This is a genomic window from Enterobacter cloacae complex sp. GYL001, from assembly GCF_049237125.1.
Classification (GTDB): Bacteria; Pseudomonadota; Gammaproteobacteria; order Enterobacterales; family Enterobacteriaceae; genus Enterobacter; species Enterobacter hormaechei_C.
Genome location: NZ_JBMKGW010000017.1, coordinates 1 through 55829 on the forward strand (window position 1 = coordinate 1; position 55829 = coordinate 55829).

General features: G+C 53.0%; 65 protein-coding genes and 2 pseudogenes (1 of these 67 running past the window's edge). 37 read left to right on the top strand and 30 right to left on the bottom strand.

All coding sequences use genetic code 11. The annotated features are described in order from the left end of the window. Positions 1-71 precede the first annotated feature (71 nt). The 29 genes and pseudogenes from ACOTWU_RS21115 to ACOTWU_RS21255 all read left to right on the top strand — a co-directional run bounded on the left by ACOTWU_RS21115 (position 72) and on the right by ACOTWU_RS21255 (position 31091). Complete coding sequence (locus ACOTWU_RS21115) at positions 72-1235, top strand: site-specific integrase (RefSeq protein ID WP_301741653.1); 1164 nt, start codon at positions 72-74, stop codon at positions 1233-1235. A gap of 19 nt (positions 1236-1254) precedes the next feature. Continuing rightward, complete coding sequence (locus ACOTWU_RS21120; protein WP_022649982.1) at positions 1255-1731, top strand: hypothetical protein; 477 nt, start codon at positions 1255-1257, stop codon at positions 1729-1731. Positions 1732-1877: 146 nt separating this feature from the next. Beyond that, positions 1878-2714: a hypothetical protein gene (locus ACOTWU_RS21125; RefSeq protein ID WP_022649983.1), complete on the top strand. Its 837-nt coding sequence runs from the start codon at positions 1878-1880 to the stop codon at positions 2712-2714. Between the two features lie 105 nt (positions 2715-2819). Next, positions 2820-4025 (top strand): conjugal transfer protein TraF, encoded by a 1206-nt coding sequence (locus ACOTWU_RS21130; RefSeq protein ID WP_022649984.1) that lies wholly within the window; start codon positions 2820-2822, stop codon positions 4023-4025. Positions 4026-4133: 108 nt separating this feature from the next. Continuing rightward, positions 4134-4550: a hypothetical protein gene (locus ACOTWU_RS21135; RefSeq protein ID WP_123839394.1), complete on the top strand. Its 417-nt coding sequence runs from the start codon at positions 4134-4136 to the stop codon at positions 4548-4550. A gap of 70 nt (positions 4551-4620) precedes the next feature. Beyond that, positions 4621-5094 carry a DotD/TraH family lipoprotein gene (locus tag ACOTWU_RS21140; protein ID WP_022649985.1) on the top strand — a complete coding sequence of 158 codons (474 nt, stop codon included), beginning with the start codon at positions 4621-4623 and terminating at the stop codon, positions 5092-5094. Beyond that, positions 5091-5897, top strand: coding sequence for a type IV secretory system conjugative DNA transfer family protein (locus ACOTWU_RS21145; RefSeq protein WP_022649986.1), 807 nt, complete (start codon positions 5091-5093; stop codon positions 5895-5897). Before ACOTWU_RS21140 ends, ACOTWU_RS21145 begins: the two co-directional genes overlap by 4 nt. Positions 5898-5909: 12 nt before the next feature. After that, on the top strand, positions 5910-7070 hold the full coding sequence (traJ, locus tag ACOTWU_RS21150) for a plasmid transfer ATPase TraJ (RefSeq protein ID WP_022649987.1): 1161 nt from the start codon (positions 5910-5912) through the stop codon (positions 7068-7070). Further along, positions 7067-7354, top strand: coding sequence for a hypothetical protein (locus ACOTWU_RS21155; protein ID WP_022649988.1), 288 nt, complete (start codon positions 7067-7069; stop codon positions 7352-7354). The genes traJ and ACOTWU_RS21155 overlap by 4 nt, the downstream gene beginning before the upstream one ends. A gap of 71 nt (positions 7355-7425) precedes the next feature. Further along, a pseudogene (locus ACOTWU_RS21160) lies at positions 7426-9696 on the top strand (LPD7 domain-containing protein); the annotation flags it as partial. Between the two features lie 1289 nt (positions 9697-10985). Next, on the top strand, positions 10986-11336 hold the full coding sequence (locus ACOTWU_RS21165) for a hypothetical protein (RefSeq protein ID WP_022649990.1): 351 nt from the start codon (positions 10986-10988) through the stop codon (positions 11334-11336). 89 nt (positions 11337-11425) lie between these two features. Beyond that, the gene (locus tag ACOTWU_RS21170; RefSeq protein WP_179297403.1) at positions 11426-12043 is read left to right on the top strand and encodes a DotI/IcmL family type IV secretion protein; all 618 of its coding nucleotides are present in this window, start codon (positions 11426-11428) and stop codon (positions 12041-12043) included. A 10-nt stretch (positions 12044-12053) separates the two neighbouring features. Further along, positions 12054-13034 carry a DotH/IcmK family type IV secretion protein gene (locus ACOTWU_RS21175; RefSeq protein WP_022649992.1) on the top strand — a complete coding sequence of 327 codons (981 nt, stop codon included), beginning with the start codon at positions 12054-12056 and terminating at the stop codon, positions 13032-13034. Beyond that, the gene (gene traO, locus ACOTWU_RS21180) at positions 13034-14341 is read left to right on the top strand and encodes a conjugal transfer protein TraO (RefSeq protein WP_022649993.1); all 1308 of its coding nucleotides are present in this window, start codon (positions 13034-13036) and stop codon (positions 14339-14341) included. Before ACOTWU_RS21175 ends, traO begins: the two co-directional genes overlap by 1 nt. Beyond that, positions 14322-15095 carry a conjugal transfer protein TraP gene (traP, locus tag ACOTWU_RS21185; protein ID WP_123839398.1) on the top strand — a complete coding sequence of 258 codons (774 nt, stop codon included), beginning with the start codon at positions 14322-14324 and terminating at the stop codon, positions 15093-15095. The genes traO and traP overlap by 20 nt, the downstream gene beginning before the upstream one ends. Beyond that, the gene (traQ, locus tag ACOTWU_RS21190; protein ID WP_022649995.1) at positions 15095-15619 is read left to right on the top strand and encodes a conjugal transfer protein TraQ; all 525 of its coding nucleotides are present in this window, start codon (positions 15095-15097) and stop codon (positions 15617-15619) included. The genes traP and traQ overlap by 1 nt, the downstream gene beginning before the upstream one ends. A gap of 34 nt (positions 15620-15653) precedes the next feature. Continuing rightward, positions 15654-16058 carry a DUF6750 family protein gene (locus ACOTWU_RS21195; protein ID WP_022649996.1) on the top strand — a complete coding sequence of 135 codons (405 nt, stop codon included), beginning with the start codon at positions 15654-15656 and terminating at the stop codon, positions 16056-16058. A 198-nt stretch (positions 16059-16256) separates the two neighbouring features. Next, a complete protein-coding gene (locus ACOTWU_RS21200; protein WP_234103969.1) occupies positions 16257-16967 on the top strand; it encodes a conjugal transfer protein TraT in 711 nt (236 codons plus the stop codon). Between the two features lie 86 nt (positions 16968-17053). Further along, complete coding sequence (locus ACOTWU_RS21205) at positions 17054-20107, top strand: hypothetical protein (RefSeq protein ID WP_022649998.1); 3054 nt, start codon at positions 17054-17056, stop codon at positions 20105-20107. Beyond that, positions 20107-20676, top strand: a complete 570-nt coding sequence (locus tag ACOTWU_RS21210) for a hypothetical protein (protein ID WP_022649999.1) — start codon at positions 20107-20109, stop codon at positions 20674-20676. The genes ACOTWU_RS21205 and ACOTWU_RS21210 overlap by 1 nt, the downstream gene beginning before the upstream one ends. A 12-nt stretch (positions 20677-20688) precedes the next feature. Further along, positions 20689-21891 carry a conjugal transfer protein TraW gene (traW, locus tag ACOTWU_RS21215; RefSeq protein ID WP_022650000.1) on the top strand — a complete coding sequence of 401 codons (1203 nt, stop codon included), beginning with the start codon at positions 20689-20691 and terminating at the stop codon, positions 21889-21891. Beyond that, entirely contained in the window at positions 21888-22430 is a 543-nt protein-coding gene (gene traX, locus ACOTWU_RS21220; RefSeq protein WP_022650001.1) for a conjugal transfer protein TraX, read from the top strand. The genes traW and traX overlap by 4 nt, the downstream gene beginning before the upstream one ends. Positions 22431-22487: 57 nt before the next feature. Beyond that, positions 22488-24647: a DotA/TraY family protein gene (locus ACOTWU_RS21225; protein WP_022650002.1), complete on the top strand. Its 2160-nt coding sequence runs from the start codon at positions 22488-22490 to the stop codon at positions 24645-24647. 61 nt (positions 24648-24708) lie between these two features. After that, a complete protein-coding gene (excA, locus tag ACOTWU_RS21230; protein WP_022650003.1) occupies positions 24709-25341 on the top strand; it encodes a plasmid IncI1-type surface exclusion protein ExcA in 633 nt (210 codons plus the stop codon). A 320-nt stretch (positions 25342-25661) separates the two neighbouring features. Continuing rightward, positions 25662-26870, top strand: coding sequence for a hypothetical protein (locus ACOTWU_RS21235; RefSeq protein WP_022650004.1), 1209 nt, complete (start codon positions 25662-25664; stop codon positions 26868-26870). After that, positions 26851-28107, top strand: a complete 1257-nt coding sequence (locus ACOTWU_RS21240; protein WP_126530067.1) for a hypothetical protein — start codon at positions 26851-26853, stop codon at positions 28105-28107. The genes ACOTWU_RS21235 and ACOTWU_RS21240 overlap by 20 nt, the downstream gene beginning before the upstream one ends. A 3-nt stretch (positions 28108-28110) precedes the next feature. After that, the gene (trbC, locus tag ACOTWU_RS21245) at positions 28111-30411 is read left to right on the top strand and encodes an F-type conjugative transfer protein TrbC (RefSeq protein WP_022650006.1); all 2301 of its coding nucleotides are present in this window, start codon (positions 28111-28113) and stop codon (positions 30409-30411) included. Positions 30412-30484: 73 nt separating this feature from the next. After that, the gene (locus tag ACOTWU_RS21250; RefSeq protein ID WP_022650007.1) at positions 30485-30754 is read left to right on the top strand and encodes a hypothetical protein; all 270 of its coding nucleotides are present in this window, start codon (positions 30485-30487) and stop codon (positions 30752-30754) included. 133 nt (positions 30755-30887) lie between these two features. Next, on the top strand, positions 30888-31091 hold the full coding sequence (locus ACOTWU_RS21255) for a hypothetical protein (protein ID WP_123839396.1): 204 nt from the start codon (positions 30888-30890) through the stop codon (positions 31089-31091). A 66-nt stretch (positions 31092-31157) separates the two neighbouring features. On the opposite strand, the gene ACOTWU_RS21260 is transcribed toward ACOTWU_RS21255, so the two are convergent. Beyond that, on the bottom strand, positions 31158-33857 hold the full coding sequence (locus ACOTWU_RS21260) for a relaxase/mobilization nuclease domain-containing protein (protein ID WP_022650008.1): 2700 nt from the start codon (positions 33855-33857) through the stop codon (positions 31158-31160). Between the two features lie 21 nt (positions 33858-33878). Further along, positions 33879-34214, bottom strand: a complete 336-nt coding sequence (gene mobA, locus ACOTWU_RS21265; protein WP_022650009.1) for a plasmid mobilization protein MobA — start codon at positions 34212-34214, stop codon at positions 33879-33881. 230 nt (positions 34215-34444) lie between these two features. On the opposite strand from mobA, the gene ACOTWU_RS21270 reads away from it, so the two are divergent. After that, complete coding sequence (locus ACOTWU_RS21270) at positions 34445-34753, top strand: hypothetical protein (RefSeq protein ID WP_022650010.1); 309 nt, start codon at positions 34445-34447, stop codon at positions 34751-34753. Positions 34754-34844: 91 nt separating this feature from the next. Here ACOTWU_RS21270 and ACOTWU_RS21275 read toward each other — a convergent pair whose 3' ends face one another. After that, positions 34845-35411, bottom strand: a complete 567-nt coding sequence (locus ACOTWU_RS21275) for a DUF5983 family protein (RefSeq protein WP_022650011.1) — start codon at positions 35409-35411, stop codon at positions 34845-34847. Between the two features lie 82 nt (positions 35412-35493). Further along, the gene (locus tag ACOTWU_RS21280; protein ID WP_022650012.1) at positions 35494-35736 is read right to left on the bottom strand and encodes a hypothetical protein; all 243 of its coding nucleotides are present in this window, start codon (positions 35734-35736) and stop codon (positions 35494-35496) included. Between the two features lie 784 nt (positions 35737-36520). Here ACOTWU_RS21280 and ACOTWU_RS21285 point away from each other — a divergent pair. Continuing rightward, the gene (locus ACOTWU_RS21285; RefSeq protein ID WP_369798832.1) at positions 36521-36748 is read left to right on the top strand and encodes an XRE family transcriptional regulator; all 228 of its coding nucleotides are present in this window, start codon (positions 36521-36523) and stop codon (positions 36746-36748) included. 18 nt (positions 36749-36766) lie between these two features. Here ACOTWU_RS21285 and ACOTWU_RS21290 read toward each other — a convergent pair whose 3' ends face one another. The 15 genes and pseudogenes from ACOTWU_RS21290 to ACOTWU_RS21360 all read right to left on the bottom strand — a co-directional run bounded on the left by ACOTWU_RS21290 (position 36767) and on the right by ACOTWU_RS21360 (position 45521). Continuing rightward, positions 36767-37597 carry an N-6 DNA methylase gene (locus ACOTWU_RS21290; RefSeq protein ID WP_022650014.1) on the bottom strand — a complete coding sequence of 277 codons (831 nt, stop codon included), beginning with the start codon at positions 37595-37597 and terminating at the stop codon, positions 36767-36769. A gap of 40 nt (positions 37598-37637) precedes the next feature. Continuing rightward, the gene (locus ACOTWU_RS21295; RefSeq protein ID WP_022650015.1) at positions 37638-37901 is read right to left on the bottom strand and encodes a hypothetical protein; all 264 of its coding nucleotides are present in this window, start codon (positions 37899-37901) and stop codon (positions 37638-37640) included. 87 nt (positions 37902-37988) lie between these two features. Beyond that, complete coding sequence (locus ACOTWU_RS21300; protein ID WP_022650016.1) at positions 37989-38348, bottom strand: hypothetical protein; 360 nt, start codon at positions 38346-38348, stop codon at positions 37989-37991. Between the two features lie 45 nt (positions 38349-38393). Then, entirely contained in the window at positions 38394-38666 is a 273-nt protein-coding gene (locus tag ACOTWU_RS21305) for a hypothetical protein (protein WP_022650017.1), read from the bottom strand. 879 nt (positions 38667-39545) lie between these two features. Then, positions 39546-39668, bottom strand: coding sequence for a type I toxin-antitoxin system Hok family toxin (locus tag ACOTWU_RS21310; RefSeq protein ID WP_176483648.1), 123 nt, complete (start codon positions 39666-39668; stop codon positions 39546-39548). Then, positions 39616-39765: pseudogene (locus tag ACOTWU_RS21315) on the bottom strand (DUF5431 family protein); the annotation flags it as partial. The pseudogene ACOTWU_RS21315 and the gene ACOTWU_RS21310, both read right to left, overlap by 53 nt. Before the next feature lie 190 nt (positions 39766-39955). After that, the gene (locus ACOTWU_RS21320; RefSeq protein WP_022650019.1) at positions 39956-40186 is read right to left on the bottom strand and encodes a hypothetical protein; all 231 of its coding nucleotides are present in this window, start codon (positions 40184-40186) and stop codon (positions 39956-39958) included. Beyond that, entirely contained in the window at positions 40177-40908 is a 732-nt protein-coding gene (locus ACOTWU_RS21325) for a plasmid SOS inhibition protein A (protein ID WP_022650020.1), read from the bottom strand. Before ACOTWU_RS21325 ends, ACOTWU_RS21320 begins: the two co-directional genes overlap by 10 nt. Then, positions 40908-41330, bottom strand: coding sequence for a conjugation system SOS inhibitor PsiB (gene psiB / locus ACOTWU_RS21330; protein ID WP_096149266.1), 423 nt, complete (start codon positions 41328-41330; stop codon positions 40908-40910). The genes ACOTWU_RS21325 and psiB overlap by 1 nt, the downstream gene beginning before the upstream one ends. A 42-nt stretch (positions 41331-41372) precedes the next feature. Further along, complete coding sequence (locus ACOTWU_RS21335; RefSeq protein ID WP_022650022.1) at positions 41373-43358, bottom strand: ParB/RepB/Spo0J family partition protein; 1986 nt, start codon at positions 43356-43358, stop codon at positions 41373-41375. Between the two features lie 68 nt (positions 43359-43426). Beyond that, complete coding sequence (locus ACOTWU_RS21340) at positions 43427-43672, bottom strand: DUF905 family protein (RefSeq protein ID WP_032623592.1); 246 nt, start codon at positions 43670-43672, stop codon at positions 43427-43429. Positions 43673-44369: 697 nt separating this feature from the next. Then, positions 44370-44624 (bottom strand): DNA polymerase III subunit theta, encoded by a 255-nt coding sequence (locus tag ACOTWU_RS21345; RefSeq protein WP_022650024.1) that lies wholly within the window; start codon positions 44622-44624, stop codon positions 44370-44372. A 14-nt stretch (positions 44625-44638) separates the two neighbouring features. Beyond that, on the bottom strand, positions 44639-44803 hold the full coding sequence (locus tag ACOTWU_RS21350) for a hypothetical protein (RefSeq protein ID WP_154590114.1): 165 nt from the start codon (positions 44801-44803) through the stop codon (positions 44639-44641). Then, positions 44787-44978: a hypothetical protein gene (locus ACOTWU_RS21355; RefSeq protein ID WP_022650025.1), complete on the bottom strand. Its 192-nt coding sequence runs from the start codon at positions 44976-44978 to the stop codon at positions 44787-44789. Before ACOTWU_RS21355 ends, ACOTWU_RS21350 begins: the two co-directional genes overlap by 17 nt. A 42-nt stretch (positions 44979-45020) precedes the next feature. Further along, the gene (locus tag ACOTWU_RS21360; protein WP_022650026.1) at positions 45021-45521 is read right to left on the bottom strand and encodes an antirestriction protein ArdA; all 501 of its coding nucleotides are present in this window, start codon (positions 45519-45521) and stop codon (positions 45021-45023) included. Here ACOTWU_RS21360 and ACOTWU_RS21365 point away from each other — a divergent pair. After that, positions 45514-45759, top strand: coding sequence for a hypothetical protein (locus ACOTWU_RS21365; protein WP_032623563.1), 246 nt, complete (start codon positions 45514-45516; stop codon positions 45757-45759). The genes ACOTWU_RS21360 and ACOTWU_RS21365 overlap by 8 nt on opposite strands. A 152-nt stretch (positions 45760-45911) precedes the next feature. On the opposite strand, the gene ACOTWU_RS21370 is transcribed toward ACOTWU_RS21365, so the two are convergent. Beyond that, positions 45912-46691 (bottom strand): hypothetical protein, encoded by a 780-nt coding sequence (locus ACOTWU_RS21370; RefSeq protein ID WP_022650027.1) that lies wholly within the window; start codon positions 46689-46691, stop codon positions 45912-45914. An 18-nt stretch (positions 46692-46709) separates the two neighbouring features. Between ACOTWU_RS21370 and ACOTWU_RS21375 the strand changes: the two genes are divergently transcribed. Next, a complete protein-coding gene (locus ACOTWU_RS21375) occupies positions 46710-46874 on the top strand; it encodes a hypothetical protein (RefSeq protein WP_162183710.1) in 165 nt (54 codons plus the stop codon). 179 nt (positions 46875-47053) lie between these two features. Here ACOTWU_RS21375 and ACOTWU_RS21380 read toward each other — a convergent pair whose 3' ends face one another. The 4 genes from ACOTWU_RS21380 to ACOTWU_RS21395 all read right to left on the bottom strand — a co-directional run bounded on the left by ACOTWU_RS21380 (position 47054) and on the right by ACOTWU_RS21395 (position 49306). Further along, positions 47054-47476, bottom strand: a complete 423-nt coding sequence (locus ACOTWU_RS21380) for a DUF1380 family protein (RefSeq protein WP_022650028.1) — start codon at positions 47474-47476, stop codon at positions 47054-47056. A 55-nt stretch (positions 47477-47531) separates the two neighbouring features. Further along, positions 47532-47753 carry a hypothetical protein gene (locus ACOTWU_RS21385; protein ID WP_022650029.1) on the bottom strand — a complete coding sequence of 74 codons (222 nt, stop codon included), beginning with the start codon at positions 47751-47753 and terminating at the stop codon, positions 47532-47534. Continuing rightward, entirely contained in the window at positions 47750-48442 is a 693-nt protein-coding gene (locus ACOTWU_RS21390) for a DNA methylase (protein WP_022650030.1), read from the bottom strand. Before ACOTWU_RS21390 ends, ACOTWU_RS21385 begins: the two co-directional genes overlap by 4 nt. A gap of 396 nt (positions 48443-48838) precedes the next feature. Next, positions 48839-49306 (bottom strand): hypothetical protein, encoded by a 468-nt coding sequence (locus ACOTWU_RS21395; RefSeq protein WP_022650031.1) that lies wholly within the window; start codon positions 49304-49306, stop codon positions 48839-48841. Between the two features lie 365 nt (positions 49307-49671). Here ACOTWU_RS21395 and umuD point away from each other — a divergent pair, with 365 nt between their 5' ends. Then, the gene (gene umuD / locus ACOTWU_RS21400; protein WP_022650032.1) at positions 49672-50100 is read left to right on the top strand and encodes a translesion error-prone DNA polymerase V autoproteolytic subunit; all 429 of its coding nucleotides are present in this window, start codon (positions 49672-49674) and stop codon (positions 50098-50100) included. Further along, positions 50100-51371, top strand: a complete 1272-nt coding sequence (locus ACOTWU_RS21405; protein WP_022650033.1) for a Y-family DNA polymerase — start codon at positions 50100-50102, stop codon at positions 51369-51371. Before umuD ends, ACOTWU_RS21405 begins: the two co-directional genes overlap by 1 nt. A 3-nt stretch (positions 51372-51374) precedes the next feature. Here the strand turns inward: ACOTWU_RS21405 and ACOTWU_RS21410 are convergent, their stop codons facing one another. Together ACOTWU_RS21410 and parM are read right to left on the bottom strand one after the other, a co-directional pair. Further along, on the bottom strand, positions 51375-51764 hold the full coding sequence (locus ACOTWU_RS21410; RefSeq protein ID WP_022650034.1) for a plasmid partitioning/stability family protein: 390 nt from the start codon (positions 51762-51764) through the stop codon (positions 51375-51377). Between the two features lie 4 nt (positions 51765-51768). Then, a complete protein-coding gene (parM, locus tag ACOTWU_RS21415) occupies positions 51769-52740 on the bottom strand; it encodes a plasmid segregation protein ParM domain-containing protein (protein WP_022650035.1) in 972 nt (323 codons plus the stop codon). Between the two features lie 236 nt (positions 52741-52976). On the opposite strand from parM, the gene ACOTWU_RS21420 reads away from it, so the two are divergent. Continuing rightward, positions 52977-53615: an AAA family ATPase gene (locus tag ACOTWU_RS21420; protein ID WP_022650036.1), complete on the top strand. Its 639-nt coding sequence runs from the start codon at positions 52977-52979 to the stop codon at positions 53613-53615. Then, the gene (locus ACOTWU_RS21425; protein WP_022650037.1) at positions 53615-53893 is read left to right on the top strand and encodes a hypothetical protein; all 279 of its coding nucleotides are present in this window, start codon (positions 53615-53617) and stop codon (positions 53891-53893) included. The genes ACOTWU_RS21420 and ACOTWU_RS21425 overlap by 1 nt, the downstream gene beginning before the upstream one ends. Positions 53894-53991: 98 nt before the next feature. Here the strand turns inward: ACOTWU_RS21425 and ACOTWU_RS21430 are convergent, their stop codons facing one another. The 4 genes in view from ACOTWU_RS21430 to ACOTWU_RS21445 are tightly spaced (at most 30 nt apart) and all read right to left on the bottom strand, a layout consistent with a single transcriptional unit that may run on beyond the window. Further along, entirely contained in the window at positions 53992-54771 is a 780-nt protein-coding gene (locus ACOTWU_RS21430; protein WP_022650038.1) for a site-specific integrase, read from the bottom strand. Then, the gene (locus ACOTWU_RS21435; RefSeq protein WP_032623564.1) at positions 54768-55100 is read right to left on the bottom strand and encodes a hypothetical protein; all 333 of its coding nucleotides are present in this window, start codon (positions 55098-55100) and stop codon (positions 54768-54770) included. The genes ACOTWU_RS21430 and ACOTWU_RS21435 overlap by 4 nt, the downstream gene beginning before the upstream one ends. 25 nt (positions 55101-55125) lie before the next feature. Then, positions 55126-55791 carry a hypothetical protein gene (locus ACOTWU_RS21440; protein WP_022650040.1) on the bottom strand — a complete coding sequence of 222 codons (666 nt, stop codon included), beginning with the start codon at positions 55789-55791 and terminating at the stop codon, positions 55126-55128. Between the two features lie 30 nt (positions 55792-55821). After that, positions 55822-55829, bottom strand: the final stretch of a protein-coding gene (locus ACOTWU_RS21445) for a hypothetical protein (protein ID WP_022650041.1). Its footprint extends 322 nt past the window's final position; 8 of the gene's 330 nt are visible here — the last part of the coding sequence; its start codon lies beyond the right edge, outside the window; the stop codon is at positions 55822-55824.

The following is a 55829-nucleotide window of genomic DNA, read 5'->3' on the forward strand; positions in this document are numbered from 1 at the left end:
TCCACACACCGGATTGACAGTGTTATTGCATTTTTCGCACAAGGCTTTATTTTCTTCGCCTTTTGGGAGTAATGATGTCTTCTGTTGCGCGTATTAGAAAAATGTCTCTCAGTCGGGGCCTCGATAAGTATTACGAGTCGGTATCAGTTCACAAAAAGGGACATCTTCAGGAATTTTACCGGGTCAACGTCATTAAGCGTCACCCACTGGCTAACCGGAACATGGATGAGATCACCACAGTTGATATTGCAGCCTACCGTGATGAAAGGCTGATGCAGTTCAACCCAAGGACTGGGAACCCTATCACTGGCAATACAGTAAGGCTTGAACTGGCGCTTTTATCATCTCTATTCGGGATCGCTCGCGTGGAATGGGGAACCTGTCGAAGCAACCCAGTCGAACTGGTACGTAAACCTAAAGTATCCAAAGGTCGTGATCGCCGCCTGACATCCAGTGAAGAGCGCAGACTGTCCCGTTATTTCCGGGAACGAAACTTAATGCTGTATATAATTTTTCATCTCGCGCTTGAGACAGCCATGCGGCAGGGTGAAATCCTTAACCTGCAATGGGAATACATCGACCTGCAGCACGGCGTAGCACATCTGCCCGATACCAAGAATGGCTCATCACGAGATGTTCCTCTCTCACGTAAGGCTCGTAACCTGCTTCAGATGATGCCGGCCCAGCTAAAAGGTAAGTTGTTTTCCTATACGTCATCCGGTTTCAAAAGCGCCTGGCGGAATGCCCTCAAGGAACTCTCTATCGAGAATCTGCATTTTCATGATCTACGGCACGAGGCCATCAGCCGTTTCTTCGAACTCGGTACGCTGAACGTTATGGAGGTCGCAGCTATATCAGGCCATCGCTCGATGAATATGCTAAAACGCTACACCCATCTGAGAGCTTACCAGCTGGTCAGCAAGCTGGACGCGCGACGGCGCCAGACTCAAAAGATCGCCCCCTACTTCGTGCCCTATCCTGCCCAGGTCGAGCAGGACAGCGAAGAATCAGGTGACATCAAGGTAATGCTATGCGATTTCGAAAATCTGACAGTATCAGCGCCGACTCGCGAACTTGCTTTGGCCCGCGCCAGCGAACTGCTACTGCGGACACTGGCTCTTGCAGCCCAGCGCGGCGAACGAGTCCCCGCGCCGGGAGAGCTTCCTGTCAGGACAAACAATCACATCATGATATGTCCGCTTAACCCCGACCTGGCACTGTCGGCCCAGGTATAACTTTTCTTCTGGAGGGGCTGTGTTTCTGATTTTCCTTTCAGCAGTACCACTAACGCTACTGCTGTATTGCCCGATAATGACAATCGTCAGTGCCGTGACGCCCTGGAAAGGGTTCCGAACGGCCTTGGTTCGACATCGTAAGAAGCATTACACAACCCTGCATCTGTCGACATTTGACCGGGTTGGCCATCTTAATCTCCGGCGTGCGGCACGCTTTCACCGGAGCTTTCTGGTCACGTTGCAGCTGGCGCTACAAAGAGACAGCTCGCCGGTGTACTTCACATCCCATCTGATGCGACCGGCACACCTGAAAAGCATGACTATCCTGATGTCAAAAATGGGGGAAACGCACCGCTGGCGCTGCACCACAGTCACGATACCTCCAGCCATCAGAAACGGGATACGGCTGCAAACATTTTTACAGGAATGGCGCTGGATAACCGTACCTGAAACCGGCGTGCTTGTACTCATTCGGCCGCGCCGGAAAGCTCGCTAAAAAAGCAAATACACAAACGTAATTAAAACGAACACGCAAACGCAGTCGATCTACACGATCGAATTAACTCGTTATACATACGCGTCACGATTAATTATTCTTTAACCCACTGAGTAACAAAGTTTAATTTCACTTAAGGGGGCCATGTGGCAAACAGTCTCACAGCAATTTTCACCTCGCTTCTGGCGCTCCCCGACCTTGATCGGAACAGGATTGCAGAACTGCTTCAGCGCAATGATAAGAAGCCCATGCAGACCACATCACTTCGGTTGCGACCTGGTACCCGTCAACTGATTGATGAGCTGTCAGGCAAAATTGGAATTTCTCAGTCAGAGTTGCTGAGTATGGTAATTGAAGGCTCTTTTCGCGATATCTTCCTGCCATTCAGTAATACTGCAATCAGCGTTATAGACCGCTTTGAGCTACTGATGCAGTCACACGAGCTTAGCCCGACAGACATCGCAGAACTGCTGTCGTCATGGAATGTTCGGGTTAGTGTGCTACAGGACAGGGAACGTACAATGGACTATCTGTCCACCCCGCTTCTCCAGGCGCTCGCTGACTGGTTTTTCGTTTCTCCTGGCTGGTTGCTTGGAAGCAACGTTCCCCCTGTCGACACAGGCAGCGCGAGTCATCAATGGCCACAAACGGAAGAAAATTTCCGGGAGGTAATTATTCCTTCAGCCGAAAATAATAATGACAGCATTATTTTCTGGAAGACTGAAAATACAACTGAGGATAAAGATCAGGAACGAAACGGCATATTAATTAAGAAGAAAATATCTTCATCTCAGCTGACATATTTTCCGGTGCTATCCATTATTACGCGCACCCTGAATACAGAGCAGGAATGCTGGAAAGAGCGACTCCTCAGGGAACACGCAGCAACAGGTACTATCCGCCTCGTCACCTTAGGTGCAGGGCTGGCAACAGCACTTGAACACGGAACAACGTTACCCGTACTTATATTCAGACAGCTTTAAACCACGCTGAAAATCTGAATTAAAAAAGAAAAAGGAAATTTTGATGCTGCCGCATCAGGACCTACTTTTGCCCTAAATCCAGACAGGACTACAGGAAATTTACTTATGAAAAAGACTCACATTGCAAAAACACTGATATCTTTCGCCGTCATGATGGCATTTCATGCGGGAGCTGCAACCTCTTATATGGAAGCCCGCAGCGATGCGATGGGCGGGACTGGCGTAGCTTCCGCACATTACGGTACAGCTGCCTTATCCAACCCGGCACTCCTGACGAAATTTGGCGCGAACGATGACTTCAGCCTGGTGCTGCCGTCCGTAGGTGTCCAGGTAGCAGACCCAGATAATGCCATCGATAATACCGATGACGTAAAGGATCTGTGGAACAATTTTGACAATGCAGTTGACCGCCAGAGCGGTGTCAGCGAAAGTGCAGCCGCATTACGCAACAAGTTGGAAGACCTGAAGGACGTAAAAGCAAACGGACAGGTCGGGGCATCTGTCATTGCTACCACTCCTAATAAAGTGCTTCCATTTGCGGTTGTCGTGAAGTCCTGGGGCACCGTTTCCGTAAACGGCAAGGTCAGTGATCACGATCTACAGTATCTCGATAATATCGCCAGCGGCGCCATCCCGTCAGATACGGTAGACAAGGATGCACTAACGTCCCGCGCTTATGGTCGGGCTGCCGTTATCACCGATGTCGGTGTGGCTATGGCGCACGAATTTGAAACAGCGGGACATAGCTGGTCACTGGGGATCACGCCCAAGTATCAACGCATCGATCTTTTCAACTACAGCGCAAAGGTAAACGACTTCGACAAAAATGACCTGAATTCGGATGACTACCGCAATACTAAAACCGGATTTAACGCCGACATCGGTCTGGCAACAAACCTCGGCGACAACTGGATGCTGGGTCTCGCGGTACAGAACATCATCGCCCGCACCGTTGACACTAAAGCAGTGAATGGTGAGAAAGAAACATTCAAAGTAAAACCACAGGCCACTGCAGGCGTGGCATGGAGTAACAGTATCCTGACCACCGCTCTCGATGTGGATCTGACCGAAGCAAGCCGCTTTGAGCGGGATGACAAACGCCAGTTCGCCAGTGTGGGTGCCGAACTGAATGCCTGGAACTGGATGCAGGTACGCGCGGGTTATCGTCAGAACATGGTCTCCAGCGAGGGCAACGCTTTCACTGCGGGTCTGGGCTTCTCTCCTTTCGACGTAGTACATCTGGACCTGACCGGTATTGCAGGAACCGATCGTACCTACGGTGCGGTCGCACAGTTGCAGTTCACGTTCTGATAGTTTAGGGGAAGCCCGCAATGGGCTTCCTCTGCCGTTTCTTTGTGTGTTATCCCCTGTGCACTGGCTGTAATCCCCCCGAACTTTCTCCCGCTGAGACCGTTGAAGATGAAATCTTTCCGATATGTACATGTATTGCATCAGATCAGCAGTGTTGCTTTCAGCAGCCTGATAACTGCGCCAGCCACCGGTTTTTTTATTCTGTTCATGTTATTTGGATTCAACCACTCGCTCGCCGACACCTTCCTTGAACAGGCCCGATCACTTACCGGTGATGCACCACCAGGCATGGTAAGAGAATGTAAACAATCAAACGATAGCGGCCCGCCATCTCCTCTTGTAATGCCTCAGGTATGCAAAACGGTATTAATTGATGAGGATGACTGGAAAGAGCGTGTTGACGATACCATCAGGCAGTTTTATCTCACTTTCTCTGTATTCGGACTTTTATTCTGGATGACCGCAAATAATCAACCATCTGAATTAATTAGCTGGATACGCAGGAAAAGTAAACATCAAAATTAACGGCATCATAAGCCTCGCCCACTGAATCTTCTGGCTTTAATCTCCGTCGCCCCCCGGCAAGGTAACTACCATGAATTGTTTAATGCTTCCCGGCGTGTTGGCCATCTCCCTGCTCGCCGGCTGCCAGTCCTGGACTACGCCATCAACGTCTCCAGTTTCTCCTTCCCCCGACCGTTACGGCGCGGCCTCATCCGTTTCCGTTACCCGTCACACACAGTATCAGATGTGGAATAACGGTGTCTGGTCCGGTTCGAAAACCGCGCCATCATCCATGGAGATCGTTCGCTCCAACAGCGCTGACGTCTCTTTCGACTGGGAAGGTGATGCTGTGGAGCTACTGGATGAACTGGCGCGGGCACGTGGCCTGCAGTTCAACTACAGCGGCGTTCGCCTGCCCTTGCCCGTAACATTGCACGTTCGTGGCATGACGTTCAGCAATGTGTTGCGCGTTATCGAAGCGCAGACCGCATGGCGCGCAACCCTGAATCAGTACCCTGGGCTGCTCCAGCTCAACTTCATGCAACCGGAGACCAGAAAGAAATGAAATGCTTTCTCTTGTTACTATTCCCTGCTCTGCTCCTGACTGGGTGTGCAGGAGAGCGGCCGGCTTCACCGACAGATACAGGGGCACCACCTCCGGATATGCAGGCCTGGCTCAACCCGGAGCGACAAAGACCAGAAGGTCTGTCCGAAACGCGCTGGCAAATGCTTACTGATGCTGGCAGAACACTGGGATTCCGGGGAGGAAAATCCCAGCGGGCATGGGAGTTAACCCAGGCACTCAACGCCCGCGAATCCACCCTCAATGCCCTTTACGATTTCCGTCCACTTATCAGCCCTGAAGGCTGGCTTCCTCCGGTTATTGATGAAGCGCAGGACGTAGCACACATCACTCCTGATCAAATTCGCACAGCCTCAAAAGTCTGGACCATCATCCGACCGGAGCGATTCGTCAGTAACCCGCCCAGCTGGCGCAGCTGGTTACTACGCGGTCTGGCCACCACGGCAACCCCTGGCACAGAAGGTCTGGTTGTGCCGGAAGACAGCGCCCAGAGAAAGGTCTGGGAAGACGCACTGAAAAAAGGCTGGCAGGAAGGTCGCGAAAATGCCGATCTGACCTTTGAGGCCAGCATGAATCAACTCACCCGGGACTATCGCGGCATGATGCTTTATTCCCTGCTCTGGCGACGGGGCATGATTTCCCGGCCGGAAGTCACCGAGCAGCAGCAGACTGTTACTGGCAGTGGTCAGAAGCTCGTTACCGGCGATCGTGTTCGCCGACTCAAATCACATGCATCGTTTGAGCTACAGAAATCACGCTGGCGCCCGTCCGTTACCATCCAGTAAGGAGTTTTCCTCGTGAACATATCAGCTATCCCTGACTCGTTCGGGCTTTTCCCGTTCAGCGGTGCCTATACCGCCGACGAGTTCAGGACATTTTTTGCCTGGTGTTCGGCACATGGAGTCAGTGATGTGGATCTGGTTGGCGGCTCACCAGTTTCAGTGAGTCGTTATGGCCGACGTGAGAGAGTCTCAGACACCATACTGCCGAATATCATGCTGGGAAATATGCTTGACGACCTGCTGGGGCCAGAAGTGCGCCCCCGAGTGCAGGGTGGAAGACCGCTGGACAGAGCCATTCAAATCGACGGCGACATGCATGGGCGATATGGCCTGGAAAGGGGGGAACGCGTGCGGCTACGCGCGCACATCATCCAGGGGACATCTGCCCGGGAAGAAAAGGCTCTCTCCGTCACTCTGCGTGTGATCCCCCACATCATTCCCGATTTTCTGAAGCTGGGTATCGAGCCCGATCTGGCGGCGGCAATGCTGCCAAAAACCGGGCTGGGTCTTATTTGCGGTGAAACGGGTTCGGGTAAATCAACGTTGCAGGCGTCGTTGTATCGCCACTGCCAGGACACACAGCCCGATCGCAAAATTGTGACCTACGAAGATCCAGTAGAGTACATTCTCGGCCGCCCCGACGACCTTCTGCCGCCGCATCAGGCTCAGGTAAGACGTGACGTCGCAAGTTTTGCAGATGGGCTTCGCTCCGCAATGCGCCGAAACCCGGAGGTCATCGGTATCGGGGAAATTCGTGACACGGAAACAGCAGAGGCTTCTGTCCAGGCTGGTGAAAGCGGACATTTAACCATCGGTACACTGCACTCTAAATCACCAGGTGAAACCCTGAACCGACTGCTTGGTCTGTTTCCGCCTCAGATTCGTGATGCACGCGCCTGGGAGATGCTTGGGATGTTACGGTTTATCGTAGTCCAGGTACTTGTCAGAACGACAGACGGCAAACGCCGGGCTCTCCGGGAATACATCGTCTTCGACGATGAGCTACGCGATGCACTACAGAATCTCCCGTCAGAGAAGTGGCCGGCCCACATCGATAACATCCTGAGACTGGAGAAAAGGCGCATTATCGATCAAGTGCGTGAAGGTTACGTAACGGGTGATATAGACAGACACGAAGCGGCACTCTACCTACCGACACAGGAGCTTAGACATTGAAACGAGAAGGATTCTGGCGCTATGCCACACCGCCTGTCACCTTTTTTGGTATCCCGCTGCCGTTCCTTTTGCTGTATCTGGTCTGGTTTCGCTGGCCGTCCATGAAGACGCTGTATATCTGTTCCGCCATTCTGGGATTCTTTGTTGCCCTGAATTTCTTTGGCTGGAGTGTACGGGCTATCTGCCTGCGCGTAATAAGTACCTTCAGGGGAAAGATTGCCTCCGGTCGCCCCTGGTGGTACCGGCATTTTGTTGAAAAACCACGAGACTGGACTGGTCTCTGAACCCGATGTAACCCGTTCGTTCCCCATAGCGCTCCCGCGCTACTCCCTCAATATCTTCCAGGAATGTGACCATGCAAAAAAGTCACCGCGTATGGCTTGCCGTACCTCACGAAGAGAAGGACGACGCCATCAACGCCCACCCGCGTCTCAGCGATGGGCAGAAAGCCCTTAAATGGGACGATGAGCACCGCCTCTGGTATGCCCGACCAGGAGCCGACCTGACCAGGTTCGAGCGATGGATGCCCCGCCCCCATGAACTGTCGATGAATGCGGACGATCCGGTAACAGAGTTTGCTCAAAAACTTGAAGAAGCAGGGCTGCTAGTTAAGGGGCTCCCCGTGATGGATGGAAGCCTTCAGCGCGTACCGACGAAACAGGACAAGAAAGGTTCGAAAAGCGGAGCTTACAAGGCTTACCTGGACGGGCGCCCTGCCGGATGGTACCGCGATTATCGCAGCGCCGACGCTAAACCGACGCAGTGGGTGTTTTCAGGTGGTGGCGAGATGGATCCGCTTGCGCGTCTTCATCTCCGTGCACACGCCCAGCAAACGCGTGAAGACAATGCCCGTGCTCTGGAGCAACAGTACAACCGGCAGGCGGAGTACGCCGCCCGATATGTTGACCGCTACCCGCAGGCTACAACGAACGCCTATCTGACCCGTAAGGGTGTGGAGGCTGCGCCGGGTATAAGAATCAACGATAAGCAAGAACTTGTGATCCCCTTCAGCAATGCGCATGGCGACATACGCTCTTACCAGCGTATTCCGCTCACCGGCGGAAAAGACGCCCGCATCCTTAAAGACAGTGAAAAAACAGGTAACTGGTTTGCACTGGGGACGCCACAGAATGGCCTGCCTTTGCTGTTTGCTGAAGGATATGCCACAGCAGCCTCTCTGCATGAGGCATCAGGTCTGCCGGTACTGATGACGGTTGATGCGGGAAACATGATTGCCGTTGGCCAGAATGCTCGTGCCGTTTGGCCTGACAGTCCTTTTATTTTCTGTGCAGACAATGATCATCAGCTGAAGAATGCGCAGACAGGACAACCTGAAAATAAGGGCATCCTGAGCGCTGAGAAAGCGGCAGAACTCACGGGCGGCAGAGTCATCGCCCCTGATTTCACCGAAGAAGAAAAAGCACGCTTGCTGACGGACTTCAACGATCTCGATATCAGCAGGGGCAGAGAAGCCTTCCGTGAGCACATCAGCGACCGCCTCAGGTCTGCCGGCATCGATATCCGGACAGACTACGCACCCAACGATGCACAATTTCTCTCACAACAGGACCCAAAAATGGAAAATCTGGAAAGTCAGGAATCCGGCCAGTCTTCGATTGCCCCGGATGAACCTGTCGTTATTCCGTCTGAAAGCCACAGGCAGGATGAGTCAGTAAACCCAGCGCCTCCCGCCCCGCCTGAACCTGAAATAATCTCTCCGGCAGCGGTGATGCCGCCCGATGAAGCCAGTATCAGTGCGGCACCGGTTGAGAATAAGGCTGAACACGATGAACCCGCCCCCACGTCCCTGCGAGACGCTGATGTTTTAATTCCTGATACGCAGAGCACCACGGACGTGACGATCGCGACATCTTCTGCGGATGCCGGTCAGCGTAGTCATAGTGCCATCGAATCAGGATCGAATATACCGGTCCCTGGCCTCGATGATTATGCAGACATACGCGCGCAGATGGACGACCCACAATTTGCTGAATGGGTGAACAGTCAGTCTGATGACATTCCCCATATGCCTGCTCAGGAACGACAGACAGACCATGAACTGTCAGAAACGGGCAAACAAACCCTGAAGCCTGAGGCTGCGTCACATGAAACAGACGCTGAGTCTCCGGAGCCGATCGTTCCTGAATTACCAATCCCTCCACAGTCCCCCGGAGCAACATCAACCGGGCAAAAACAGGAGCAGACGCAAACTGCCGATGTGGATCCAAACACGTCAGAGCCCTCCCCGGGCAGGAAGGAAACGGCAGAGAGTGAGATGCATGAAGCGGATGGGCTTGTCTACGGACCGCGAAGGCCGGAACCGCTTCAGCGAGAAGATCTCGATGAAATCATTAAAGCCCTGTCAACGGAAGAACAGCGTGACAATAAGGTGCTTTACCGTCTCGACGGGGAAGATGCGTTTCACGATCTCGGCAACCGTCTCGAAATGTGTAACGGTGCGAGTGAGGACAAGCGCAAGGTGCTCGCCGCGCTGGCCGTGGCATCACGCTATTACGGCGGTGTGGTGGAGCTCACCGGCAGTACGCAGTTTAAAGAGCAGGCCATGCGGCTCATTATTGAATATGACCTCGATATCCGAATGAAGCTGCCTGCGCAGCGCGCGCAGCTTGAGACTATGCGGCAACAGTTTGGGGCAACCAGGGATTCAGTCACAACACATATTCCTACGCCGGATCTGAACCGACAGACTCCATCACCTGATGCCGCATCGCCAGTGTCACCGGCAACAGCCGCCCCCGAAGCTGTTACCCCTGACGCTCCGGGCATACCCGTGCCCCCCGTATCACCCACGCCGTCAGCACAGGCAACTGCCGCAAAGCAGCCTGCCGTTTCACCCTCAACAGAGCCTGTAGCGCCTAAGCAGGCCGACAGCATCCGGGTCCCTGATATGCCCGCTGAGCCCGCCCCCTCTGCACTGAAACCAGGCCAGAGCGTCACGGCGGTCCTCAAGAACTTTGGTGAAGCGATGTACGAAAATAAAGAGCAAAAGGGCAAGAGCTTCTTTATCGAGCTACAGAACCGCGGTGGAAGTCATACCTACTGGGGGCAGGATTTACGGGAGTTGATCGCGCACCACAAAACCGGCGATGTGGTCACGCTGACGCTCAATTCCCGTGACAGCTGGCAGGTACCTGGTGAGGAAAAAGAGCGCGTAAAAAATAACTGGTCATTGACGTCCGCCTCAACAGGTCTTGCCGTGGCACATGATCGACCGGAGCAGGGACAGCCTCTTCAGGCTTTCCCGGTCGATACGTTTGGCCGCCTCACACAGCAAATCCGACAGGCTTGGCCTGAGTACACCACAGACCTGAAGCTGCCACCTCGCCTGGAAGAGCGTCAGTTTTATCTGGGCGAAGACAGGCATCCTGTAAAGTCACCGGTAGCCGCGGCCAGCATTTCGCCACCGTCCACGGAAGCACCAGACAGGCTGGTACCCGTCATGGCCTCTATGGACACACAGTCAAACCAGTTAGATCTGCTGCTTGTCCAGTCTGCGGGGGAACACCTGCAGGGGATGGTTCGTCTGGATGGCACGCTGTATCCGGCACTGGCCACGCCAACCACAGACAACAGTCAGCTGGTTATTAATGCCATCACCGATGACGGTCCCCGCTTTGTAGGCTACGGACAGGCGGTGAATTTCGAACCCGACGGCACCACCCGTGCCGCACCTCAGCTGATGACGTTCCACCTGAAAGGTCGGGAAGAGGATACACCGCTTCCCGCCCGGCTCTACACACCGGAAAAACAGGCAGATACCTTGTTCCAGCGCCTCGGTTTTGAACAGACCTGGAAACAATGGGATGACGCCCGAAAGCCGGAGGGCAGACAGGAAAAAGCGCTTCATCAGGAACACTCCCACAGCCCCGGCCGCTAAGCCGATAAGGAGAGAGAATGCGATATCACATGCTTAAAGCCGGACTTTTGTCCGGCTTCATGCTTTTTTCTGCCGCCGCTGCGGCGGCAACCTGCCGAGCAGGAAGTGCTGCTGAAGCGGGTAGCCAGGCTGGTTATGAGCGAGCCAGGGCGGCCGCAACAGCCTGGGAACAGCGCGAAAGCAATGTCTCATCCTCCCTGCAGTCCTGTCTGTCCCGTATCAAGAACGTCAAGGTGACCCTGCCGCAATTCCCCGGGCTCGATGAAATCATTTCGCAACTGGAAAATAAGGTCTGCGAAGCGGCCCTGGATAAAGTCAACGAACAGATCCCAGACAACATCGATCCCTGGAAAAACTTCAACTCCTGAAACCTATGACAAAACAGACACAATCAGCCCCCCCTGCAAAGGGGCGGGCCCCCTCCCCTGCGGAGGATCCGCTGAAAAACGCCGTGAACATGATGAAAACGGCAGAAAAACGCCAGAAAATGGCACCAGAGCTGATGAAGAGTAACCTCCTGCTGGGGAGTGGCCTGCTTATCAGCATCATCCTCAATGCTGGCCTGACCTGGGCTCTGATACAACAGCCACGGGATTACTTTGCCACCGACAGTGGGCGCCTGGTTCGCCTGGCTCCCACTTCCGAACCAGCATGGAGCCAGGACGATGCCATCGCCTTTGGCAGCAAGGCTCTGATGCGGGCCTTTAACCTGGACTTCGTTCATTATCGTGAACAGGTATCCTCTACAGCATCGCTGTTCTCTGAAGCAGGACACGCCAGTTACATCCAGGCGCTAACCAACTCCAATATCTACGATGCCCTGAAACGCGAGCGTATGAATCTTACCGGTTCCGTAGGGGCTGGTGTCGTCATCCGGCGTGGGCGTCTGTCTGACGGAACCTGGTTCTGGACAATGCAGTATCCGGTACGTTTGCGCCTGGTTGGGCAGACGACCAGCAAGCCTGAACAACCGTTTGTTTTCGAAATTACCATCCAGCGCGTAGATCCACGACAGAAACCCGTCGGGATGGAAATCCGCCAGATGATCTCACGCAACGCTCCCCGCAATCTCTGAGGCTCCCGCCATGAAACTTCGTTATCTCATGACCACACTACTGCTGTGTGGTCCGGCCCTCGTAGCCGCCGCTGACAATACTGGCTGGCAGGATGCCAGGACGCCTGGTGCAACAACTGCCGCCGCTCCTCAGGGGGCAGAAGCGCAAACAACAGGTGTACCGGCAACCCGGATTAGTGGAGAGCTCCCGCCCCCGGAACAAAGCTCGCCGCTGGTAGATGAGGCAGCAGGTTTAGACTCGCCTCTGTCAGCGGATGAGATACGCGAATTGAGGCTTCGACTGACCGACAACGAGCGTTCTGTAAATGCCCCAATGATAAGCGTGGTTCCGCGTATCAGTTCATTAACCCTCAATCTTTCTCCAGGCGCCAGTATCCCGCTGGTACGCACGGCCATGAATAACCAGAGCGTCGTCACCCTGACGGACATCAATGGCGCACCGTGGCCACAGTCAGATCCGCCAATTAATGCCAGCCCGAAGAGTTTTGATGTGAAGTTCAATGCTGGAACCAACATGCTGGCCATAACACCACTGCGCCCGTGGGCTGCGGGGAATATTTCCGTATATCTGAAAGGGCTTGATGTTCCAATCATGATCAATGTGACAAGTGGTGAGACAGACACCCGTACTGCCAGTCAGGAGATCGACAGTCGGCTGGATTTACGCGTCCCGCGTCTGGGTCCTGGCTCAGCAGCCCCGGGCGTACCCGTCGATAAAATCGCACTCCACAGCGCCACGTTGCAGGCTTTTCTGGATGGCACACCACCAGAAGATGCCCGTCGCCTTAAATTCCAGGGCAACGTCCCTGACACTGCGATCTGGCAAAGCGGTGATGATCTGATGGTCCGTTCCCGCGCAATGCTGCGCGACGAGTTTGAACAGACACTCTCTTCAGCGGATGGTACGCATCTCTGGAAACTCCCCGTCACCCCGTTACTGACCTTCTCAGTAAACGGGAAATCCGTTCACGTCACGCCGGAGCTTCAGTAATGAGCGCAGAACAGGATGCCGGTAAGAACGGCAAAAAACTTTTTTCAATAATTGGATTTAGTGCCCTGGTTTTAGTGACCGCGGGTTATCTGGCCATGTCGTGGCTGACACATGACCCTTCAGGAACAGATTCTGCCGTCAACCTTAACGGTACGGCCTCAAGTGCCGTAACCACCACGACGGAGAGCCCGCGTTACCGTGAACTGCTTAAAGCCTCAAACGATTTAGGCGCGCAGGAAGCCGCACGGACCGATTCATCCTTCATCGCCAGTCTCCCGGTCGGCCTTGAAGTCACGGAACCCCCTCCGGATAAGGTGCCAGAAACAAAACCGGTGGACCTGCCACCTCCGCCGCCAGCAGCATCACGCCATGCGGAAAACCCGGCCGGAGAAGAGCAGGCAAACGAAAAGCGCCAGGCTCAACTGCAAAAACTGCTTAAGCGGATCAGTGACGCACAGACTGGCGGCGATGCACCGGTGCTGGCAACTGCCCTGGCAAGTGTTACGCAGACATCGCCAGCGACTGGCACAAGAAACCTGGCAGAGACAAAAACTGAAACAGAGAGTGCACAGGTCTTCATCCACGCACTTACGCGTGCGGCCGGTTATATGGAGACTGCCGTGGATTCAGATAACCCCAACTCAGAGGTTGTTGCGGTTATTCCTGCCGGGCCGCTGGCTGGCGCAAGACTTCACAGTTCGTCAGCAAAACTTGCCGGCAATGGACTGGATATCAGATTTACCAGTATGAGTTGGAACGGCATGGAGCTGAACGTCAATGCAAGCGCACAGAGTGAGAAAAACCTGATGTCTTCTGTGGCCTCCGATGTTAACCATCGATGGGGAACACACATCGTTCTGCCCGCTGTACTGGGAGGTCTTGGTGATCTTGGCGGTCTGTACAAGGATGCTAACACTCAGGTTATGCAGTCCAGTGTCGGTACCGTCACCGGACGAGTGGGTAAACCTGATGGCAGCACAGTGGCTGGTGTAATGGTTGGCGGCACAGCCCAGACCGGGGCGGAAGTCATCAAACAGGAGATGGCCCGTGAGCCGTTCCGCCAGGTCACCGTGAAGCAGAAAGAAGTTATCTCCATTCTCTTCGTTGACTCGGTTACTTCTGACGACATTGTCAGCAGTAATAAAGCGGCTCGTCCCGCAATCAATAGCACCTTATCAGCACCCGCTGCCGCAGAGCAGCAAACCGAAACCCGCCTGCAGGAAGCCATCGCGCGCCGCCAGGCTGAAATCCGTCGTCAGTATGGCGATACCGTACCCGTGAGGAACAATGATGAACCAGAAAATTGATATGCCTGAAGAAGAAACACTGGAAAGCGAGGATGATTTTGGCGCGCCAGATCCTCGCGAGAAACCGCCCTTCTGGAAGCGAGACCTGCTGTTTGGCTATTCTCTGCCGTGGCTTCTCGGGATAACGCTTCTGGCAGTGGCCAGCCTCTGGTACCTGTTCGGTCCATCACTGTCATTGACGAATAATACGCCGTCTGAAACCAGCTTCAGTGAAGTTGAAAATACACTCGACGGTGCACAGCATAGTACGGTTGAGTCTGTTCCGCAGCAGGCTGTCTCGCCAGCCGCGGCGCAACCGGCGGCACATACGTCCCTGCCAATGGCTCAGGACGACAGGGCGAGCATGATGACGGATATCCGTGACGAGCTGAACGATCGTGACCGCAAGATAAATGACTCTCTGACGTCGCTTAAAGACAGCGTTACGCGCCTGTCTGATGCTATCAAAAGGGATGAGGCTTACGCAGTAGAAACGCGTGCACAGCTTAATGAGCTGACACAGAAGCTGGCTGTTCTGGAAACCCGCGTAAGCACCTCTGATGCCTCAAAAACAGCTTCCCGGCCCCAAAAACGGCAGACAACCAGTGCTGTTGCAGGCATGAAAATCATGTCGCTGGAAGCAGGAATGGCGTGGATCAAATGGCAGGGCAGTACCTGGTCAGTCCGGGAGGGGGATACGCTGGGTAAAGTCACTATTCGTCAGATTGATCCTGCCACGCGCTCTGTGGTGACAACCGGAGGAACCCTGCGCTAATGGCACTGGATGCCGTCACGCTAATAGAGAATCTTGCTTCGGGCATCTTCACCGCTGGGCTGGATTTATTATTCAGCTGGTCCGAGATGATTGGTTTTTTTGGCCTCATCGCACTTCTGACCCGGCAACGTTCCAGTCGAAGTCCATTGTCCCCGGGCAAGTTTGCTATTGGCCTTTTTTCCTGCGCCGCGCTGGTATCTCTCCCCTCCATCATTAATGCCAGTGGTGCGCAGCTTGGCTTTGGCGCCACATCTTTTGATGCAATCGCGTATGTGCAACCCGCCACCTACGGCGTTGCTGCCGGGGCTGCTAACGCCGTACTTTCTCTGGTCCGGCTAGCAGGAGTGGGGTTTGTCTATGCGGCACTCGATATGTTTCGACGATCAGAGCTTGAGGGGCACACCGCACTCAGTTCAAGTGAAAGCATTCGCGCTGCGACAGTAAAACTGTTTGCAGGGACCGGTATGGTCTTTTCACCTCAGCTCATCGATGCCGCACTTGCCACTCTCGGCCTCTCTTTTTAACACACTTCGTTTTTTTATAACCCAAGGAGACACTATGTCACTTTTCCGTGCTATTTCCGCGCGTCTTTATGCCGTCGTTATTTTCTGCCAGCTGACCATGATGCAGTGCCGCGAGCGCATGATTCAGGGGCTGTGTGCTCTGGTCACGTTCCTGTTACCCGGCATGGCCTTCGCTGATGGCGATCTCGCCGATATGTTTGGTAGCGCCGCCTCTGGTGCCAAAAGCGGTAAAACTTCCGGCCTGGAAATTGCCCAGGCGATCGGTGTGTTCATCTTCATCGGTTCCCTGCTGTCCTTCAAAAAAGTGGGCACCAATCCGCAGATCACTGTGGGCCGCTGCTGTGCAGGTCTGGCCATCGGCGCACTACTGGCCGTAGTCCCTGAAATTATGGGACGAACCCAGAAACAGCTCGGTACCAGCTCTGTCAATATCAGCTAACCACAGGAAAGGGTCGGTGTTTACCGACCCTTTCAGGAGAAAACGATGAGCAAAAAGAAAAAGACACCTGACTGTCCATGGCTACATCCGCTTCCGGTTCCTGATGTTGTCCATTCCACAGCCCCTTTACTTCCTCCCCCCGAGAGCGTTTCTGGAGGGCGGTGTTATTGCTGTAGTGCTGACATGAAACATCTGTTTGTGTTACCGGAATCCCTGCCATTATCCCGACTTGCGGAAGACGCGCAGGATGCCAGGACCCGACTTGTCAGAGCGAAAGACACGCTGGCTCAGCTGGAGTCACGTCCCACCCCGCAGGTACCGGTTGAATATGAGAAACACGCCCGGGCTCTGAAAGCTGCCCGGACCGGGATGCAGCACGCATCACTTGCCGCCCGCCGGATTGCTTTGCGACACATCCCCAAAACACTGCTGACCGACACCAGTCTGCTGTCTGACATCGAACATGCTGAATTAGAACGGCTCACGACACCGTTTCACCTCTGTTACCTCTGCCATGCCTGGCATGCCCTCAACGGATTTGCTGCTGCTCAGGGGGTCATGGTCTGGCTACCGGACCTGCACCCACGTAATGTTGTTGCCCTGAACCGAAAAGCCCTGCAGGCCGTCTTCAGCACCAGACCAGGCGAGGTTCGGGAAGGCCGTCGGGTACTGTCGGAACTGACCCGCCATCGTCTTCCTCTGGAAGAACGTTTCGGGGGATGGCGACCAGCTGACTATGCAGATGCGCTTAAACGTTTCCCGCCAGTCATGCGCGATGAAATGCGACAAAAAATGAACGGAGTGGCGTTGATCCTGACACCTGATTCAGTGACGGACAGTGACGTTCTGTCAGGAGCCTCGCAGACAACAATATTATCCTCACAGTCATCTGGTACCACTGTCACGTAAACCTAACGCAAGCCTTATCCCGCAGATGCGCCCACAGAAGCGCCTCGCCCATCAATACACGCCATTCCGGTGGAGTCTTCGCAGCTATGAATATCAACCGCCTTGTCTTCACTATTGAAGACGTTATGAATACCTGTTCCCGTTTCGCCGTCTCTGCTGACTTTGTCGACTACTGCGACATTCGTACGGTGATCGGACTGGACAAACAAGATCTGGAGCTCAGACCCTGGCTGGAAGCCCCTTATATAGGTGTCACCCATCATGGCTATTTCCTTTCTGTATTCGAAATATCCGGGGCATTGCGTGAAATGTCGGAAACAGCCTCAGACGATCATCCGGATGCGTTTGAAGGAATGATCGCGCACCTCGCGTCCACGCTCAGCACCACCTGGAAAAATATCGGCCATAAACTGGCCTTCATTTTCGAACGTGACCCGGAAAAAGGGCGTGACGAAGTCAGCGCCATGATCGCCCCGCAAATGCGTTCAATTCAGCACATCGGCGTCCAGCTGGATGACCTGCTTAATGAGAAGATCAATGTCATTTCTCCGTGGCTTGTTCGTGAGCGCTGCTGGCTTGCCGTCTGGAGCTCTCCGACACTGGTGAGTCATCAGGAACGAACCGATTTTAACGCCACCGTTCGGGCCATTCAGGATAAAGCACCTGTCGCGCGCTTTGGTCAGGAGCCCTGGCGCTGGCAAATGTCTGGTCTGAAGATCCGGCACGACAGCTTTATCACCACTCTTGAAAAAGCACTCGTACGCGGTGGAGACGGCTTGCTTGTCCGCCTGCTTGATGTGCCTGAGTTCTGTAATGAAATCAGACGTGAAACAGCACGCAACAGCACATCGGCCGCATGGCGCCCGGCATTACCGGGGAAGGCTGCGCCAGCGGGTGCGCTTCAGGAGGGCGACGCTACAGCACTGCTAGCTCCCTTCCTGAATCTTCAGGTATTTGGTTGTACGCCAGAAACAGAAGGTAATCTGGTGCATGCAGGGGGGCTGTGGCACGGCATGGTGGCCATAACACTTCCGCCTCAGCATCCCCGCCCCTTCAATGAGCTTGTGAAATTGGTTCCACGTTCCGTTCCCTGGCGCATACGAATCGACATCATGCCTGGCGGGATGAAAGCGCTGGGCTGGAAAAAGACTATTTCATCATTTGGACAATTTATTCCCTCTATTCGCCCACTTTACGACGCTTTCACACAGCTGGCTGCAACGGATGAACGCGATCCGGTCTGCGTGATGACCATTGTGGCGTCCACCTGGGGGCATACCCGGGAAATATGCTCCCGTAATCAGATGCTGCTTGAATCAGCGTTGCAGGGTTGGGGAGTCTGTAACACGACCACCACATTCGGTGATCCTCGCAGGGGATGGGTCAACAGTATGCTGGCCGCGTCAGCGGGCTCCGGCCCTGTTCCGCTTTACCCGCCACTCTCCCATGCGCTATCGATGTTGCCCTTCAACCGACCAGGTACCGTCTGGCGAGGGGAAGGCAACCTGATGCTGCACACGGAAGACGGATGCGCCTGGGAAGTCGGGCTGGGGTCTTCTCGACAGAACAAGCATACCGAACTTGCCCCTGGCGATTCGGGTCTGGGTAAATCGGTACTGATTAATACCCTGACGGAAATACAGGTATCTTCCGCCCAGGTTTCGCTTCCTTATGTGGCTCACATTGATAAAGGATTCAGCGCGATGGGGTTAATCCAGCTGATACGTGACAGTCTGCCAGAAGAGAGAAAGGACGAAGCAGTCGGCATCATACTCAGCAACGACCCGTCTAAGTCACGCAATGTCTTCGACATCCTGTACGGCGCTCGTAAGCCAGTGACACCAGAGAAGCAATTTATCGCGTCCATGTTGACGGCCTTCTGTATCGAACCGGATAAAGGGACCCCGCCTAACCCTACAGATACCCGGCAAATAGTGAATCGCCTGATTGATCTGGCGTATGACATGCGTAGTGGTATTGAGCCAAACATGTTCCGTTCAAACGTAGAGCCAGAAGTGGATGCGGCACTGGAGTCATCCGGTTTGTGGGGTGAGCACGATCCGGAGTGGTGGACCGCGACACCATGGTACGAAGTACGTGACCTCCTGCATGAACGTGGACAGTTATCTGCAGCTCAGCGGGCACACTACCAGGCGGTACCAGAACTTGCTGATATGCCCGCGCTACTACGCAGTGAGGTTATTCAGGAGACTTTTGGCCGAATACAGCGTAACGGCTCACAGGAGCCCCTGGTGGAGTACATTGAGCGCTGCATGATTCAGGCCCGACAGGACTACCCGATGATGGCCAGTCGGACTCGTTTTGCGCTGAACCCGAACACACGCATTATTGCCGTAGACTTAAACAACGTAGCCGGCGATAAGACCCCGGCAGGCAGACTGAAAACCGGCATCATGTTCCTCTTTGCTGGCCACATCACTGCGGGTGATTTTTTGCTGCCGCAGTATCAGGATGAGGTAATGCAAATACTGCCGGAAGCCTACCTCCCGGGCATTATGCGACGCATCAACCAGCTCGATAGTGAAATGAAAACCAAAATCTATGACGAACTGCACAACGTCAAAGGCATTGATTTCATCTTCGAAGCACTGGATACGCAGGATCGTGAACAACGTAAGTTTGGTATCCGCACGGTGCTGAGTACCCAGTTCCTTACCGACTATCCGAAAAGCCTGCTCGACTCTGCCAACACCCTCTGGCTGCTGCGCTTCCGCCAGGAAGATATTCCACTTTTACGGGACAGTTTTAAGATCCCCGAACACAATCTTCATGCATTCCTGCGTATGCCAGCTGGTCCGGCTGCAGACGGTAGTGGCGTACCGATGCTATGTATGATGCGCACAACCCAGGGGACGCTGGCACGGATTGTCCGGTTTACGCTCGGACCGCTGGAGCTGTGGTCGCTTAACTCAGACAAAAAAGACGGCGCGCTACGCAGAAATCTCTCGGATACGATCGGTACTGCCCGTGCCCGTCAGTTACTGGCGGAGAAGTTCCCTCGCGGATCCGCAAAAAAACTCATTGAGTACAGGGAGCGTAACAGTGGCGCCCGTGGTGATAAGGGCGTCATCGAATTGATGGCAGACGAAATGATAAATGAGCTGGGGTATGACCTTTGATGTGTTCCATCCACCTGACGCCACGCTGTCGCCGCCCGGTAAAGGGCCAGGTCAGTCTTTCCCGCCTGGTGATCGATGCCGACGGCGTGGAGTTCGTCCTGCCGTCCCGGCACTTCCGTACAGACAGTGCAGTGAACTCCCGGGCGGTATACGCGACCGATCGCCGGGCAACGCAAGAGGCCTGTGGCGTGCTTCTTTCACTCAAAGCGCGACCACGCCAGCTGGTCACAACAGCCATCTGGCAGGTCAATGAGCCAGGCGAACCGGTGCGGGAATCGCGTCATGTGGTCCAGTGGTTGCTACCTGAAAATACAGGGGCGGTGTTAACTGATGATACCTGGTTATGGCCGGAGGGGGCAGATACCCCACAACTCAGCTCGGGAGACTGGCCGGTACTGGATATCACCCCTCCAGCTCATGCAAGAATCACGCGTCGTGGGCTGACAATCATAGACACCCGCAGCCGGGAAGGACGTATCAGCAGACGCTTTCAGACCTTCCCTCTGGTCGCCCTCGCCCCCGGCACACAGTCAACCCGCCTTCCCGGCGTGTTTACCCCGCTCAAATAAACGGAGAATCTCATGCTACAACGTCATCTCCCCGCGCTGGCGCTGGCCATCGCGTCCAGCCTTCCCACTGTTGCCAGTGCTTTAACGGTCAACGTGAACTCCAGCGTTCCGATCACGACTCAGGTTCTGCCTGAGATGGCCACCATCCAGGCAACTCTGGTCGAAATACTACAGATGCAACAGGCAACCGGCACAGCCATCACACAGAACGCCGACAAGCTCGGCGCCCTGATTAATCAGGATGGGCAGGCTACTCGTCAGCAAATGATTTTCAATAATGAAACCCAACGTCTGGAGGAGGCACGGCAGAGTTTTTCGGTACCGGATTCGATCTGTAGTGATTCCGCATCCGGTGTGGCAGCACAAAGTAAAAGTGCATCAGGCAGCGCCGCGTCAAAACTCTCATCAGGCAAAGGTGTTTCCAGTTCAGCGGTGCGGAAGAGGATTTCTACAGCATCGGAAGAACAGGCCCGCGACGCTTATGACGGTGCGAACGTACATGCCGCGTACTGTACGGCAGCAGAATATGAACGCTTTGGCGGAACCGGTATCTGCCCTGCCGTCAGTAATTTGCCCGGAGGTGACAGTCAGGTACGCTCCATCTATGGCGGCGCGGGACCTGAAGGGCAGGCACCGGCACTTTCCTGGTCACAGGAACAGATTGATGCCGCTATGGCCTACATGAAAAACACGGCTCGACCTTCAGCAGGCCGCACGCCAGGCAAAGGTGAAGTCAACACTGTTACCGGTCGTACGTATGTAGGGTTGCTCAACGAGTACAACGGTATCATCGATGCCGCGTCTGAACCTCAGCTCTCGCTGATTGCCGACAGTAAGACCAGTGAAACCACCCGTGATGCCCTGAAAGAAGCACTGCAGTCACCTTCCGCAGCGCAGTATTTTGACAATGTGGCTTCGCCGGAGGCGAAGGCGAAGGGCTACATGAGCCAGCGAGAATTTGAATCGTTTGAGGCCGGACGTCGATATGCCAACACAGCCTATCTCTCCGACCTGCAGCAAATGGACGGAGATAACCTTATGCGCGAACTCATCCGAACTACGGCACAGATGAACTGGCAACTTAACGACATTAAAGAGTTGCTGCGCAAAGGGAACGTGATCGACGGCCAGCTACTCGCCGCCTTTGCCCGCCAGTCCTACGCCCCACGTCTGAAACAACTCGAATCAGCCATGAACCAGGGAGCTGCCAAATGACACTGGAAAAAACAGTCGCACGGAAAAAAGGACTACCTGGACGTATTACCCGGGGACTGCTGAGCATATTTCTGCCATTGCAGGAAACGAAGTGGTATTTGCGGGCTGCCCGGCACATGACATCACGAAATATTGAGCGAATGCGTGATGCTTTTCCGGAGCTCATTACTGACGACAAACCGCCGGCTTCTCCTGACTGGGAAAAAGCCGTTGCGGAATCAGGTTGTACCCCCGCACAGTTGGATGAGGGGTATGTGAGCCAGCGCAGGCGCTGGCGAGTGCTGTTCTGGCTTATGGCCATACCGGTTCCGCTTGCAGCACTGACACCATTCATTATTGGTGGGAGTATCTCCGCGCACCAGATCAGCACCTGTGTGGTGCTGTTTTCCGGTGCTGGCGTGGCATGGTCAAAAGCGCTAATCGTAACCTACCGACTGTGGCAGTTACGCAACCGTCGCGTAAGTCTTGCTGAAAGAGGCACCTTTCAGCATTTCATGGCGGAAACCCATGCCGTACGAGATGCCATTCTCGGGAAATAGCTGCCCTTCTCTGCCTCCTGCCGACATCCCGGCATTCATGCATTATCCGGAGTTACCGTGAAAAATCTCATTCGTGCGCTTTGTGCAGGGCTGCTTATCTCTGTTACCCCGGCACGCGCAGGTGTCACTTACGATGACATAGTCTCTGCTGCAACCAATGCACAGGACCTCTCCCGACAGGCACTGGTCACTATCTTCGGCGATGTGGTGCTGGACCCTCTCGCCGCCGGCAATACCACGATGATCGGGAATCTGTTTGCTCTGTTTAACGGAATTATCGCCGTCCTTGCCGTCGTCTGGTTTGTATTTATTGGTCTGAAGCACATTAATAAAACGGGGCATCAGGGCAAGGTATTCAGCGGGGATCGCGATATCACCAGCACACTGAGCACAGTGTCAGGATTTTTGATGATTATCCCGACCGCCAATGGCTGGAGCATGTCCCAGCTCATAATTCTCTGGGGCGCGTCGATTATGGGCGTAGGTTCTGCCAACCTGATGGTGTCCAAAGCAGCCAGTGATATTGCCAGCGGCTACTCCCTGACTGTCCAGCCCACACAGGCTTCGACCCGAACTTCTGCACGCGGTATTTTTGAGATGCAGCTTTGTAAATATGCCATCAATACTGCGCTGGACGATTACAACAGCACGGCAAATTCGACCACAGCCAGAATGGCAGGGGTATCCGGTTCTTCTGGAGGGAATTATACCTACCGGGTCACCAACGGCAGCGGTGTGTGCGGCACGGCGACGATACCGGAACAACAGAAATCGGACTCCTCGTCTGGTTCCGGAAGCTTCTTTAACCCCTTCAGTAACCGCGATACAAGTGAAGTGGTGGATGCGCAAAACAAAGCTATGGAAGCAATGATCCAGGATATGGACAGCGCGGCCAGCGAGTTTATGGCAGGGTTTATGAATAAACGAACAACCGGCAACGGCACACTCCCGGATATTGAAACCCGCATTCAGAGAGCAGCCAGTACGTACGAACAAACTGTTCAGCACGCACTACCGGCGCAGAGTGAACAAAATGGCATACAGGATGCTGTCAGGAATTACCTCGACACTTATGGTTGGGCGGCTCTCGGTGCCTGGTACCAGACTTTTGCAACGGCCAATCAACGCCTGACAGAAGTTGCCAGTCGCGCGCCGGCAACCAGTGGGATGTCATCCCTTGGGGAAATTGGCAGCGGAGACCTGTTCAGTGCGGTAATGAGCGCCTACCGTACCCAGTTACAAAACTCTAATTATGCACCTCCAGCAGGTACAGCAACATCACAAAACGAGTTAAGTGCTTCTGAAGGTAATGACCCAAATAGCATATTAATGAACTCGTTCGCTCCATTTTTCGTCAGTTTAACCAGCAACATCGCAACAAATTATAGTGGGACAGGAACCTCAACAGGGCAGGTAAACCCATTAGTTAAAATGAAAAATGTTGGAGATTACACGCTGGTTGCAGCGGAGGGAACTTTAACAGCATACACGGTCATACGGGCTGCTGTTGCGGGTGGAGAGTCATCCCTTCTCGGGAAGGTTGTCAATATGACAGGAGCAATTAGCGCTGTAGATAAAGGGCTTGATGCCATTTCGCCAGCAGTATATTTCTTGTTACTACTTATGTTTAGCGCTGGATTTACACTTTCAATCTATTTGCCATTTATTCCGTTTATCTTCTGGATGACTGGTATTGGTAACTGGATTGTCAGTGTTCTAGTAGGTTGCGCTGCGGGACCTCTATGGGGGGCAACTCACCTAGGTACGTCTCAGGATCGAGGCAGTCGTGCGGCTTATGGTTACATTTACTTTATAGATACCATGATTCGTCCCGCACTTATGGTTTTTGGATTTTTCTTTGCATCTGTTGCGATTGTTGCTACTGGCACTATCCTTCATGCACTTTTTGGTGTCGCACTGGTCAATGTTCAAGCCAACTCGTTAACAGGTTTATTCAGCATGGCTGGTTTTTTAATGATCTATGCTCGAATTTGCACGACACTGGTATCTAGCATATTTGCCTTACAGGCATATTTACCTGACTACGTCATTTCGTTCCTTGGCGGTAGAGATGCAGCAAATACTCTTGGAAGCATGGCTGGTTCTGTCAAAGATATGTTCGTAGCCGGTGGGAGGAATATACGGCATACCCCTGGCGTTAATACGAAGGGTATGAATGGTCCAGGGGAAACAAATAATGATGGAATAAAAAGTTGAGATGTGGACATCTATCCAGTAGTGCTATAACATTGAGTGAAATACCTAAGGAGGGTTTACTGTGAAAGATAGATTCCCTAAGTGGTGGGTTTTATACTCTGTTGCAAAGTCTTTATTTTTAAAGTTCGGTATAATCTCTTTCTTGCTGATTTTTTTTCTATGCTCCATTTCAATCATCATGGATGAGTACGTACGCCCGGAGGCATATCTATACGCCATAACAAGTTGCTTACTGTTATTCGGTCCATTTGCCATCAATTATGTTATAGCCAAGAAACGCAAAAAAAAGATCCTTGCTGTTGTTGAGAAAATCAAGGAGACGGGTCATTTCAAACCGGAAAGCGGTTCTGAGGGCTGGCTCTTCTGGAAAAGTACCTACCTGGGTTTCGACTTTCAGCAAGGAACCTTTTTGTACGTCCGAATCTACCCGGGCAATGTCATGGATGTCATTGGCTTCGATGCTTACAGCCTGACACGTACAGAGGTTGAAGATTCAAAGTTGCGTCTCTTCACAAGGTTCACATCATTGCCGATGATTCCTATCGATACCGGTGCTGCATCCAGTATTGCTAACCATCTGCATGCAATGAACAACAAAGGATACACCTATAACTTCAACTTTAACGATGTCGTGAATAAAAAACGTGCCGAGATCGAATCTCTGACAGGGCTACCTGTTCCCGTTCTTGCCTGAAACACATCCAATACCCTCCAATAAATAGCCGGTTTAATTGCCGGCTATTTTCATTGATTTCATTAACGCAGATCATCGCTCTGAAAATTCACTTTAAAACAGATGATGATAATAAAAACCACAACCCATCTTATTAATGACCCTCACTAAAACAAAGGAGATCCGTATCAGATCCTCAACAATCTAATATTTGACCAATCAATATAATTTCACCTGCCGTTATCACCAGTAAATACGCTTGCTAACTTTTCGTAAGCTCGGGCTCTGCTGCCCTCTTTTATTCAGTTAGTCTTCATCGTTTTTATTTAGGGAGCTTTTCCATGACATCCGCTCGCGCGGGAACGACTGATCCGCTTGAATTTCTTGGAGCCCTCGCCATCCTGGGCATTATGCTTCTGCTTGTTGCATGGCTGTTCTTGCCTGAGTTTGTGTACTGGTCATGTTTCATTTTGCATACCCTGTGGGGCATGGCTGATTTTGGCCCCTTCCACACCTGGGCCGCACCGCGTTATAACCTGCTGGCCGTCACCGCCAACAATGCCGAAAACATCACTTACGATCAGTGGATCAACGTGATGAAGCAAACGACGGTGATCCTGATGATATTCCTCATTCCCCTGTCTACCGCTTCGCTGTGGAGCTGGTTATGCCATCCTGCACGAAACTGGCAAACGCGACGGGTACTCAATATCAGCACGCTGCCCTTCGCTATGGAAACCATTTCTCCTGCAATTGCCCCCATTCTTAATGAGGGGAATTCCAGTCGCCTGTTGCTTGATAAACGTCGTCAAGAAAGACGTCCGGCACAAAGCCCTGAGGGTTTCGCTGAAGAGCATGAACTCATCAGTAATATGCAGCTCGATGTTGCCCGCTGCAGGGCTGTTTTTATGGCCCAACTGGGGCGTCCACTTAATGGATGGAAAAGTCTCGCCCCTCATGAAAAGGCATTATTCGCAATATTCGGCCTTCAGTTTTTCCTGGACGACCGACCGGCCGCACGTCAATTAATGGATGCCCTGAACCGCTCCTGTCGGATAAAAAGCCGCCGTGATAAGGGGAAATTCTCAGTTCCGGTCTATGCGCTGGCGAGAACCGCTTTTAAGCGCGTCATCCAGAGCGAAGGCGCGAAACAGTGGTTGCGTGAGCACCGTTACGTCAGAAGTGGTCTGGTCTGGCTGTACGCACATGATTTACGGCTGACACCACCTAACTGGCTATGGCTAAAGGGGGTAGACCGCCCACTCTTCTATGCCCTGCACCGGGCAAACACCACCAAAGGATTTATTGAAGGTGCAGGTATCGTCGCCGTCGCCCGCACCGAGAGTGAGGCTATCCGACTTGGCCTCCCCTGCCCGCAAGCCTGCGTCGATGAAGCCATTGAGGGATTGCGCATCGATATGCTGTCCCTGGGGCTAATCTGGAACGAACCTCAGCCAGACCGCGACCGCAAGCGTCGCATCCGGACCAACTGGTCACTCACGGAAGACGTCATCACTCGCCCGGGTGACGATGACGATCTCATCTTCTGAAATTTCGCTCATTTCTGACGCTAATTATCTTACTGTCTACTGGAGTCTCATTATGTCGCTGGAAAGCACCTACACCACCTTTCGTTGTAACGACACCATTGTGGTTTTACATCAACACGGACATGGTGTTCCTCAGGCTCTGTTCACCTTTCGTGAGCCTCAGCGTATGGCCATCCACGATAAAAAGCTCATCGCTTTTTATCCATATTCAGCAGAAGCCGTGACACTTCTTGATGACCCGATGCACGATGCAGCGGAAGTCTTCAACACCATAGCGCGACACCTCAAAACCCAGAGTAAGGCAATAATGAAACGCCGTATGAAGTCCCTTGCCCTGTTTGTGAGCGGCGCGCTGATAGCATCTTCGTTATGGCTCCTGGGTACGGACAACCATTTCTCACTCAATGTGGGAAACCAGACACTGACTATCCCGGCAGAACCAGGCGCAATCGCACCGGCCCGGCCGCGGCAGACTGCCGCTGTTCAGGAGCCAGCCAACCCGGCGGCAGGCAATACAGTCATTCAGGCTGCCCAGGCTGAATCCGACAACATGCAGAATATTATGAAGGAAAGTCATAAATCCTTACCGGCTTCGCCTTCTGAAGCCCTGAAAACAGCACCGGCAGCGGTAACGTCAACCACATCAGTAAAAAAAGAAGCGACGGAACAGTCAGCGCGACAGAAGATGGTGGAAATACTGAAGCGCAGTACCGATCGAGGTCTGTTCACCATCCAGCTCTCAACCGGGCATGAGCGTACGCTGTATGCATTCCTCGATCCAACCTGTGCGGTCTGCAGAAGTATGGAGCCGGCAATCGAACAGCTGGCGCAGCGTTACAACGTTGTTGTATTCCCTGTATCAGTCGTGAATGACGGCGGCGATGCTGTAGAGAAGATCATTCCGGTTTTATGCGAGAAGGACCAGACAGCTCGTGCTGTTGCATGGAGTGTTCTTTTCCGACCGGACGCAGGTATGCTGGTTCCGGGACAGACAACACCTCCACAGGTGAGCTCAGACTGTTCCGCGTCGGCTCAGGCCGTAGTAGCCGTAAACGATACTGGCTTCCGCACCTTTGGTTTTTCAGGTACGCCGACAGTGCTGACTGACACGGGCATTCGCCTGGCAACGGGCATGCTGACCGCGCCGGATAAAATTGATCACTTCCTGAAAATTACAGATCCAATGTCACCAGAACAGGTCGACCGCTTTGTGAGTTCCCTCAGTATCCAGGAGTAAACCATGAATTATACGCCCGTTAACCAGGCGCTCATGAAGCGCAATGCCTGGAACTCCCCTGTTCTTGAGCTTTTGCGCGACCACCTGCTGTATGCCGGAATTATGGCAGGAAGTGTGGTGGCGGGGTTTATCTGGCCACTCGCCATACCGCTTTTGCTTTTGCTGGCCATCGTGGCCAGCATCAGCTTTGGAACACACCGCTGGCGTATGCCCATGCGAATGCCTGTCCACCTGAATAAAGTAGACCCCTCTGAAGACCGGAAGGTACGACGCAGCCTGTTCAGAAGGTTTCCCTCACTGTTTCAGTATGAAACAACGCAGGAAAGTAAAGGTAAGGGAATATTCTATCTCGGCTACAGGCGAATGAATGATATCGGTCGCGAACTCTGGCTCACCATTGATGACCTGACCCGTCATGTGATGTTCTTTGCCTCGACCGGTGGAGGGAAAACCGAAACCATCTATGCGTGGATGCTCAATTCATTTTGCTGGGGTCGGGGCTTCACCTTTGTTGACGGTAAGGCGCAGAACGACACGGCGCGCACCTGCTACTACCTGGCCCGCCGCTTTGGGCGTGAGGATGATGTGGAATACATCAACTTCATGAATAGCGGCATGTCCCGCAGTGAGATGATCCACAACGGTGATAAAAGTCGGCCACAGTCTCACCAGTGGAACCCCTTCTGCTATAGCACTGAGGCCTTTGTTGCTGAGACGATGCAATCAATGCTGCCGACCAACGTACAGGGGGGAGAATGGCAGTCCAGAGCAATTGCAATGAACAAGGCGCTGGTTTTTGGCACAAAGTTCTATTGCGTCCGTGAAAACAAAACCATGTCGTTGCAGCTGCTGCGCGAGTTTATGCCACTGGAGAAACTGGCAGAGCTTTACTGCCGTGCCATAGACGATCAATGGCCAGAGGAAGCTGTCTCTCCGCTCTATAATTATCTGGTAGACGTACCGGGTTTCGATATGGCCACCGTTCGCCAGCCTTCAGCCTGGACAGAAGAGCCGCGCAAGCAGCACAGCTACCTGACTGGGCAGTTTCTGGAAACCTTCAACACATTTACGGAAACGTTCGGTAATATCTTCGCTGAGGATGCCGGTGACATTGATATTCGCGACAGCATTCACAGCGACCGGATACTCCTGGTCCTTATCCCGGCAATGAACACCTCTCAGCACACAACCTCTGCACTGGGGAGAATGTTTGTTACCCAGCAGAGCATGATACTGGCCCGGGACCTGGGACATCGTCTGGAAGGGCTAGATTCCGAAGCTCTCGAAATCACCAAATACAAAGGCCCCTTCCCCTACATGAACTATCTCGACGAGGTGGGAGCCTATTATACCGAGCGTATTGCCGTTCAGGCCACACAGGTACGTTCCCTGGACTTTTCTATCGTCATGATGAGCCAGGACCAGGAGCGCATTGAAAGCCAGACCTCAGCCACAAACGTTGCCACCCTGATGCAAAACGCCGGCACTAAGGTTGCGGGTAAAATCGTAAGTGATGATAAAACGGCAAAGACAATCACTAATGCCGCAGGACAGGAAGCCCGGGCGAACATGGTCAGCCTGCAACGGCGTGACGGTATCATTGGTACCTCCTGGATCGATGGCGACCACATCAATATTCAGATGGAGAACAAAATCAATGTGCAGGATCTGATTAAATTGCAGCCAGGTGAGAACTACACGGTGTTTCAGGGCGATCCGGTTCCGGGAGCATCCTTCTACATCGAGCCGCAGGACAAAACGTGCAATGCACCCGTCATTATCAACCGATACATCACGATTAACCCACCGAACCTTAAGCAACTACGTAAACTTGTTCCACGAACAGCGCAGCGACGTCTTCCTGCTCCGGAGAACGTCAGCAAAATCATTGGTGTTCTGACAGAAAAGCCCTCGCGTCGGCGTAAAGCGGCAAAAGCTGAACCCTGGAAGATAATCGATACCTTTCAGCAGCGTCTGGCCAATCGCCAGGAAGCGCATAATCTGATGACTGAATATGATACGGACCACCGTGGACGGGAAGAAAACCTCTGGGAAGAAGCGCTGGAGGTAATCAGAACAACCACTATGGCAGAACGTACAATACGGTACATCACGCTTAATAAGCCTGAATCGGAACCGACGCAAGTAAGCGCTGAAGAAATTCAGCTCGCACCAGATGCGATACTGAGAACGCTGACACTCCCGCAGCCGGCTTATATTCCTCCTTCCAGATATCGAAACGAGCCATTTATCTCCCCGAAACTGCCTGATTCACCACATCCGGATATGGAGTGGCCAGAGTGATAGTTCAAAAAAATTGTCTTGTTTCAGGAACAGCTGCCGATAAACAAAATGATATAGAAATGAAGGAAATGAAATGAAGAAACTACTATTTGCCGCCCTCTTTGGTTTTTCATGCGTTGCCGCTGCAGCGCCCCAGCCCGTTATCGACACCGATGCCGTGGCGCAGCTGACTGAAATCCGTAACATCCTCCTCACGAACCAGCAGAAGGTGTACGCCTGCTCCGATGGCGAGAAGCTTTATACTGTTGGGTTGCAGATAAAACACGATGGTTCTGAATACAAATGTGTTTTAAAGAAAGACCATGCTGAATGGGAATTAGTCCCACGCATCGCATTCAACTAAATAAGGCCGCGAAAGCGGCCTTTTTTTTGACCTGATTATGCTACCCTCCGGATTGGGCACAGATTCACACTATCCCGTTCTGCTGGCAGTACGAGAAATTGATAAGTATGATTGATAAAACAGGGGGCAGAGAATGAACATTCCTAAACAGACACTGGTTTTATCTATTGCAGGTTGCTCACTTCAGTTATTCTTTATTTTCGCTTCTTTCATAGGTGCTGATGATAGTTTTGCTGTCTTCTGGACATCATGCGGCTTTGCCTATGTATTGCTTGCGTTCCATGTAGTCACGGGCGTTGTCGCTTGTTATGACATAAAACATCCTCTAAAAGTTTAAAAGGCCGCATTTGCGGCCTTTTTTATTTCTTATCTGCGGGCTAAATTCCATCTGGTCCCCGAATGCTTATAACGGTGAAGGTGGTTTCCAGTTTGGTCCTGACTCATTGCGCACAGCTTCTGTATTACTCCCCTGATTCGTCATTTCAGCAAAGCGCATCTCGCTTTCAACACGCACCTGGTCGACCTCCGGTCGCGAGATCTGGTATTCACCTTCATCACGGTGGTTCACATTGTGCCATGCCACCATTTTGGCAAAAGCTGTATTGAACTGTTCATTATTCCCTTCCGGAGCCATCGCGACGCTCGGAGAACGGCTGAAGAGAACCGGCGCGACTTTGACCATATCCCGCTTAAGCGCATCGTAATCGCCACTGTTCCGGAAAATAACCCTGTCGCCATAGTCGGTACAAATATGGCGGCCTGTCTCCGGATCGCGGAACTGGACGCGACCGTTCTTCTTCAGTGAAGCCCGCAGGCCAGGAACACCGGAATACATCGGCGTTCCGCCTGGCTCACAGATAACGACACATCGGTTGTCTGTTGTAGATTTCACCGCATTACCACGACGATCCCTGTAATCCCATCCTCTCAGCTGCGATATCGCAGCCTTGTCACCTTTCACCGCTTCAGCTTCAACCCACTGCCGGTAAGACGGCGGATACCATTTCCCCTGCCCGATAAGCTCAGCTCGTTCAGCCTTCATGGTTTCTTTCAGCGCAATCAGTGCCTGCATGCGCTGAAGCTCTGCAATATGATAATGCAGCTTCCTCACCAGAGGGTCACGATGTTCGATACGGATGCGCGCTTTACGTATCCTGCATTCGTCATGAATCGCCTGGTAACGTTCACGGCCATGCAAATCAGGGCGCTGCCAGTTAGCCCGCCAGGCTGCATAACGGGCTTTCAGATCTTCTCGCGCAGCTGCGCGCGCTTCGCGACGCTGGCGACGCAATTCAGGATCACGCTTCATACCCGGAATATCGCGGTCGCTCACGGCCAGTTCCGGATTGTAACGGCTGGCCGGCTTAACACGTTCAAAGATGTCTGCCGGCACCGAAACAAACGAACCAGCATGGGGTTCCGCACGCGCAAGCGTCAGATCAGGATGAACGTGGCTGGCCTTTACAGGGGTCTGTTCGTGATTGTAAGCGTCCATCACAACCAGGCCCTGCTGCTCGCGCATCAGCAACAGCCCCTGACGCGCCAGTAGCTCATGACAGCGTTCCCAGGTAAATTCACCACTACCGATAAGCGACTCAATGTCCTGACGGCAGTGTGAAACCGCATAGCCCCAGAGGCTTTCCTTATCAGAGAAAATCTCACGTTTCAGCGCCCCCTGCGGGCCCGAACCTGTTCGCAGTTTTCGCCATTCCCGGTCGGATACTGGGGTGGCTTCCAGACTGCCGCCGGTGAACTGTTCCGCAGGGGGAACCTGCTGGAAAATGTCTTTCGGTACCGGCTGCCAGCCTCCTTTATACGAGTCCAGAATAGCCTTCGTTAGCGCAGGCCACACACGTTCCGCCCTGACAGGTGTACGCGTTGAGTCATACCCGTCACAGATAACCAGACGGTCATGCTGTTCTTTCAGATACAGTCCAGACTGTGCCAGAAGCGTATGCACTGACTGTATGGTTCGCTGCGTTGGATCCTGATCAAGTGCAATCAGCGGCGCCCGTAAACGTGCGATCGCATAGTCCGATAAGGATTCTTTCTCTGTCATCCGTTCAGGGCGAGACGGCATAATAATCTTGTCTGGTTCATAGCGGCCGACAGCCGGAACTTGCGAGAAAATGTCCTGTACAGGAGGAACAAACTCACCCAGTTTACGAATAAGTTTATCGGTATCAAAGGCGTGTCCAAACGCAGAAAGCGTAACGCCAGGACGTTCACTGTCCCAGCCATCCTTCACTTTTAGCTCGCCGCTCTCCTTTGTCAGGAACAGGCCTTCTTTCGCAAAACGCTGATGGAGAGAAGACCAGTCGGTCACCGGTGACTCCCGTAAACCAGCTATTGCCGTGTCAGCGATATATTCTCTCAGGCTCTGATTACGGCCACGTTTCCAGGCACTTTGACGATCGCGTTCAACAGAGGTACGACGAACAATACGATTATCAGGGGCAATCACATAGCAGCCATTGTCAGGTGAAAACCCATGTTTGAGCTCCAGTTCACGACAGGCCTTACTCAGTTTTTCCTGGCTGTAAGCAAGACGGTTAAGATAACCAGTCTCCGGATGTACGCGATTTACAGCGATGTGAACGTGGAGGTTATCCGTGTCAGTGTGAACGGCAGCAACGAACTGATGGCCCGCTAAACCGAGACGGGAAAGTGTATGGCTGACCGAATCGTAAATCTGTTCAGGGCGCGGACTTTCGTGCGACTGCCAGCTCAGAATATAGTGGAATACAGGGTCGCTTTTGTTATGGGCAAACTTCGTTTTACGTGCGGAGAACTCCATTTCTTCAGCTGCACTTTCAATTGATGTGCAATTGTGGAAACAGGTCACACCGTAAAAATTCACCCATTCCCCGCCGTCAGGCATCACGTCAACCAGCGAGATAAACGACTCATCACGCAGTTTAGTAGCGTAGTCAACCAGACGGGAAAAGCGGCTGCTGTGCGGCATTTCTGGCTTTGTTCCGGAAGCTCTAACGGCTTCCATTAAATCATCATCGCGCGGCTCATCACGAACAGAAACGTACGAAACCAGGTCCCCAAAGGAGGACTTGCCGTCTTGTCGTTTCGGTGGAATAACCGGGATCATGATGTTGTTCTTCTCTCCGTGCTAACCGTTGTTCATGAGTTTATTTCTGAGCGTGGTCGACAGTTCTGTTATTGCGACAAGGACCGTGGAGTATTCCTTATCACCCACTCGTTTCCCTTCAACAAAGAGATGCTTTTGCAGTCTCCCCAGCCTTAAAAGCTCGGTCATAAAGCTGTCGTCGATGAGTGAAATCATCTTTCTGTTCATCGCTGCGTTACGGATATAAGCCGATACGCTTTGCCCCACTGCTTCCGCTTTCTGTTCAATCTCTTCGATTTCATCCGGCGTGAATCTCAGGGTCTTGATTACGGTTTTCTGCCGTTTATCACTTCCCCTTCGGGATGCTTTGTCGCTCATGTGTGCTCCTTACTCGGGTGTCGGGGCGGAGCCCTGACCAGGTGGCATTTGTGATATCGTGCGTGCGCGGTATTACAAATGCACATCCTGTCCCGTCTTTCGAGTCATTATACGCTTCGCTGGCTGTTTCGCCTAGTGGCGATTTGACGGCATAGGCAGTGCGGAGCACTGCCACTTTTGAGTGGTCAATGTTATGATTTGGATGACAATATTCTGAAAGGGGTAAGAAGATGAGTAAGAAGGCGTTTTATTCAGATGAAGATATCGAGCTAGCAAAGGTTACTCTGGCTGGTTTACCGGATCTGACACCTCAGCGCAAATCACAAAAGGAATTTCTGGATGCAATCCGTGATGACCTGTTAGCACTGGTAAAAACCAAAGGTTACACGGTCTCAGACATTAAAGAGACACTAAAAACCACGGGGTATGAAATCAGTGAGAGAGCACTTCGTGAAATCGTTCGTGATGCTGATAAAAACAAACCAGCCCGTAAAAATCGCAGGTCGACGGCAGAAAATTCGTCATCACCAACGAAATAATTCCTGCATCCTGAAGATGTGATGTACTGAAATTTTTCTTACCAGGATGAAATATTTTTTCAGCCTGGTAAGAAGGGAGATGATATAGAAATTACCATTCAAAGGTCGGAACGTCTGCCAGCATTTCTCCCCATGAAGTAAAATGAACCATGCTGATGTCAGCCTTTATCATGGCAGTGTAAATCACTATTCTCGCCGCTTTTGAAATACCATGATGTTTCAGAATGAGAAGCGGATAACTGACGGCATCAACACGAATGATGTAACCCAGATCGGATTCATGGATCCATTCGCTTTCATACTCGGCGTGACATAGTTCGCTCAGAATCTCGCTATCCCTCCGCGTAATATGGCTCAGACTACATTCCAGAACAGAACGCAAAACTTTGTGATTAAGTTCAGTACGCTGTCCCCATCCGAGCGATGCAGTAACATCCTCCCATGTCCATTTAGGGTTATCAGGAACCTGAGCAGTAAGCTGTTTAAATGGCAAGCTAAGTGCCGTCGACAGGTTCAACCCTGATGCAATAATACGCGGATAAAGTTCACTGGCTGTACATGAGGAAATCAGTTCTCCATTCACAAAGAGAGCTTCATCACCGTTATCAAGACGGATACAGGTGACGCCATGAGGCGCACGGGATATGTAGTGTGGCATGTTCCATTCCTTCCAAAAATGTGCCGGATAATACTCCGGCACTGTGTTATTAAATTACCGCCCCGTTGCAGGGCGGTGGTTATCAGGCGTACGCGCGGGAAAGCTCAAGCGTACTCAGGACGTGATCCCATTCAGCCCCGTTAAGTGCTGGAATATGGATCGGTTTATGAATACGCCCGCAACGGACAAGTGATGTCCCCAGTTGTTTCAGATGTGGCGCGATAGCGTCTGGTTTCAACGTTTCGCGGATTTTCCGTGGATGACGGGTTTTAACCCGCTCCTTTACAAAGTATTCGCGACATGCGACGATGAACTGGTCTTTCATAGTGCCTCCTCAGAGTCATTGTGATAACGAGCTGTTACAGCAGCCCGTGTAAACAGGCAGGGCACCCGCCCTGCTTTTTTATTGCCAGTCTTCCGGCAATATCCTGCGCGTCTTACGACGCAAATCTTGCAGGCCATCCGGCCTTTTCTGCCGTCGTCCTTTTCCGTTTTCTTGCAATGAGGGAAATGCCTTCATTACGCTAATGCCCTGACAGGGTGACGATGGAAAGCAGGGGTGAAGGACAGATTATTTGGAGCCTGCGAGAAAAAATCTGGACGGAAAGCGTCAGCGTCCCTTGCTGAACAGAGGCGCTCTGTCAGAGTGCATAAGTAATGAAAGGCTTTCACGGCAGAAACGGACAGGAAGGCAGAAGGCGCCGGTTAATCCGGCGTTCCCTTGCGGCCGCCGTGGCGGTCAGTGGGAGCGGCGCTGCCGGAACGGCAGCTGCAAGCGGGATGGGTTCAGGTATCGCTTGCTATCCGTCAGGACGGAGACGCGTGCGGCTCCGCGTAGCGCGGTGGGCGTACGGCCACCACGCGAAGTGCAGGCGACGACCCGGCAGCGACGGGGAGCCGAAGGTACCCAGATGTCAGTCCTGACAACATGCTTTTCGTCGTCATTTAGCATCACATTAATCCACAAAAAAAAATCAATAAAAGTGCAGAATCTGCACTTTATTCATATATACTTTCCCACAAAAAAAACACTAAAATAAGTGCAGAATCTGCACTTATTTAGGTATCAGAAAATGACGGGTTACGAACTTCGTTTATGGCGAAAAGGTATGAACTGGAGCAGTGACAGGGCGGCCGAAGAGCTTGGAGTCAGCCTGCGAACATGGAAAGTTTACGAGAAGTCGGAAAAGGTATCGCGGGTAGTAGAGCTGGCAACCGTAACACTTTCTATCGCTGCTGCTGTTCCTTCCTTCGGACACCGGAAAAACACCAAAGAAAAGATAATTACCATGATCCAGACTCTAACCGGAGCAGCTGGACTCATCGGGAGGCGCTGAGCACCTCCCCTGCCCGTATCAGGCGGCTTTCGATAAATCGCACATAAAGTCCATCATGGCTTTAAGTCTGCGCTGAGTGTTCAGCTTCGCTTCAAAGTCGTTGAGATAGTAAACAGGCGTATACCGTACACGATTGAACTGCATCGTGAGCGTGTTCCCTGTCACCACCTCCGCCGCAATCCCCAAAAGAGACAACTGGATAAATGCCATATCGGCAGCAACCGGATCAATATCGATGCAACTGGCGAACAGGTGCGCGGACGGATTGATATCAGCCTCAAGTAGACATTCAGCATAGGCAATAATCATTCCTGCCGAACCGCAGGCCGGATCGCTTATCGTCGCGATACCCTCCCGCGTGACCGTCTCTTTGATGCCGGAAACCAGCATTCTGGCCATCATTGACTGGACAGAATAGGGGGTAAAATATTGCCCCATACCTCCCGACCCCAGCTCAAGCTCCATAAAAATTGAGCCGATGAAGTCATGGAATTTAGCCTCCAGCGCGCAAACCATCAGACGGAACAACTCATGAAAATTGCGGATATCGTCCGCATCGTATCGCGCGCAGATCTTCCGGCAGTTTTCCGCGCTCTCTGGCGTTCTCACCCGCGCAATATCCAGTTCGCTCGCGGCAAGTCTGACAAAATCGCTGAATACATCCCAGCGGTGAAGGTGGCGGGCAGTCTGGTTAAACAGACTGATAAACTGCTTACGCGCAGTGTCGATGCTGATAAGACGCGGGGGGACTTGCTCTGACTGGACAGCCGGAGCCGTCTGCACGACAGGGCGGGCGGCTCCGCGCCTTTTTGTCTCATTGAAGAAATCGGCAAAGCTAATCTGGGTCATGTTTTTTTCTCCTGTCGCCCCGTCAGGGGCGGCGTTGTTGTCAGTTACAGGCGCGGCTCAGTTCAAGCGTGCGCAGCACATGACCCCACTCGCTCCCGCGCATGGCGGGAATACGTACGGATCGCCCCTTTTTCCGGCAGTGCGCAATATGACGCCCCAGTGCCCGCATTTCCGGACTGAGGGCATTGCAGGCGATTTCACCGCGTTTGATACGCACCTGCTTTTTCACGGGCGCGTTTTGAGCCTCCTGCATCTGGACATAGAGGGCGGTTGGTGTAACAATCGAAACTTCACTGAATTGCATGGGTTTGTTCCTTTTAGTGAAAGCCGGATTTTTTCGTTGGAATCGCTCAAATCCGGCGTGGATGGAGCAGGTGTAAGCCTGCTTTTTTCATTTCTGGCTCTGGCTCTCAGGGCTGAATGCTGCTTTCACCTTCGCCACGATATCGGCGTGATTCAGGTTGCTGTAATCACGTACGCGGAAATAACGCTTTCCAATACGGACAAAAATGTCCGTCACGTTCATACAGATCATCTCTGCCAGCATGAAGGTTTCAGTGTCCTGCGCGGTGTCACAACGCCAGTTGATCATCGGTGGGTGCATTCCTGCCGCATCGTGGAATTTGTTCACATCGATTTCCACGGGGGCGATCAGTGCGGACTTTTCACGGCTCAGCCAGTAGGCCATTTCCGATTCGGCGCTGGCGCTGGAATCAAGAGAAGCGAAAGAATCAGTCGTGTGTAAATGCATGGTTTATCTCCTTTTATCAGTACATGCCGGATATCCGGCGTGGGGTTACAGCTGTACGTATTGCAGGTTGCGTTTCAGTTCAAAAAGAAAATCAGGTTGAAACGACCAGGCGCGCCAGTTAAGCGTTCCGTTGGTGCGGATCTCCACCTGCACATCGCCGTATCGGGACACATCGGACACGGTGACAGTGACGCCCTCTTTCAGCGCAGTGGCCTGAGCCACCCACTCCTTCGCGACAGAAACAGGGTTTTGTTCTTCCTCCATCTTCCTGGAAGATTCTTGAGCGGCGGTTTTGACGTTGACGTTTCGTGTGTGCATCCTGGTTTTCTCCTGTGGTGATGGTTGCCCATCTCCCTGGTGAGTTCTCTCGCGGCAAAGGGCAAAGGAGCGACGGCGGGGCGGCAGGAAAAGGGCGCAGACAAAAGTTTTTGCAGTCCCTTGCAAAAAGTTTTGGCGGCGTTCATTTAACCCTTTGGATGACGTCCTGACGGTGCTACGACCAGCCCTCCGCGTGAGGACACACGGGGGATGGACTCACGCGGGTGAACAGGAGTGCACACACCCGACACGTCGGAACGGCGTGTCGCCATTAGAGCGACGGCTTCGCCGGCGCGGTGAAGGCGTTCCGGACGGTACGGCCGGAGAAGCCGCAGTTGTTGACCTTTGCCATCAGACCCTAGCGATAGCCCGAAACCGCTTGCGGGTTCGGCGGAGACTGGCTGGTGCGTAAGCAGCTGCCTGGCGGAGTGGGGCTCGACGACTGGACCGCCACGCGGGCCAGGAGCCGAAGGTGGCCATTGCCCTGCCCGTCTTTCTGGCTCTGCCCATCACGGAACTGCAGCGAAGAGAACTAACCAGCAGGATATCGATCAAAACAGACAGGATGAGGCACTCGGAAAAGTCCTTTCTGAAGCACAGCTTCAGCAGACTAATCGCAACAGCGTGAATTAACAGCAGCCAGGAATTGATTGATTGAGCGAGGACAAACCAGAGGGAGCAGAGGGGCAGCGCCGGAGGCGCGCCCCGCTTCCCCCGAACCCCGCAGGGGTACGGTCCGTCCCGGAAGTTCAGGCGTGCGGTCGCGTCGGGATGGAAAAAGGGGCTACCGGCGAACCGGCAACCCCTTCATAAAGGCGCTTCAGGCATGTCAAACCAACTCAGCCCTGAAAAGGCGGGGTTTCCCCCGCCTCCAGGTTGCTACTTACCGTTGGATTCGTAAGCCAGAATTGCAGCGACCTCCCGTTGTCCGTCCCTCAGGCGAATTTCGCAAAGCGATTTTCGCGTCAGGTAAGTGAATATCAGCAGTGTGAGACACACTATGAGTACGCACCAGATAACGGTACTTCGCGGCAGTTTCATGGTTTACTCCTCCTTGCATTAAGCACGGTAAGAGGCCATACTGTTGTTGATCAGACATACAGGGGGCCTCGTGGGTTAATGAAAATTAACTACGGGGCTTTCTGCTTTCTGCCACACAACACGGCAACAAACCACCTTCACGTCATGAGGCAAAAAGCCTCAAGCGCCATCGCCATTATATCCCGACGAGCCGATTCTGCCCAGGAATAACAGTCTGATTACTGGATAAATCCTGACCTTTACCTGATTTACTCAGGATCACTTCTGCCTGTGGACCAGTTATGTATCTGTTCGTCGAGCGCTTCAAGATGCTGATCAATGCTTTCTGCGAGTCGCTCACTTTCAGTCTCCAGCCAGCCGCTTAATCCGTCCCACTCATAGCACATCTCTTTCAGCTTTTCCGACATAGTCCGAAGTTTATTGCGCTGGCTGCGGGCAACCTTCAGCTCCGTTTTCCACGGATTGTTTCTCACGGCCATATAGACCTCAGCGTGATTTTGTTCGGTACCATCCAGCGCTCCAGCTCTTTCTCCGCCGGTGTTGAGGATCCCGCCACATCATGTACATCGAGAACAATGTCTTGCGCACGGTCGTAGTAAGCCTTCACCAGATGAGACAACGAGGGGCTGCGTTCCGTCCACGCCCACAACATTCGCTGGATGTCATAGTCCCGTATATCCTGCTGGGACCAGAACTCATACCATGCACGCAGTGTCTCCGGTGTCTGAAATGCCAGGTCGATTTCAGCCTGCCCCACGCGGTTCTGGTACTTCTCTTCCTTTTCACGGTGTCGCCGTGATTCCTGACGGGAATAAAGATTATCCTCGCGCACTTCCCGCTGCGTGTGGCGCTCTCTGATGCTGAACGCCTGCTCCGGAAACAGGTTCTGCACCATGTTGGTACCGAGCGGAGGGTAACACAGGCGACCGCGGCTACTGATCAGTATGTCAAACGCCTCTTCATATCGGGCCAGAGAAATTTTATCGCCCTTCAGCCAGTACGCCCCGCGCACCTGGTTGATCGCCTTTCCACTAATTTTACTGCTACCAGTCAGGAACCGGAAAAATGCTCTGGAATAGGGATACGGCTGCGGGTGTCGGCTTCCGTACCGCCCGCCCCCCTCTTCTACGGCAATAATGGCTCGTAACGCTGCCTCACGCTCCGGCAGTTGCGTGACAAGAGAAAGGTGACGAGGGATCATCAGGCCACCTCCATGCGCAGCGTTGAGAGAATATCGAATATTGAGTATCCATCACTGTCCAGCCTGCTGGTCAGGCTCAGCACATGGTTTATCACAGCAGCGTCAGATTGTGGGCATGAGCGGATACAGGATACTTCCTGCCCTTTTCTCCAGACCAACAGCATGATCCAGTCCTGACTAAACTCACCAGGACTACACAGAACCACTTCAAATCGGCCATGAGTGGGCGAAAAACGGATCTGCACGGGAAATAAGCCCCCGAACTCGCTACGATACTCCCCGTTAACATCCCAGTTTTCAGGCGCACTCAGTGCCCCCATAACAGCGTGTGTCATCTCACGGCGGTAGGAGTAACCAGCGGCGCGGCAGGTTTCGAAATCTTCACCGATCATGGAGGAAAGCTTAAAGTTTGGCATATTCATCAGATATCTCCTTATTGCCGCCCCGTAGGGCGGCTATCCTTATCAGGCGGCAATTGCCGCGTTGTCAGTGTCGGTATCGGTGCTGTCTTTTGCATCAGGCTGCGGTGACTGTAACCATGCAGGAACCCAACGGTTCTGCTTCATAAAGAACTCCGCATGCACTGCCGCGTCGCCTTTCTTCATTTTTTCTGCGTCAGCAGCGGCACCAGTCAGACCTGCATCTTTAAGTGAAGTGACTATCTGTGAATGTTTCAGGCTACCGAAGTAGTTCTCTTTTGTAGGCTGCCACCAGTCGCGAAGGTGAAAACCTATCGCGGCCTCAACCGTATCGAGAGGGCTACGTGATGTGTGTCCATTATCACGCGTCTGTACACCATCTACGGAACAAGCCGCACAGAAGGCCAGCAATGACATCAGTACCTCTCCGTTCAGGGCGAAGAAGGTCGTGAAGTCCTTCTCCCATCCTGCTGGCAGCAGGGTTTTCAGGCGCTCTTTTTCGGTCATCAGGGCTTCAAACGCTGCGCCTTCTTTACCGGATGGGGCGTTCTCAGTGAGGCTGCTGTGAGAAACGGTCAGGTTGATACGGAACGGATGCGGCGTGGTCACACATCCAGCAAAAACGCAGGTACACATACGCCAGACCATAAGCGCCACAGCCTTTTCAGGTTGCTGCATTAGCGCGGCCTGTACCGCCAGAGTGCGCTCGGATGACATTTTGGTGAGCAGCGGGATGCTGATCCCTTCTGCTGCATCAGGTCGATGCATATGAGTCACGGCAGGAGACTGCGCGGAATCCTCTCCGTTACTGTCATGGTCAGGTAAATCAGACATGCGGCATATACCACGCTGAATACGAAGCGCACCGTGCATGTAGCTCACCACCACGCCTGATTTTGCTTTCAGATCTTCTGTCCACCCACGAAGCTCAGCGGCATGTTCAATGAGGGATATTTCGCTGCTAATGGCCTCGGCTTCATCACTGTCAGGATCCAGAGCGTTAAATTTGTCGGACAGTTCATCGATACGGCGGCTGTCATCTTCGCTGTAGATTGCATCTGGCTCCGGTAGAATGCGGTAGTCCTTTCCGTCAGGTCCGTAAAGGTTAATTGCAGCCAGACGTCCGGTACCCCACATCCAGCCCTCTTTTTGATGGATTTCCTGAGCGATCAATTCAAGTTTTTCCAGTACCAGACGTTCAACAAGCAGACTGTCTACTGTTCCGTCCCCTTCCTGCTCACTGAACAGATCTTCACGGACAATTCCGCCTGCGGCTTCATAAACTTCCCGCCCGATAAATGCGAAACGTGGATGCGAGACAGAAATTTCACTTTCCGTAATACGATTTTTAAGTGCGTTTACGGTAGTGCGTCCCCATTCCTCCTTTACGCTTTCGTAAACAGCAACCTGACGCTCAGGATCGCTTTCAAGACACAACACCTGACACTGTTCAACATCAAGCTGACCTTCTGCCAGAAGTGCAAGCAGTGACGGGGCAAGACTGGCAAGTTTGAGCATGCGCTGGACGTGGCGGGAACCGTACCCAAGCACCTCACCAATCTGCGCGGGAGTTTTTCCCTGCGCCGCCAGTGTACCAAACGCTGTGATCTGCTCGGCAGGGTGCATGGTTTCAAGCTCGTTGTTCTCGGCGTAAGAAGCCTCAACAGCAAGCTCGTCGCTGACACGTTTAACCGGAACCTGATAATCTGGTTTGATACGCCCCATTTCAGACATGAGCGTCAGCGCAGTCAGACGCCGACCACCTGCTGCCACACCGTATTTTCCCTCGGGCAGGGCATGGACAACCAGATTGTGAAGCAGTCCGAGGCTTTCAATGGAGTTAGCCAGTCGCTTAACGCTCTCGGTGGTGTAGGGCATCGTGCGTACGTTCAGCGGTGATTTAATGAGATCGGTCAGCGGAACATACTCAATGACTGCCGCATCGAGGGCTGTTTTCAGCGCCTCGTTTCCGGCAGTTTTATTCTTACTGGTTTTTTTTGGTGCTTTTGATTTAACATCTGCAACTGTCATGATTTAGTACCTCTCAGTATTAATGATTGTCTTGCCCTGCGGAGTGACAGCTCCGACAGGGCCCCTTCTTACTGCTGTTTTCTGGCTCTGTAACTGGCAAGAGCGCGGTTAAGCAATGCCCCCACGTCGTTCTCAAAGTTCCACGCGCACTTCGTCAAAAACCCTTCTTCACCCCGCACAACAAGCTGAAAATAAGTACCCTGATCGTTCTCAATACTGACGTTGGTGTACTGCGCCACCAGAGCGGTCGCCTCTTCACGGGTAAACGGCCCCTGAGGCAGCACCACGGGTGCAGTGACAGTACTGCCATTCAATAGAGCCGCCAGTTCGTTTTCTTCGGCGGTGGGTTCGCGCAGCAGCACTGGCTGATTCAGAAATTCCTGTAATGTTTTTCCCACTGAATACTTCCTTTAAAAAAGTGGCTGGTTTTAAAACCCATCACCCGTTGAGTTACGGGAGCCGCGGTTTTGACGTTTCGCGGGAACCTGCTGAACTTTCCCGGGGGATAAAACATCACCCGTTTGAGAACCTTCGCCGCAGGTGCGTAAACGACACCGGCCGAGGCAGATGTCCGGGGCGGACGCAAAAAGTTTTTGCCTGCAAAAAGTTTTGGTGGCCGTGCGTCAGCATTCACCCTGGACAGCCACGAGGACTGTGGCGGTCTCAGCACCCGGAGGAGGGACTCAAAGGGGTGTAAAAGGACCGGATGGAATGGGCAGGGACACGCCGCAATGACGGGAAGCCGCGCGCGGCGAAACGACATTGCCCCCTACATCACGACGGGGTATTTACGGCGTGATGCAGGGAGCGCAGGAAACGGCGCGACTGAGCGGCGCAGCCGGAACGGCTGCTGCAAGCGATGGGGGTTGCGTCATGGGATGGACACCCGCTGCCCCGCAGGGGCCGGGCAGAGACAGCTTTGCTGGCTCTGTGCGAAGCATGACAGCCCGCCCGGACGCCCACTGCAACAAAGGCAATGAGTTTGATTTACAGCATATCTTACTGAAAAAATTACTTTTTATTTGCCTCGGCCATTTCGGAATATTGTGGATCGCTGGCTTTCGGCAACTGCTGGCTAAGCTGGCGGTAATGGCGCAACCTTTCCAGAAAATATTCGCGAAGCTCTTCGGGCACCTCTCGTGCCACAATTTCCGGCACCACTGGCTGATTTAGCCGCTCTTTAAATGCCACACCTGACGCGGCCAGGTCTACGGCGATCCTGTCCTGATCCTCTTTTGAACGTACCGAAAGATTAAATTCGCTCATGTTTTTCCTCTCTTTCACGCGCCTGCAACGAGATCGTTGCTGACTTTTTCTGCCGGGGCGGTTTGTAACTGCGCCGCAGGCGCGGTAACAACCGCCGGCAGGCAAAGCCTGCCAGGGTTTTTCGCGCGGGCTAACAGGCGGATGATACCGCCTGCCAGGTTATCAGTTACCTTTTCCACCCTGCAAAATGAAATGACCGCCGATATACACCGCACGCTGGCAGGTCATGTAATAGCATATTTCGTCGATCACCTGCTCCGTTCTTAATTCCCGTTGACCATTTTCACGTCGACGGGCGTTAATAATATTTTTGTACTGACGCAGGATGTCACGGGTCTGTGGATCAAGTTTCATTTTTATTCTCCTTTGTGGCGGGGCCCTGCCCCGCCTCTGACATCAACCGTTGAACACGTAGCCATCCAGAAATACCAGACCATCCAGGAACAAATCCCGCGCCCAGGCTCCCATATCGAAATAGCAACGCAGCGATTCCGGAATGTCATTGAGAAGGCCGCACTCTTCTGCCATAGTCCAGGCGTAGTCCTCTTCGCTCTCAGCTTCTCCGCAATAAGCATCCTCGAAGGCGTCATAATCACACTCTCCGGAGTATTCCACCCAGGCAATAAATGCAGCATCCATACCGTCTTCTACTGCGCGCTTGTAGGCTTCAATGAAATTCCAGTCAACGGAAGATTCGGATGCAAATGCTGACGGGATCCCTTCCCAGTCCTGGAACATGAGTTCCGGGTCGGATTCATTGGCGTGCAGCTCGTTGCAGGCTTCCAGAAACTCTGCTTTATCATCAAAGTCGGTGAGGTCAAACCATTTACCGTAGAGGCTACCGCAGTTGTATTTGTGGTATGTACCTACATAAATCGCCGGGGTGGTAGTGTTCATAAAACTCCTCCAGTGTCTGTGTCGTCTGAGTTCCGGCTTACGCCGTGCCGACACGACAGCCCGACTTCGAGCGGAAGATGCAGGGGCGACACCGGAGGCCGCAGCGCAGATAAACAGCGATGACGGTCTGGACGGTTCTCCCGCGAATATTGAGCGGGAGAACGACGGGAAGAACGGCATCAGGCGTAAAAATCTGCGACCGGGCGAGGATGGCGGCGGAGCGAACCCTTGCATCTGAAGCGATCGGGCTAAAGTGAAGGCACGGCGTTAGCCGCAGACCGCACGGACGTTTTCACCTGCGTCCCCGTAACATCGTGGAGGGGGCGCCGGTAAAGCGGAGCGTGCGACATCCTTTTCGCAATAAGGCGGGGCGCATTGCCCCGCCCAAAATCAGGCGGCAATCCGGATGCCGGAGAAGGATTTCATCATCGCGTCAATCTCGGTTCGTGCGCTGCTGACCACATCCCGCAGCCAGTGTCTGTCAAACCAGTCGCGGGATGGGCTGTCAGGGTGACGAAGGGCATAAGGCACGTGGGTCTGCCCGACTGTACGGCCATTGCATTCCAGACGGATTTGCAGACGGCGAAAGGTTTCCTTCCCGTCGAGTACCGCTTTAAGACGCGCGTCGAGCGTCTCATTATCCCACTGCGCATCATCCTGCACCTGCTCCACTTCCGTTACTGTCAGGAGGAAATTACGGGTTCGGCGGGTAAATACCAGCGGTTCAGCGGCGGGGCGCAAGGCTTCCATCAGGCGGTATCCGGCGGATGCCACGCAGCTACAGACGTGGTTAATCTCGTCACGCAGGGCTTTCAGCAGACAGAGGATATGTTTCGTGGACATAGCCTCAGGGCAATTATCATATTCAAGCGAAATGGTTCCGGCATGAGCCTTACGATGCCCCAGCGAATTACGATAAAGGCGGACAATCAGTTCACTTCCTGCCAGTAATGACAGCAGCACCTTCATTGCCTGATCGGACATCAAACCACGCAGTGCAATCTCAGGTAACAGACGCTGCAACTGTAAAGCATCGAGCTGGCCATAGAACGCAACGCCTTCTCCTCTGGAGTAATTCAGGCTTGTATCGATATCCATGTTGGCTGGCCAGCCGCGGGCTACGAGCGTGTTTCGGGTATGACGGTGCATAAAGCGGTAAGCAATGGTCATGATATTCTCCTCTTCTGAATGCGGCGACGTCTTCGCCGTGCCGACACGACAGCCCGACATCGAGCGGAAAATGCAGGGGCGACACCGGAGGCCGCAGCGCAGATAAACAGCGATGACGGTCTGGACGGTTCTCCCGCGAATATTGAGCGGGAGAACGACGGGAAGAACGGCATGAAGCATTAAATCACTGCGACCGGGCGAGGATGGCGGCGGAGCGAACCCTTGCATTTGCAGCGTTCGGGCTAAAGTGAAGGCACGGCGCTCACATCCGCCGCGCCAGCGCGGCATAAAAAGCGGAGTTAACGACATCCTCTTTCGCTGTGAATTGTCACCGGTTGCCGGGGACGCTCCCCCGGCCGTTCTCAGGCTACCAGCGCGTCTTTCAGTGCGTAGACGTCATTCCTTGCTTCCTTTACGGAATCGGGTTCAGGCCGCCCGGCCTCCCAGGCCATTCCGGCGCGATGCTCCAGCTCACACTCATAGTCGCGCAGGACGCGTGCAAGTAAAGCTGCGGGTACACTCACCTGGCGGTTTGCCGCTTCCCGCTGATGGGTCAGGAGATCGCTGACAGTCAGATTATTTACCCCCTCCTGGCGGTATTGCGTCATTTTCATTTCACCAAGCGCCTTCATCACCGCCCGGATTTCAGCCTCGTCCGGTTCTGGCTGGGTTTCACGGCAGGCCACGCTAATCCCCTCTTCCGTCCAGACCAGCAGGACCAGGGGTTCGTCAGACGTGAACATGGTTTCAAGCTGTACACAAAGTTCTTTGCGGGTTCCGTACATTTTTTTATCTCTTTCGTAAGTGGTTACAGGCCGGGCATCAGCCCGGCAGGGTCAGTCAGCCCTGAAAGGTTTCGTCCAGCACCAGGGCTTCGCGGTAGGCTTCCAGAAGCAGGGTGTTGATCCGGCGCAGGGTCTGGGCGGCCATACGTTCAGCCAGCGTTGCCGCGTCGTGCCGGTGCTGAGATTCGAGGCGGTTCAGCAGCATCCGCACGTCACACATGGCATTGCTGAGCTCGGCCACGTCCGCGCGCAGGGATTCAAGGCCCGGGTAGTTCATGCCGCCTCCGGATAATCAGGGTAAAACGTACCGTCATTGGCCGCCGGCATCCTTCTCGCCCGTTCAACCTGTGCCAGACGGCGAACGCCGGCGGCGTGGTACTGCTCAAGCATCTCGATCCCGATATAGCGGCGGCTGGCTTCGGCGGCGGCCACGCAGGTGGAGCCGCTACCGGCGAACGGGTCAAGGACAATGGCCCCCGGACGCGTGAGCGATTCAATCAGTGGCCGCAGGCTCTGCACCGGCTTCTCCGTCGGATGGTGTCTGTTGCCCGTGTATTTCCAGGGGATCACGTCCGGGATGGGGCGGTCCGGGGTTTGCGGTCGCCCCTTCGCGAGCAGGTAAGCGTTCTCATGGGTGTAGCCCACGAACGTTGATTTGGAGGCATAACTCTTCGCAAAAACGATATGGCCAACAACGCGGAACCCGGCCGATTTCCACGCATTGAGAAACAGATCTGCGCGGTTCCATGCGTAAAAGCTCACCATCAGACTGTCGTTTTTGAGTACGCGGTACATTTCGTGGCACGCTGGCTGAAGCCATTCCGACGAATTGTCCCCGGCCAGAGTGCGACCGGTACGGTCCTTAAAGCCAACCAGATACGGGGGATCGGTAAGAATAAAATCAACGGCACGTGCCGGAAAACGGGACATCACCTGCACGCAGTCACCCAGGATATAACGGGACATAGACACACTCCTCTCTGATATGCGGCACCCTGTTGCGCCGTGCCGCCACAAAAACCCGGCTCTGAGCGGAGGGCGCAGGGGCGACGCCGCAAGCCGCAGCGCAAGCCTTTCACGGGCTGAATGCACCGTGAAAGGTGCGAACGGGTGAGGACGGAGACAACGTGAACCCTTGCGACCGCAGCGGCCGGGTTAGCGTGAAGGCACGGCGTTGAACACGCCGCCGGCTGGCGGCAGAAAGGCGGAGGGCACCGACATCCTTTGGTACTGATTCTGGTAGCTGAAGTAGCCTCCCGTGTATGACAGAATGACCATAAGTGCGTGTCAGTACACCACTTTGTAGGATCATAAGCCTGGTATGTTTTGGGACGCCTCCGGTCGGTGGCGTCCTTTTTTCCGTTAGCCCCCCTTTACGTGGTCGATAGCGAACTGCAATGTGTCCCAGTTAAAACCGATGCAGGCATCATGGCTGTGGTAACAGACACGCATGGCTTCAGCAATCTCCCCCTCTGTCAGGCTGTCATTGAGGGACATAAAGTCATCAGCCAGCCAGAACGTTCCCATACACAGCGCATCCTGCGGATACTGCTGTAGCCGTGCGATGTGATCTGCCACGGTTACTCCCTCGCGGCAGGCAGATAGCGACGGCAGCACACGATCGGCAATGTCATTCCAGTTCCACTCTTCGTCCTCCGGAACTGCCTCTTGAATAGTGCCGGTTTCCACACCCGGCATCAGGGAAAGCTGCTCCAGCACCTCCCCCAGGTAAAGTCGTTCTCCGCAGGCATCCTCACTCCACAGATAATGGTTGTTGATATACACGGCAAACTCGCCGTTGTTGAGTTCAATACAGGTCAGTCTGAACATGGCTGTGTCCTAAGCATCCGGCACCCAGTTGCACCGTGCCGACACGACAGCCCGACTTCGAGCGGAAGATGCAGGGGCGACACCGGAGGCCGCAGCGCAGATAAACAGCGATGACGTTCTGGACGGTTCTCCCGCGAATATTGAGCGGGAGAACGACGGGAAGAATGGCATCAGGCGTAAAAATCTGCGACCGGGCGAGGATGGCGGCGGAGCGAACCCTTGCATCTGAAGCGATCGGGCTAAAGTAAAGGCACGGCGGGGAACTTCTTTAGGCAACATAGAGTTAAAAAATGGGCAAAGCAAAAACTTGAAAGTACACTCAATAAAGTAATAATACTGTATATAAATACAGTTCGGAGGTGCCTATGTTTGAATTATTGCGTGTCGATTGCGAGCCGGAAATTATCCCAATCCCTCTTTATAGCGAGGGATGCCCGGCGGGGTTCCCGTCCCCGGCGCAGGACTATGTCGAAGCCGAACTTGACCTCAACGATTACTGTATATCCCGACCCAGTTCGACATATTTTGTGCGAGCTATTGGTAATTCCATGACTGATATTGGGCTACATTCTGGCGATCTGATGATTGTTGATAAAGCCGAAAATGCACACCACGGCGATATCGTTATAGCTGAGATTGAAGGTGAATTTACTGTTAAGAGATTATTGTTGAAACCGAGACCAGGGTTACAGGCAATGAATCCAGCCTACCCTACTCTATGGCCAGAACCTGAGCAGCTACAAATTTTCGGTGTCGTAACTGCCTTTGTACATAAAACCCGGGGACATGACTGATGTTCGCCCTGGCAGATGTGAACAGCTTCTATGCGAGTTGTGAGAAGGTCTTTCGTCCTGACTTACGTGATAAACCGGTGGTCGTTCTTAGCAATAATGATGGTTGTGTAATAGCCAGATCGAAGGAAGCGAAACAGCTTGGGATCAAAATGGGGATTCCCTGGTTCCAGCTGAAGACAATGCAGTTCCCGGAGAAAGTGCTTACGTTTTCCAGCAATTATGAGCTTTACGCGAGTCTGAGCAACCGGGTCATGGCACATCTGGAAGAACTGGCGCCCCGCGTAGAGCAGTACAGCATCGACGAGATGTTCCTGGACATTCGCGGCATCGATGGCTGTACCGACTTTGAAGATTTCGGCCGGCAGCTGCGCGAGCACGTCCTAAGAGGAACCGGACTGACAATTGGCGTTGGGATGGGGCCAACAAAAACTTTAGCAAAATCAGCGCAATGGGCTTCAAAAGAGTGGCCGCAATTTGGGGGCGTGCTGGCCCTGACTACTGACAATCTTCGTAGGACGGAGAAACTGCTCTCACTGCAGCCAGTAGAGGAAATCTGGGGGGTTGGTCGCCGCATAGGCAAAAAGCTGAATACATACGGCGTGACGACTGCGCTACAGCTGGCGCGCATGAATCCTGCCTTTGTACGCAAAAACTTTACCGTAGTGCTGGAGCGAACCGTACGCGAGCTGAACGGTGAGGCCTGTATATCTCTTGAAGATGTACCGCCCGCGAAGCAGCAGATTGTCTGCAGCCGATCATTCGGGGAGCGCATCACCACTTACGAAGCGTTGCGGCAGGCTATCTGCCAGTATGCCGAACGCGCGGCTGAAAAACTGCGGGGAGAGCATCAGTTCTGCCGGCACATATCGGTCTTTATCAAAACCTCCCCTTTCGCAGTCAACGAAGCGTATTACAGCAACGTGGCCAGTGAAAAACTTCTTGTGCCTACCCGTGACACCCGGGACATCATTAACGCCTCAGTAAAGGCCCTGGATCGTATCTGGATCGACGGGCATAGATATGCAAAGGCTGGCGTAATGCTGAATGACTTCACCCCTACGGGAGTAGCACAGTTAAATCTTTTCGATGACGTTAAGCCGCAGGAACGAAGCGAGGAGCTTATGAAAGCCCTGGATGGCATAAACCATTCAGGGCTCGGGAGGGTATGGTTTGCTGGCCGCGGAATTGCACCAGAATGGCAAATGAAAAGAGAGATGCTTTCTCCGGCATACACGACCAGGTGGTCCGATATCCCCAAAGCCTCAATTTGAGTATCAGAAGAGGCCTTTCATTTTGACCCGGGCCTCTTCCAGTCGACGCTGCTCATCATCTTCAGCAATTTCAGGCTTGATTGCAGAATCAAAATTTCCTGCGCCCAGTTCTGCAAGCACATCACGGATATTGGCCTGGGATGGCTTCCATCCCGTTGTCTGACTGATTAAACCTACCAGGCTATCCGCCGTGAAACTCTTATCCAACAACAGCGCAAGTAAGCCAGGAAGCCGCGGGTCGAGGTGGTGAAGTGCTAAGCCGGAAATAAGCGCTCTCCTATATAAATCTCCTCTATCGTTCCGTGGGACAGAATCAATAATGTCTAAAGACACATTGTCCGCCACCTGGTCCGGATGAAGATAAACAGTAAACTTCTTCCGTTCCTCGCTCACAGTCCTATTCCCCTTTAAATGCAGCGATGGCTTCTACGAGTGATGTTTGCGGTGAATCCATCATGACAACCTTCGAGCCCAGATGTTGCCATGCTGCTTTAACAGCATCCTCGATCAGTGGCGCACCGCCACCAACAATATAAACGCGGTTAACGTCCCTAAACCCAGCCAAGTCATCGACAACCTGGGCACCCAGTGTAGCGATCGCGCTATCGATGGTATCCAACACCAGTGCCGTCTTGCTTTCGTCGTTGATAACCTGCCGGACGAAGTCAGCGTTTGTACGCTGTTTGATAAGTTCATCGGCGACCATAGCACTCGTGTTGCTGGAAGCCATTTTTAACGCCGTGAGTGCAGCGTTCGTTACCAGCGATACGCCGATATCAGAATTTCCGTGTATCGCGCTGACAGAGTCGAACTGGCCAACGATAACGCCAACGTCGAGAGTTGTACCTCCGAGGTCAATCACCAGAGACTTTTCGAACTGCCCTACATTGTCTTTCACCAGACGTTCAAATACGGCAGGCAAGGATTCTGGCATGACTTCGACGTGCTCGATGGTAAACACCTCGCCTTTGTTCAACTTGACTGGACGCATCAGGTTGTCGATTTTCCTCTGAATATTCAGCTCATTCTTCTGACAATCCCTTGTGTAGAACTCACTGATAGGCAAAGTAACAGTCAGTGAGACAGGCTGAGGTTTCAGCCCGCTGTTCAGAAGTGCATGGTGAACCGCCAGAACGTTTACATCGGTATATTGATACTCAATATGAGTAGTAAGAATGGATTCATTGCTGACTTCGTCATAGGTGTATTTTTTACCTTCAAGCTCATAGTTGAAGGTCTGACGTACGCCCATACCTTCCACCTTCCAACCCTGACGAAAAGAGTTAGATGACAATGACTTATAAAGTTTCTTATTGTGGAGCCATGCAAGTTTTACAGTTGTAGAACCATCATCACAATACACTTTCATCCTGAACCCCTTAATACTCAAATTGAGAAAAATGATTGAACTTAAGTGCCTAAGCACTCAGATTGAGTATTAAATCATAAGTATGAAATATTAAAACACAAGTAATATTTATGATTTATTAAAAAATAAATCATATCTCACACTTCATACTTCATATTTTTGATTACAGTTGTTGACTATAACTACGTATGTGACAAAATAAATCATACTTCACACATCATATTTATGAGGCAGAAATGATTACTGTCGTAGGTGGAAACAAAGGCGGTTCAGGTAAAACTACAACGGCATCAAACTTAGCAATAGCTCTAGCCCATGAGGGCCAAGACGTATGCCTGTTAAATGGAGACTTACAACGGACGGCCGCTAAGCACCATGCTGAGCGTGAAGCATCGGGGATAGAGCCAACTTTCACGCTCATCGAAAAATTCGATAATCTGACACAAACCCTTCGAGCATTAGACGAAAAGTATGATCATGTAATCGTGGATGTGGCAGGCAGAAACTCAAGAGAGTTCATTACTAGTGGAGTAGTCGCACATCAGATCATTGCACCATTACAATGCTCACAGCCCGACCTTGATACATTGACGGAACTTGCTCAGCAGATTGAAGCTATGCGTGATCTCAACCCTGAACTGAAGGTCTATTGCTTACAAAGCATGGCCACAACAAACCCAGTGCTAAGAGGAAATGAGCGGAAGGAGTTTCTGGAATACCTTGAAGAGTTTCCAACTATTGAAACGCTGCAAACAGTAATCTGTTTCCGCAAGGTCTATCGAGATTGCATGAGCAATGGAACGGGTGTCGTAGAAACGAATAATGAAGCGGCTAAAGCAGAAATTATGCAGCTAATGAAAGAGGTATTCGCATAATGGTTAAAAAGCCGAGCCAGCAAGCGACAAGCAGAACAGGTGTCACAGCAGAACAAGCTGAAGCCCTCGCGCAGCGCCTTGCCGATAAACCCTACGGAGCACCAGAAAAACCGGAACCTGAAAAACAGTGCCGCACGACAATCTCATTAGGGGAGTCTATGTTAGTGAAGGTCGAAGATATAGCACTGCGGAACAAGCGTAACGGGAAAGATCCTAAAAACGTCAGTGCAATAGTCAGAGAAGCCCTTGAACTTTACTTTCAGAAAACTGGCGAGTAAGAACGATATTACATCATAAGTATGATGTGTGAAGTATGACTTAGGCCGCATTAGCGGCCTTTCCAATATCATGCAGGTCCTCATAGCTTACAGAGAAGTTAAATGGTTCCTTTAAGTAATGACACAGCTTCAGTCTCCGGCATCTGGAACTGCACGCGGTGACGCGCCGCCACATCCAGCGCAAACACTTTCGTGTACACCTCCGTCGAGCTGATGCTCTTATGCCCCATTAAACTCTGAAGCACCTTGAGAGGAATACCGGCATACAGCATGTGCATGGCATAGCTGTGGCGGAATGTGTGCGGTGTCACCGGCACGGAGAACGTCACCCCGTCAGCCGCTGCTGCTTCAACCGCTTCGCTGAGCCAGGTGCGGACCGTCCGGTCGGTAATTTCCCAGATGCGCGCCTTCTCGGTTCTGCCGCTTCGCTTGTTACGTCGTTCAAGAGGTATTTTCAGCGTGGCCACCATCATTTCCAGCTGGCTGACATAGCTCGCATCGGAAAGCGGTACCAGCCGGTGAGCCTGACTGCCGGCGGGTGCCCGGCCTGCCGTTCTGGCGGCTTTTTCAGTCCTTTGTTTGAGTGTGGCCAGCTGCACGAAAGGGTAGGGTGGCACCAGGGAAAAATCACTCCGGGTCAGCGCCAGCGCCTCGTTAATACGGGCGCCGGTGTTCCAGAGGGTGGCCAGCAGCATCTTGCGGTGCAGATCAGGCACATAGTGGAGCAGGGCGCTCACTTCCGGCGCCAGCAGATATTTCGGCAGTTCGTCCTGAACGAGGGCCATCTGGCGCAGGGCCAGTGCGGCAGGGTAGTCGATGGCCACCGGCAGCTGCGCGGCCGAAAATGAGACACCCTGGCCGGGTATTGCCGGCATCATTGCTTGTTGTCCCTGCCGGACAGGTATTGCTCTGTAAGTCGTGCCAGTGCTTTCTGCGCGTAATCTTCGCCCGGGAGCAGACTGATTTCACCCCGGCGTTCCATCCCGGCGCCGATGGCGCTCAGCGTCGTCATCACCGGCAGCAGCCGGCGCAGCTGCTGGGCATGTCCGCACGCTGTACGGATACGATCGGCAAACGCATCCTCATCGCGGGAATATGTCCCGGGCGCAGGACGTTCCCTGCCGTCCTTTTCAGACTGCAATTGCTGACACAGTTTCAGCAGGGAAATAATGTCATTGGCGGCTTCGTTTGCGCATGGTCCGTTCATATATCTTGGTATCACCCTAATTTCCTTACAAATCATAGTCAGGAACCTCACGAGCTTGTCGTGCTCTGGACTTTCGTTGTTTTCGCCACTCAGCCCATAAGACGTTCTGTACTGACCAGGGGCTGTTATTATCAAGGTGTGATGAAGGCATGGCATTAAGTCGCCTCAGTCGCCTGGCCAGTATCATGGCACGCAGACCCAGACGTGAATACTGATAACGGCGTTCTTTAAAGGTCATCTGCCAGTCGGGAGGATTATCATAGTCACTGACAATACTGATATAACGGCTGGCTTCTGGGATCAGCACTGACAGTTCACGAATACGGTAAAGAATCCTGCTGGGTAGTACCCGCCAGTCACCGTCAATATCCTCTGTTGAGAATGGCTCAGCGCTAATACCAGTACGTGTGTACCCTTTATCATCTTCAAACCCTTCATCATTAACCACCTCCGCGCATCCCTGGGCAAATCGTTCGAGGCGAAATACCAGCTGAGTGGAAATAAAATAAAGCTCAGATTCTCGCTTTGTCGCTGCTGCTTCCTTCTCCCGCTGGGTTATCAGCCGCTGCCCGTACCACACACCACCGAATGCAGCACCTGCAGATGAAACCGCCGTAATGATCTGCGGCCACAGGCTGGCGCTGTCCTTCACCACCTTCACGCCTTCGGTCGCGATAAACCAGTCAGCCATATTTGCTCCCTTACTGAAAAATCCCGCCGGTCATACTG

Coding starts and splice junctions, on each gene's coding strand:
- ACOTWU_RS21115 (WP_301741653.1), top strand. CDS start 72: ATGATGTCTTCTGTTGCGCGTATTAGAAAAATGTCTCTCAGTCGGGGC.
- ACOTWU_RS21130 (WP_022649984.1), top strand. CDS start 2,820: ATGAAAAAGACTCACATTGCAAAAACACTGATATCTTTCGCCGTCATG.
- ACOTWU_RS21135 (WP_123839394.1), top strand. CDS start 4,134: ATGAAATCTTTCCGATATGTACATGTATTGCATCAGATCAGCAGTGTT.
- ACOTWU_RS21140 (WP_022649985.1), top strand. CDS start 4,621: ATGAATTGTTTAATGCTTCCCGGCGTGTTGGCCATCTCCCTGCTCGCC.
- ACOTWU_RS21145 (WP_022649986.1), top strand. CDS start 5,091: ATGAAATGCTTTCTCTTGTTACTATTCCCTGCTCTGCTCCTGACTGGG.
- ACOTWU_RS21165 (WP_022649990.1), top strand. CDS start 10,986: ATGCGATATCACATGCTTAAAGCCGGACTTTTGTCCGGCTTCATGCTT.
- ACOTWU_RS21170 (WP_179297403.1), top strand. CDS start 11,426: ATGATGAAAACGGCAGAAAAACGCCAGAAAATGGCACCAGAGCTGATG.
- ACOTWU_RS21175 (WP_022649992.1), top strand. CDS start 12,054: ATGAAACTTCGTTATCTCATGACCACACTACTGCTGTGTGGTCCGGCC.
- traO (WP_022649993.1), top strand. CDS start 13,034: ATGAGCGCAGAACAGGATGCCGGTAAGAACGGCAAAAAACTTTTTTCA.
- traP (WP_123839398.1), top strand. CDS start 14,322: ATGATGAACCAGAAAATTGATATGCCTGAAGAAGAAACACTGGAAAGC.
- traQ (WP_022649995.1), top strand. CDS start 15,095: ATGGCACTGGATGCCGTCACGCTAATAGAGAATCTTGCTTCGGGCATC.
- ACOTWU_RS21195 (WP_022649996.1), top strand. CDS start 15,654: ATGTCACTTTTCCGTGCTATTTCCGCGCGTCTTTATGCCGTCGTTATT.
- ACOTWU_RS21205 (WP_022649998.1), top strand. CDS start 17,054: ATGAATATCAACCGCCTTGTCTTCACTATTGAAGACGTTATGAATACC.
- ACOTWU_RS21210 (WP_022649999.1), top strand. CDS start 20,107: ATGTGTTCCATCCACCTGACGCCACGCTGTCGCCGCCCGGTAAAGGGC.
- traW (WP_022650000.1), top strand. CDS start 20,689: ATGCTACAACGTCATCTCCCCGCGCTGGCGCTGGCCATCGCGTCCAGC.
- traX (WP_022650001.1), top strand. CDS start 21,888: ATGACACTGGAAAAAACAGTCGCACGGAAAAAAGGACTACCTGGACGT.
- ACOTWU_RS21235 (WP_022650004.1), top strand. CDS start 25,662: ATGACATCCGCTCGCGCGGGAACGACTGATCCGCTTGAATTTCTTGGA.
- ACOTWU_RS21240 (WP_126530067.1), top strand. CDS start 26,851: ATGACGATCTCATCTTCTGAAATTTCGCTCATTTCTGACGCTAATTAT.
- trbC (WP_022650006.1), top strand. CDS start 28,111: ATGAATTATACGCCCGTTAACCAGGCGCTCATGAAGCGCAATGCCTGG.
- ACOTWU_RS21250 (WP_022650007.1), top strand. CDS start 30,485: ATGAAGAAACTACTATTTGCCGCCCTCTTTGGTTTTTCATGCGTTGCC.
- ACOTWU_RS21255 (WP_123839396.1), top strand. CDS start 30,888: ATGAACATTCCTAAACAGACACTGGTTTTATCTATTGCAGGTTGCTCA.
- ACOTWU_RS21260 (WP_022650008.1), bottom strand. CDS start 33,857: ATGATCCCGGTTATTCCACCGAAACGACAAGACGGCAAGTCCTCCTTT.
- mobA (WP_022650009.1), bottom strand. CDS start 34,214: ATGAGCGACAAAGCATCCCGAAGGGGAAGTGATAAACGGCAGAAAACC.
- ACOTWU_RS21270 (WP_022650010.1), top strand. CDS start 34,445: ATGAGTAAGAAGGCGTTTTATTCAGATGAAGATATCGAGCTAGCAAAG.
- ACOTWU_RS21275 (WP_022650011.1), bottom strand. CDS start 35,411: ATGCCACACTACATATCCCGTGCGCCTCATGGCGTCACCTGTATCCGT.
- ACOTWU_RS21280 (WP_022650012.1), bottom strand. CDS start 35,736: ATGAAAGACCAGTTCATCGTCGCATGTCGCGAATACTTTGTAAAGGAG.
- ACOTWU_RS21285 (WP_369798832.1), top strand. CDS start 36,521: ATGAACTGGAGCAGTGACAGGGCGGCCGAAGAGCTTGGAGTCAGCCTG.
- ACOTWU_RS21290 (WP_022650014.1), bottom strand. CDS start 37,597: ATGACCCAGATTAGCTTTGCCGATTTCTTCAATGAGACAAAAAGGCGC.
- ACOTWU_RS21295 (WP_022650015.1), bottom strand. CDS start 37,901: ATGCAATTCAGTGAAGTTTCGATTGTTACACCAACCGCCCTCTATGTC.
- ACOTWU_RS21300 (WP_022650016.1), bottom strand. CDS start 38,348: ATGCATTTACACACGACTGATTCTTTCGCTTCTCTTGATTCCAGCGCC.
- ACOTWU_RS21305 (WP_022650017.1), bottom strand. CDS start 38,666: ATGCACACACGAAACGTCAACGTCAAAACCGCCGCTCAAGAATCTTCC.
- ACOTWU_RS21320 (WP_022650019.1), bottom strand. CDS start 40,186: ATGGCCGTGAGAAACAATCCGTGGAAAACGGAGCTGAAGGTTGCCCGC.
- ACOTWU_RS21325 (WP_022650020.1), bottom strand. CDS start 40,908: ATGATCCCTCGTCACCTTTCTCTTGTCACGCAACTGCCGGAGCGTGAG.
- psiB (WP_096149266.1), bottom strand. CDS start 41,330: ATGAATATGCCAAACTTTAAGCTTTCCTCCATGATCGGTGAAGATTTC.
- ACOTWU_RS21335 (WP_022650022.1), bottom strand. CDS start 43,358: ATGACAGTTGCAGATGTTAAATCAAAAGCACCAAAAAAAACCAGTAAG.
- ACOTWU_RS21345 (WP_022650024.1), bottom strand. CDS start 44,624: ATGAGCGAATTTAATCTTTCGGTACGTTCAAAAGAGGATCAGGACAGG.
- ACOTWU_RS21355 (WP_022650025.1), bottom strand. CDS start 44,978: ATGAAACTTGATCCACAGACCCGTGACATCCTGCGTCAGTACAAAAAT.
- ACOTWU_RS21360 (WP_022650026.1), bottom strand. CDS start 45,521: ATGAACACTACCACCCCGGCGATTTATGTAGGTACATACCACAAATAC.
- ACOTWU_RS21370 (WP_022650027.1), bottom strand. CDS start 46,691: ATGACCATTGCTTACCGCTTTATGCACCGTCATACCCGAAACACGCTC.
- ACOTWU_RS21375 (WP_162183710.1), top strand. CDS start 46,710: ATGCGGCGACGTCTTCGCCGTGCCGACACGACAGCCCGACATCGAGCG.
- ACOTWU_RS21380 (WP_022650028.1), bottom strand. CDS start 47,476: ATGTACGGAACCCGCAAAGAACTTTGTGTACAGCTTGAAACCATGTTC.
- ACOTWU_RS21385 (WP_022650029.1), bottom strand. CDS start 47,753: ATGAACTACCCGGGCCTTGAATCCCTGCGCGCGGACGTGGCCGAGCTC.
- ACOTWU_RS21390 (WP_022650030.1), bottom strand. CDS start 48,442: ATGTCCCGTTATATCCTGGGTGACTGCGTGCAGGTGATGTCCCGTTTT.
- ACOTWU_RS21395 (WP_022650031.1), bottom strand. CDS start 49,306: ATGTTCAGACTGACCTGTATTGAACTCAACAACGGCGAGTTTGCCGTG.
- umuD (WP_022650032.1), top strand. CDS start 49,672: ATGTTTGAATTATTGCGTGTCGATTGCGAGCCGGAAATTATCCCAATC.
- ACOTWU_RS21405 (WP_022650033.1), top strand. CDS start 50,100: ATGTTCGCCCTGGCAGATGTGAACAGCTTCTATGCGAGTTGTGAGAAG.
- parM (WP_022650035.1), bottom strand. CDS start 52,740: ATGAAAGTGTATTGTGATGATGGTTCTACAACTGTAAAACTTGCATGG.
- ACOTWU_RS21420 (WP_022650036.1), top strand. CDS start 52,977: ATGATTACTGTCGTAGGTGGAAACAAAGGCGGTTCAGGTAAAACTACA.
- ACOTWU_RS21425 (WP_022650037.1), top strand. CDS start 53,615: ATGGTTAAAAAGCCGAGCCAGCAAGCGACAAGCAGAACAGGTGTCACA.
- ACOTWU_RS21430 (WP_022650038.1), bottom strand. CDS start 54,771: ATGATGCCGGCAATACCCGGCCAGGGTGTCTCATTTTCGGCCGCGCAG.
- ACOTWU_RS21435 (WP_032623564.1), bottom strand. CDS start 55,100: ATGAACGGACCATGCGCAAACGAAGCCGCCAATGACATTATTTCCCTG.
- ACOTWU_RS21440 (WP_022650040.1), bottom strand. CDS start 55,791: ATGGCTGACTGGTTTATCGCGACCGAAGGCGTGAAGGTGGTGAAGGAC.